This window comes from Streptococcus orisasini (genome assembly GCF_001431045.1).
GTDB classification, from domain to species: Bacteria; Bacillota; Bacilli; order Lactobacillales; family Streptococcaceae; genus Streptococcus; species Streptococcus orisasini.
Genome location: NZ_BCLE01000005.1, coordinates 1 through 57,671 on the forward strand (window position 1 = coordinate 1; position 57,671 = coordinate 57,671).

Genomic DNA, 57,671 nt, shown 5'->3' on the forward strand with positions numbered 1-57,671 from the left:
TCAAACTAAAAGAAGGCCGAAGCCTTCTTTCACAATCACTTTTATTTAGCGATTTTTGCGAAGTACTCAAGAGTACGAACAAGTTGTGAAGTGTATGACATTTCGTTATCATACCAAGAAACAACTTTAACCAATTGTTTGCCGTCAACAGTTTGTACTTTAGTTTGAGTAGCATCGAACAATGAACCGTATGAGATACCAACGATATCTGATGAAACGATTGGATCTTCAGTGTATCCGTATGATTCATTTGAAGCTGCTTTCATAGCTGCGTTAACTTCATCAACAGTAACTTCTTTATCAAGAACTGCTACCAATTCAGTAACTGATCCAGTTGGAACAGGAACACGTTGAGCAGCACCATCAAGTTTGCCATTCAATTCAGGAATAACAAGACCGATAGCTTTTGCAGCACCAGTTGAGTTAGGAACGATGTTAGCAGCAGCAGCGCGAGCACGACGAAGGTCACCTTTACGGTGTGGTCCATCAAGAACCATTTGGTCACCAGTGTAAGCGTGGATAGTAGTCATCAAACCTTGTTTAACACCAAAGTTATCTTGCAAAGCTTTTGCCATTGGAGCAAGACAGTTTGTAGTACATGAAGCACCTGAGATAACTGTTTCAGTACCATCAAGGATTTCATGGTTAGTGTTGAAAACGATTGTTTTAACATCATTTCCGCCAGGAGCTGTGATAACAACTTTTTTAGCACCACCGTTAGCATGCAAATGTTTTTCAGCAGCTTCTTTTGTTGCAAAGAAACCAGTTGCTTCAAGAACGATTTCTACACCGTCAGCAGCCCAATCAATTTTTGTTGGATCAGCTTCAGCAGAAACTTTAACGAATTTGCCGTTAACTTCAAATCCACCATCTTTAACTTCAACGTCACCGTCGAAACGACCTTGAGTTGAATCATATTTCAACAAGTGTGCAAGCATGTTTGGATCTGTAAGGTCGTTGATGCGTGTAACTTCAACACCTTCTACGTTTTGGATACGACGGAAAGCAAGACGTCCGATACGACCGAAACCGTTAATACCAACTTTAACTACCATTAGTGATTTCCTCCTTATGAAAATCAAAAAATTTATTTTAAAAGGCCCTGCCTTTTAGACAATTGTGAAAAGATTAACTTACACAAGTATAAACCAACCTTTTAACACCCTTATTATATAATTATTTTAAGAAAATTGCAAACGATTTTCCCTAATGAAAAGAAAAAAGAAAACGTGAAACTTTAGCTTACTAAGGCCAAGTTTACGTTTTCTTCTTTATATGAAAGAATCTAAAATTCTACTCATGGAGCAGCTTAAGCTTCTCCTGCATTTTTCTTAATGATTTCTTCCTGAACAGATTTTGGAACATCTTCATAGTGGTCAAATACCATCATGAAAGTACCGCGTCCTTGAGATGCTGAACGAAGAACAGTTGCATAACCAAACATTTCGGCAAGTGGTACATAAGCACGAACGATTTGGCTGTTACCATGTGCTTCCATACCATCAACACGACCGCGACGAGCTGTCACGTGTCCCATAACATCACCGAGGTTTTCTTCTGGAACTGTAATTGTAACGAGCATCATTGGTTCAAGAATAACTGGTTGTGCTGTTTTAGCAGCTTCTTTAAGGGCAAGTGATGCAGCAATCTTGAAGGCTGTTTCAGATGAGTCGACATCGTGGTAAGAACCATCATAAAGCTTAGCTTTAATGTCAACCATTGGGTAACCTGCAAGAACACCGTTAGCCATTGACTCAACCAAACCTTTTTCAACGGCTGGAATGAATTCACGAGGAACCACACCACCGACAATAGCATTCTCGAATTCGAATCCTTTACCTTCTTCATTTGGTGTAAATTCAATCCAAACATCACCGAATTGACCTTTACCACCAGACTGACGCTTGAAGAATCCACGCGCTTGTGTAGAAGCACGGAATGTTTCACGGTAAGATACTTGAGGAGCACCAACATTAGCTTCAACCTTGAATTCGCGTTTCATACGGTCAACAAGGACATCCAAGTGAAGTTCACCCATACCAGAGATAACTGTTTCACCAGTTTCTACGTTTGTTTCAACACGGAAGGTTGGATCTTCTTCGGCAAGTTTTTGCAGAGCAATAGCCATCTTATCTTGGTCAGCCTTAGATTTAGGTTCAACCATCAGCTGGATAACCGGTTCTGGAACGTCAATAGATTCCAAGATAACCTTAGCTTTTTCATCTGTCAAAGAATCACCAGTTGTTGTTTCCTTCAAACCAACAGCAGCGGCAATATCACCTGAATAAACTGTTTCAATTTCATTACGGCTGTTTGCGTGCATTTGCAGAATACGTCCGATACGTTCGCGCTTGCCTTTAGAAGTATTAAGAACGTAAGAACCTGAATTCAATACACCTGAGTAAACACGGAAGAAAGTCAGACGTCCTACAAATGGGTCAGTCATGATCTTGAAGGCAAGAGCTGCAAATGGTTCGTCATCTGAAGCTGGACGTTCTTCTTCTTCATCTGTATCTGGGTTTACACCTTTGATGGCAGGAATATCAAGCGGGCTTGGAAGGTAGTCAATAACCGCATCCAGCATCATTTGAACACCTTTGTTTTTGAAAGCTGAACCAGCAAGAACAGGGAAGAATTCAACATTGATAGTTGCTTTACGGATAGCAGCTTTTAATTCTGCCTCTGTGATTTCTTCACCCTCAAGATATTTCATCATGAGGTCTTCGTCAGTTTCAGCAACTGCTTCAATCAATTTTTCACGGTATTCGTTAGCTTGGTCAACATATTCAGCTGGAATATCTTCAATTAAGATATCTGTACCAAGGTCGTTAGTATAGATTTCAGCTTTCATTGTTACCAAATCAATGATTCCTTGGAAATCATCTTCAGCACCGATTGGCAATTGAATTGGATGAGCGTTTGCTTGAAGGCGGTCATGAAGTGTGCTTACTGAGTAAAGGAAGTCAGCACCAATTTTATCCATCTTGTTAGCAAAAACAATACGGGGAACTCCGTATTCAGTTGCCTGACGCCAAACGGTTTCAGTTTGAGGTTCTACACCTGACTGAGCATCCAAAACAGTAACCGCACCGTCAAGAACACGAAGAGAACGTTGTACTTCAATAGTAAAGTCTACGTGCCCTGGGGTGTCAATGATGTTAACACGATGATCTTTCCATTGTGCAGTTGTTGCCGCTGAAGTGATAGTGATACCGCGTTCTTGTTCTTGTTCCATCCAGTCCATTTGTGAAGCACCTTCGTGGGTTTCACCAATTTTATGGATTTTACCAGTATAGTAAAGAATGCGCTCTGTTGTAGTTGTTTTACCAGCATCAACGTGAGCCATGATACCGATATTACGAGTTTTTTCAAGTGAAAATTCGCGAGCCATGAGGTTATTTCTCCTATTTTAATTTATTACTTAGTTTAATAAAAGCGGATAGGCAAGAACCTACCCGCTTGAGTGTTTTCTCTTCTGTCCCATTGACAAAAGTCAAAACGGGTAATTCAAGTCAAATCAGATCAAACATCTATCCTTGAATTGAATATAACTTAAGATAATTAGCTTCTGAGTTTTTCTATATTTTCATTCATTGAATCTAAGCGGCAAATGTCTGCCAAAAAGATAAATTTCCTAGAAGCTGAAACTTCGGCGTCAGTTTTCCTATAGGTATAAACTCGCCTAGAGGCAAAAATCTCTTCGTCAAGTTTCCTATTTTCACTGTGCGTTTTATCTGCCTTCGTATCTTAAGTAATTGAACTCGACTCGAGAGCAACCAGTCCAAAAAGATAAAATTTCCTAAAAGCTGAAGCTTCGTCGTCAATTTTCCTATTTTGTCCTTGCTCTCTTCGTCTCTGTATCTTAAATTATTGAGTTCGGACTAAAAATTCGGGAAAAAAGATAAATCTTCCTAGAGCCCAAAGGCTCGTCGTCACATTTCCTATTTTTCCTAGAATTTTCTTGACGTCCTCACATCTTAAATTACCAGCGGAAGTGTGCGAAGGCACGGTTAGCTTCTGCCATACGATGTGTATCTTCACGTTTCTTAACAGATGCACCTGTATTGTTTGACGCATCAAGAATCTCTTTAGCCAAACGATCTTTCATGGTGTGTTCACCACGAGCACGTGATGCTGTTACCAACCAACGAAGACCAAGTGTTGTGCGGCGTTCAGGACGTACTTCAACTGGGACTTGATAGTTAGAACCACCGACACGGCGAGCACGAACTTCAAGAACAGGCATGATATTTTCCATAGCTGTTTCAAAGACTTCAAGAGCATCATTTCCTGTTGCTTCTTTGATTTGTTCAAAAGCTCCATAGACAATTGATGAAGCTGTACCGCGTTTTCCATCCAGCATAACGCGGTTGATAAGACGTGTTACAAGTTTTGAATTGTACAATGGATCTGGCAATACTTCGCGCTTAGGCGCACGGTTTTTACGACTCATTTCTTAATCTCCCTTCTTATGCTTTAGGTTTTTTCGCACCGTATTTAGAACGGCCTTGTTTACGGTCAGCAACACCTGCAGTATCAAGCGCTCCACGGACAATATGATAACGTACCCCTGGAAGGTCCTTAACACGTCCGCCGCGAATAAGAACAACACTGTGTTCTTGCAGGTTGTGGCCAATACCTGGAATGTAGGCAGTTACTTCAATAAGGTTGCTCAAACGTACACGAGCAAATTTACGAAGGGCTGAGTTAGGTTTCTTAGGTGTCATTGTTCCGACACGGGTAGCAACACCACGTTTTTGCGGTGAAGAGACATTCGTTTGAACTTTTTTATGACTGTTGTAGCCAATATTCAAAGCTGGTGACTTAGATTTTTCTACTTTAGACTTACGTGGCTTACGTACCAACTGGTTAATTGTAGGCATCTACATTCTCCTGTAATATTTTTATTTTGGTTGATATGGCACTTGGTGACAGCCCATATCTGTGTGTACTTTGCAACATTTGTCAGCACGTCTCTGTACACTTTGGAGAGACCAAAAGTAAAAAGTACCGTCTATCATAATAACACAGCAACACCGCTTTGTCAATAGTTTTTTCCTCTTCTTCATGTATACGTCTTGCTTCTAAAAAAATAAAATAGGAACAAAAAAAGAGTCCAAAAATTTAGAATTTCAGGTACTCTTTTATTCCTAAGATTTAAATTTTTAATAAAAAAGCGGAACAGGTACACATGACCATTCCGCAATTTCCTATATCATTAAGGATTTACCTGAACACTTCCGTCCGGATTGACCTTCACGCTAGAATCGCCATCGTTTGCTTCAATGCCGTTTTCACCTACTTTAGCACTAGAATCACCGCTCTCAGCTTCGACTTCACCGTTTTCCTTAACTGATGCTTTTGAATCTCCGTCTTCTGCATCAACATTTACACTATCGTCGTCAACAGAGACCTTGGCCTTGGCCTTTTTCTCTGTTGTTGTCTGTGTTGTTTTTTCTGTCTTTTCAGATTTTTCACTTTCCTTTTTAGAACTACTGCAGGCAGCAAGAGAAAGCAACACAAGCAGAGATAAGACAGCGGTGAGAAGCTTTTGAACTTTTTTCATGAAAGTCTCCTTTTTTTATTATTAAACACAAATATTTTATCATAAAATTCCATTTAAAACAAACTTTTTGAAACTACCATCTCACCATTAAACGTTTAATCAAAATAAGAGTAAGATTAAAACCCTTCCTCTGCTTATCGCCCTAAGCATCAAAGATATTTCCCAGCTGGACATCCACCTTGTTTTCTTTGACATCAATATTAGTAACGGTCAGGAGAGATTTGTAGCCCAGACGATCACGCTTTCCTTGCGCATTATCAGCAAAAACAGCCACACCGACTAGACTGCAGTCAAATTCCCTCAAAAGACTGACCATTCCGCTGATCGTGCCACCTCCCTTAAGAAAGTCATCCACAATCAAAACTCTGCTGTTAGGTTTAAGGCTTCGCTTTGATAAAAACATTTTTTCAATGCGATCGCTGGATCCCGAAGCATAGTTTACAGATACAGTTGATCCTTCTGTAATCTTCAAATCCCGTCGAACAATAACAAAAGGTACATTAAGAATATTGGCAACAGCATTGGCTAAAGGTACCCCTTTAGTTGCTACTGTCATCACGGTATCAATTTTTTCACCCTTAAAAGCATTGGCAATAATTCGACCAATGTTCTTAAGGATGCTGGGAGTACTCAGTAAATCAGACAGATAAATGTAGCCTCCCGGCAAAATACGATTGCTCTCTGAAAGGCGCTGACACAGCTCTTTAACAATTTCTTTTGCCTCACTGTCAGAAATTGCTGGTGTAAAAATAACACCACCGCTTGCACCCGTCACTGTTTCAATATGGCCGATTCCGCTTTCTGCAAAAGCTTTTTTAATAATAGCAATATCTTCTGAAATGGAAGATTTCGCTGCTCCGTATTTTTCTGCAAAAGTATTGAGACTTGTCAATTGATAAGGGTTATTCACCAGAAAATTGGAAATAACAACCATTCGCTCACTGCGTCGTAGTTTCATAACTTCACCATTTCATTATTTTATTTTTATTATACCATATAAAAAAAGAAAAAGACGAACATTATATACGATAACGCTCTTCTTTTTTCGTTTTTTAATGATTTGTTTTAGGTTTATAGAAAGAACGATTGTCCATAGCGAAGATTCGGCCTGTCATCTCTCCTTCAGATACACGTGTCAAGGCAGAAGTCATCATCATCATTTCAGCATCTAGATTATCAATTTTATGAATTATTTCTGCTTCCATAATTCTTGGTCTGACCGGACTACCATATTCCAAAAGTCCGTGATGGCTGAGAATGACGTGGCGTAAAACGATGACATCCTCTTTGCTATCATCAATATTTAGCTCAGTTAACGTTTTAGTAATTTCTTCATCAATCAAAGCGATATGCCCGATAAGATTGCCCCGAACAGTGTACTCCGTATTTTCAGGGCCAGATAGTTCAAGGACCTTGGCTAAATCATGAAGCATAATACCAGCAAAAAGAAGGCTCTTATCAAGTTGCGGATAAATATCACCGATACTATCAGCCAAACGGACCATAGTTGCTGTATGGTAAGCTAGGCCAGCCTCGAAAGCGTGATGATTGGTCTTTGCAGCAGGAAAGCTGAAAAATTGGTGATGATACTTACGGTAAAGCGCTCTGACAATCCGCTGCCAAGTAGCATTTTCAATTTTAAAAAGCATTTGCTCCAGATACTCTTTGATTTCTTCAGCATCAACTGGAGGCTTTTCCTTAAAATCTTTAGGATTGTTGGGTTCACCGTCTTTTGGATGGCGCAGACTGATTTGATTGACCTGCGGCATACCGTTATAAACCTCACGGCGGCCTTTCATAAAGACAACCTTGCCAGCAGTAAATTCTTCAACATTATAGGGCTGGGCATCCCAAAGGTTACCAGAAATTTCTCCACTGTCATCCTGAAAAGTAAAGGCAAGATAATTCTTACCAGCCCTCGTTTTTCGAAGTTCTGCTGACTTAATGAGATAAAATCCTTCAAAAGACTCGTCTTTTTTCATTTGATTAATTTTCATCTGATACCTCATCTTCCATCGGTGCAATATTTAAGAGCGATTTAGTGCTGTCATCTTCATACAGTTCAATATTTCTGAGCGCACGGTCAATGGCATTGGTTCGCGTCGTCAAAAGCTTATCAATATTGTTGCTGGCTCGATGCAGCTGTTTCTGAGTTGTCTGCAGAAGACCGCCAAATTTGTTAAATTCTGATTTAACATTCCCTAAAATTTTACTGATATCATCAGCATTCTTTTGAATATTCAGAGTTTTAAATCCAACAGACAGCGAATTTAGAAGCGCTGACAGAGTTGACGGACCCGCAACTACAATGTGCTCATCACGACGCAAGCTGTCAAAGAAACTAGCATTCCTGACAACTTCTGAATAAAGCCCTTCTGTTGGCAGGAACATGATGCCAAAATTGGTCGTTTCCGGCGGATTAAGATATTTCTTTTGAATATCTTTAGCAAACCGTTTGATACTGGTCAAGAGTGATTTGCGGTAAAGCTCAATTTGCTCTTTATCACCAGTATCGTAAGCATCTTGCAAACGGTAATAATCTTCCAAAGGAAACTTAGAATCAATCGGCAGATAAACATAGTCATCCTGATGGTTTCCTGGCAGTTTGATGGCGTATTCCACACGCTCAGCTGAGCCTTTAACTGTGGCATACTCCCGTTCGTACTGGCTGTCAGTCATAATGTCCTCAATGATTTGCCCTAACTGCAACTCTCCTAAAATGCCCCGAGTTTTAGTATTAGAAAGAACCTTGTTCAAAGCGCCAACATCACGCGCTACTGTTTTCATCTCACCCAAACCTTGGTTAACACTTTCCAGCTGTTTGGAAACAGTTTCAAAGGATGTTCTGAGACGATTGTGCAGGGTTTGATCCAATTTTTCTTCAACCGTCTGGCGCATTTCCTCCAAGCGCTTCTCGTTTGAAGTCTGCATTTCTTTGACAGCCTGTGTTAATTGGAGGTTAATCTGCTCTAAACGTTTATCAGATCGGTCGCGGCTGTCACTGAGATTTTGATATAAAACCTCTCTTAAATCTGTCAACTGTTGTGAAAAATCATTCTGCAAACGCGTTAGCTGTGTGTTTATTTCAAGCAGTTGGTTCTTATCTGCCACCTCTAACTGGTAAGAAACCTGGTCTGACAGATTGTCAGCGTTATTATCTACCTTTTTTTCCAAGTCTGATTTATGTTTATCCAGCTTTAAATAAACAGCAGCGCTAATAAAGCAAGCAAGTAGAGCAAACAATAAAGTTAGAATGTTCATTTTTGATTAGTTCCTATCCTTGGTTTGAATAACGACAGCATAACCCGACGAAACGAAAAAGCAAATAGGTTTCCCAATAAATTCATTGCTGCCATAAATTTTCTTCTGAAAGAAATTTTTTTCAGAAAGTTCATATTTAGCATCCTGAATTGTCAGATGGGCATCGCTGTCTGCCATAAAAGAGACATAAGCCATACCGGCTTCTTGCTCAATGCAGTGCTGTCCTGATGGAAAAAACTCTACTAAATTTTGTCCGTCACGTAAATGAAACTGCCGCATAAAAGGCGTTAAATCCGGATTGCTAGGTAGAAAAATATTTGCCAGGGTATGGTCAAGACGACCCCCAAAAGCTCCAAATACAGTCACCTCAGCCTGAGCAAAATGCTGGAAAATCGTTTTGAGGGCTAGCTCAGTATCTGTGTCCTCTTTTTCTGCAGGAACCACTATGAAATCCTCAGCTGCAGCTTTAATAGCTTCCAGCTCCTGGTCAGACACTGAATCAAAATCCCCTATAGCAAAATCCATAGGCAGATGATTCTGAAGAAGGAAAATACAGCCTCTGTCAACTCCTACAAAATAATCAAAATCCCTTGTAAAATAGTCTAAATCTCCTCCAGCAAAAAGAGCTATCTTAGTCATCTAAAGCCACTTTCAGTGTTTCAACCTGAGCGGTTAAGTTACCTTTGAAAAGATATGAACCAGCTACAAAAACATTAGCTCCTGCTTGGGCACAGGCTTTGATTGTGTTATTGTCTACGCCGCCATCAACTTCAATATCATAGTTAAGACCTCGCTGTTTACGTAGCTGGGCAGCCAATTTCACCTTTTCCAGACATTCAGGAATAAAGGCTTGTCCGCCAAAGCCCGGATTAACAGTCATGATTAAAACCTGATCAACCAAATTCAAGACAGGCTCAATCGCCGATAAAGGAGTTCCGGGATTAATGACAACACCTGCTTTCATGCCAGCAGCCTTGATTTTTTGCAGAGCACCGTGAATATGAGTTGTGGCCTCAACATGAATGGTCATAATATCAGCTCCCGCTTGAGCAAATTCATTCACGTAACGCTCTGGATTGACAACCATAAGGTGGCAGTCAAAGACTAATTTACTGTATTTGCGCATACTGGCAACCACACCTGCGCCAAAACTGATATTAGGTACAAACTGACCATCCATAATGTCAATATGGACATATTTAACACCTGTTTCTTCAATGCGCTTTAACTCTTTTTCAAAATTAGCATAATCTGCAGCCAAAATAGATGGAGCAATTTTGTAAGTTGACATAAAAAGACCTACTTTCTCTTAATCGTTTTTTTATAAGTCTCTCGGCGATTTTCGATCTCACTGAGAATTTGCAAATAATTATGATAGCGTTCCTGCCAGATATCCCCATGAGTCAGCGCTGCTTTAACCGCACAATCTGGTTCATGCGTATGAGTGCAGGAACGAAACTTGCATTCGGAACTCAGCTGTAATATTTCAGGGAAGGCAGCATTGAGTTCTTCGCTACTTGTTATTTCGTAATCCAGCGAACTAAATCCAGGGGTATCGGCAATTTTACCGCCGTGTACATTATAGAGCGTCACAGCACGTGTTGTATGTCGGCCGCGGCCTAAGCTGTCCGAAATTTCAGCAGTTTCAAGCTCCAAATCCGGAGCAATTTTATTGAGCAGTGTTGACTTACCAACTCCTGTTTGCCCCATAAAGACTGTTATTTTGTTTTTTAAAAGCGGCAGCAGTTCCTCTACATGGCAGATAACCTGATAGCCGATTTTCTGATACTGCTCCTTAACCGTTTTTAGAAAAGTCCTGTCTCTTAACAAATCAATTTTAGAAATATAAATTAGAGGCCTGATTTTCTTAGATTCTAACAGTATCAAAAAACGGTCTAATAAATTATGATTAAAATCGGGTTCCTTGGCTGACATGATAACCACCGCCTGATCAATATTGACAATGGGCGGCCGTGTCAAACTATTTTTTCGTTCATGAATAGCCAAAATATATCCTTCAGACTGCTTTTCTGCCGAGAAGTCAACTTCATCGCCAACATAGGGACGATGTCCCTTCTTTCTAAAGTTCCCCCGTGCCCGTGTCTGATAAACCTGTCCTTTTGATTCTACATAATAAAATCCGGCCAAAGACTTAATAATTTTACCTTGCAAACGCTCTCCTCACTAAACTTATTACTCTCATTATAACAAAAAAATAATCTTTTTTCTTTTTAGGTATTGGCAAATGACAAAAAAAGCGTATAATAGTATAATGTATTATAAAGTGATGCGGAGATGGTGGAACGGCAGACACGCATGCTTCAGGCGCATGTGCTCTTTCGAGCGTGAGGGTTCAAATCCCTTTCTCCGCATTTTTCTTTTATCTATTTTGGTATCGCTTTCTACCGCAATCATTGTTGCTTAGCTGCGATACCTTCTTTAGAAAGAAAAACATATATAGTAGGAATTTATCATTTGTGTTAGCAATCTCTGCTGACTTTTATTTTGGAAAGGTGGCCCAGCTTGGTACGGCACCGGACTCGAAATCCGGCAAGTGGACTTTGTTCACACGCGGGTTCAAATCCCGTCCTTTCCTTAACTAAAAACAGCAGCTGGCAAAGTTTACACATTCAGCTGACTTAGCTTAAATCTTAAATAAAAGAAAAAATCTCACTCCTCGAGTGGGACTTTTTTTATGTAATCTTATTTTAGGGAAATTTGGGGAGTCATGGGGTATCTTTGCATTCATATCATTTTCAAGTTTTAGGATAGGAATGTCTATATTTTCTTAAAGGAGAATTTCTTATAATAGACTCAGTTAAGAAAGGAGACCTATGATTTACCTTATTTCAGTCTTTTTTGCAGGAGTTCTATCTTTCTTTTCTCCCTGTATTCTGCCCCTGATGCCGGTTTACTTGGGAGTTTTGCTGGACAATCGAACTCCAAACAAGACAAAGAAAATTTATTGGCACGGCGTTATCAAGACCCTCTGTTTCATTTTGGGTTTGTCAGCAGTCTTTGTTATTTTGGGCTATGGAGCCGGCTTTTTAGGGAATCTTCTATATGAAGACTGGTTCCGCTATCTCTTAGGAGGAATTGTCATTGTCCTTGGAGTTCATCAGATGGAATGGATTACCATTAAGAAATTGCAGTTCCAAAAAAAAGTTGCCTTTCAAAATAAGCAATCAAGAAACGGATTTCTCAACGCTTTTATTCTGGGCTTAACTTTTAGCTTTGGCTGGACACCGTGCGTCGGACCTGTCTTGAGCTCTGTTTTAGCGTTGGCAGCTGCGGGAGGACAAGGTGCTGTCCAAGGCGGGCTCTTGATGATTGTTTACACTTTAGGCTTGGGCATTCCTTTTATTGCCCTATCATTTGCATCAGACTTTTTGATGAAGCATTTTGCTAAAATCAAGCCTTACATGAGCATTTTGAAAAAAATCGGCGGTTTTTTGATTATATTAATGGGACTGCTGCTTATGTTTGGCAACCTCAACATTTTTGCATCACTTTTTGAATAAGGAGAATACCATGAAAAAAACAACAATGATTTTAACCGGTCTATCTTGCTTGGCTTTACTAGGCGCTTGCTCTAAAAAAGAAGATAAAATGGCTATGCATGACACAATGTCAAGCAAGAGCCATATGAAAGTTAAAGCGGCTGAGCGGACTAAGAAAAATGATCATATGAAATCTGATAAGATGAAAAACGATAAAATGAAAAAGCACGACAAAATGAAGTCTGACAAGATGGCAGATGACAAAATGAAAAAACATGACAAGATGGCAGACGATAAAATGAAAAAACACGATAAGATGAAAAGCGATAAGATGGAAAAGCATGACAAAATGAAGTCTGACAAGATGAGCAGCCATGATAAGGTGAAAGCCGACAGCATAAAAACAAAAAATGCTGGCAAAACAGCACCGGACTTTACTTTGATGGACATCAACGGTGAAACGCATAAGCTTTCGGATTACAAAGGGAAGAAAATCTATCTCAAATTCTGGGCTTCTTGGTGTTCTATCTGCCTTTCAACTCTGCCAGATACACAAGCCTTAGCTGATGTGAAAGACAAAGATTATGAAGTATTAACAGTTGTCTCTCCAAACCACAATAATGAAAAATCTGAAGAAGGCTTCAAAAAATGGCTGTCTGGTACAGACTACAAGAATTTACCCGTTCTTTTAGATTCAAAAGGTCAACTTTTAAAAGCTTACGGTGTTAGGTCTTATCCAACCTCAGCCTTTATCGATAGCGACGGGGCTCTTGTAAAAACACACATTGGCTATATGGATAAGAAAGATATTGAAAAAACACTGAAAGAAATTAAATAAAAAAGAGGCGGTTCATGATGAAAAGCAAGATATTTTTGGGAATAGCGGCTTTAGTTTTTGTACTGGCCGTAGTCTTCCTAAGACTCTACGGATTCAGTAGACTGAACTCATCTGCCAACAATTCATATTTTCAAGACCAAAGGGCCTTCAGCCAGCCAAATACAGTTAGAAAAGACAAACAAAAAGGAGATAGTATGACAAATACAAACAAAAAGGAAATTTACCTGGCCGGCGGCTGCTTCTGGGGGGTTGAAGAATACTTTTCCAGAGTGGACGGAGTTTTAGATGCTGTGTCTGGCTACGCCAATGGCAGCAGCGATACAACTAAATATGAACTCCTGCTTCAGACCGGACATGCTGAAACTGTCCATGTGACTTATGATGCCAACCGAATCAGCCTTAAAGAAATTCTTCTCCACTACTTTAGAATTATCGACCCAACCAGCTTAAACAAGCAAGGAAATGACCGCGGCAGCCAGTACCGCACGGGTATTTATTATACCGATAAGGCAGATGAAGCCACTATAAAGGAAGTTTTCCAGGAAAAAGCTCCTGATTACGATAAGGAAATCGTTGTCGAAAAAGCTCCATTGAAGCATTTTATCAAGGCAGAAAACTACCATCAAGACTACTTGAAGAAACATCCAAATGGCTACTGCCATATCAACGTCAACCAGGCTAATTATCCAGTCATTGATGCAGCCAAGTATCCTAAACCAAATAAAGAGGAAATCAAATCTAAATTATCTAAAGAAGAATATCAAGTGACTCAAGAAAATAAAACAGAATCTGCCTTTTCTAATCGTTACTGGGATAAGTTTGAACCAGGAATTTATGTAGATATTGTTACAGGTGAGCCGCTCTTCTCTTCAAAGGATAAATTTGAATCAGGCTGCGGCTGGCCAAGCTTTACCAAACCAATCAGCCCAGATGTTCTGCGTTACAAAGAAGATAAAAGCTTTAACATGGTTCGAACAGAAGTTAGAAGTCGCTCTGGTGATTCACACTTGGGGCATGTCTTTACAGACGGGCCTAAAAAGCAAGGCGGTTTAAGATACTGTATCAACAGCTTATCCATTCGCTTCATTCCTAAAGCAGACATGGAAGCAAAAGGTTACGGCTATCTCCTCGCTTATATTGATTAACTTTGATATAATCAAGATAAGAGAGCAAGGAGAAAATAAGTGTACACATTATTGATTGTTGAAGACGAATACCTTGTCCGCCAAGGTATTCGTTCTTTGGTAGATTTTAAACAATTTGGTATTGAGCACGTTTACGAAGCTGAAAATGGGCTGCAAGCCTGGCACTTATGCCAAGAAAAAGATTTTGATATTGTTTTGACAGATATCAATATGCCTAAGATGAACGGCATTCAGCTGGCAGAGCTCATTAAGGAAAGAAAAGCGGACACCCACTTGGTCTTTTTGACCGGCTATGATGAATTTGACTATGCCTTATCTGCTGTCAAATTAGGGGCAGATGACTACCTGCTCAAGCCTTTTTCAAAGGCGGATGTAGAAGCTGTCTTACTCAAAATAAAAGAAAAGATAGATCTGGCGAAAAAACAGGAAAAACTCCATCAGCTAGCAGAATATAAAGAGGGCTCGGACCTAGAAAAGACTATTCAAAAGCACCTTGGTGACAGCAGCTTCAGTCTGAAAAACCTAGCTCAGGAATTAGGTTTTAGTCCCAATTATCTTAGTGTTCTTATCAAAAAAGACTTAGGTATGTCTTTTCAGGATTATCTGATTAGGGAACGAATGAAAAAGGCTAAGCTTTTGCTGCTGACAACAGACCTGCGTGTCTATGAAATTGCAGAACAGGTTGGTTTTGAGGATATGAATTACTTTTCACAGCGCTTTAAACAGGTCGTTGGAATGACACCTAGGCAATACAAAAAAGGAGAGACCTCATGAGACGCTATCCCTTGCTGGTACAGCTGATTATTACCGTCTTTCTGATTATCTTAGTGTTGATTATGAGTTTGGGCGGTCTTTATTATCAGACTAGTTCCAGCAGCATTCGCCAACTTATTGAAAAAGACACCCGCCAGAGTATTAAACAAAGTGGCCAAGCCGTTACTACCTACCTGCAGCATTTAAAAGATACAACAGCTACTTTAGCAAAAAATAAAACTGTTCTGGCTTATGCTAAAGACAGTCAAGAAAATGAGCGCCGTTCAGTCTTAGAATTGATGAAAACTATTTTATCTGCCGATTCTGACCTAGTCTCAGCAGTTTTGGTCACCAAATCAGGGCAAGTGGTGTCAACAGACCCCAAACTAACTATGAAAACCTCCAGCCATATGATGGCAGAAAAATGGTATCAAAACGCTATTCACCGAGACGCTATGCCAGTACTTACCCCTGCTAGGCAGGCCTCTGACGCTTCTTCAGCAGACTGGGTTATTTCAGTAACTCAGGAAGTTGTTGATGAACAAGGACGCAATTTAGGCGTGCTGCGCCTGGACATTGGTTATGCTACACTGAAAGCATCACTGGACCAGCTGAATCTGGGGAAATCAGGATTTGCCTTTATCGTCAACAAGCAGCATGAATTTGTCTACCATCCTCAAAAATCAGTCTACAGTTCTAGTCAGGAAATGGCTGCTATGAAGCCTTATCTGCAGATTAAAAATGGCTACAGCAAGACAGATCACCACTTTGTCTATCAAAAAACTATCCCTAATAGTCAGTGGACCTTGGTAGGGGTTGCTTCTCTTGATCAACTGCACACGGTGCAGCAGCAAATTTTCTGGTCATTTGCTGGTACTGGTATTCTAGCTATTATCATTTGCGGTTTAGCAATCTTTTTTGCAACCAGACTGTGGCTAAAACCCATCCGAGACTTGCAAGAAACGATTTTAGCCATTAAAAATGGTGATAATAGTGTTAGAGCCAGAGCATCTGGTTCTCCAGAATTAACCAATTTAGCCAAACAATTTAACGCCATGTTAGACGAAATTGACCAACTGATGGGCTCTGTAGCTGAAAAAGAACAGGCAATTGGTCAGTATCGTCTGCAGGCTTTGGCCAGCCAGATCAATCCGCATTTCCTATATAATACCTTGGATACCATCATCTGGATGGCTGAATTCAATGACAGCAAGCGCGTGGTGGAGGTGACAAAGTCCTTGGCCAGTTATTTCCGTCTGGCTCTCAACCAAGGAAATGAGCTGATTGCCCTGTCTGATGAACTCCACCATGTTGAACAGTATCTTTTCATTCAAAAGCAGCGCTATGGAGATAAACTGTCCTATAAGATCAATCCACTGCCCGCCTTTGATAAAGTAAGCATCCCTAAACTCATCTTACAACCCTTGGCTGAAAATGCCATCTATCATGGCATCAAAGAAGCTGAGCGTCCTGGGCTAATTGAGATCACTGTGAGTGAAGACAGCACTTCTTTAATATTAAGCGTCAGGGATAATGGGGTAGGCTATGATGAAACTGCTACTACCCACAGTCAAGGTGCGCTAAAACGGGGAGGAATTGGCTTAAAAAATGTGGATCAACGCCTGAAACTGCAATACGGCGACGATTACCGTATGGTCATTCAATCTGAAAAAGATTCCTTTACTGACATTCAGCTTTATCTGCCCAAAAATCAACTAAAAAATTAAGAGCAGGTGGATATAAGAACCGACAAAGTAAAAACAGTTAAGATCCAAGCAAAACTTTTCAGTATAGTAACTTGACATAAGACTGCTAACAAAAAACCTCGCTTTTTCATTTGGCGAGGTTTTTATTAGCAGTTCATGAAGCAGCTTCTCATTTTTAAAGTCAGGGGTTTGCTTCACTGCTTTGTCTAATGTTAGATGATCAAAATATGTTAAAAATAATTCACTTTTTTATTGACAGTATTTTGAAGAAGTGATATATTTATAACAGAAAGAGTTAGAAATAATTAACATTTATCTTATATAGAAAGAAGGGATGACTTATGAAAAAAGATATTTACAAACGGATGACATTCGCTATTGTGCTTCCTCAACTATTTGTCATCTGGTTAATCTCAACTGACTCTCATCCTGTCTGGATCAAACATGTCACCTTTGGCATTACAATGGCTTTGATTTTCATTATTTCTATCATTGTCAATACTGTCAAATTTCCTGATAAACCTGCCAAATCTGATCTTAAAAAAGCTCCCCAGCAAAAACAAAAATTCCGCTGGACCTACTTGATACCAAGTTTATTTGTTATCCCAATGATGATTGTCAATGTCGCAGTTAGTTCAAATCCTGTTAGTATCAAGCTTGCTGTTTTAGGCATAACATTGGGTTTGATAGCTGTCATTTTCGCGACTACTGCTTGGCTGATGAATCGTCACAAAAAACTAGGGAGGTTGCTTACTAATGAAAAATAAAAAACGGCTCTATATTTCCTGGCTTCTGATGTTACTTTTGTGGTTTCTAACGTGGTTTCTAACACCGCAAAGTCATCCTGCTTGGATAAAAACTACTGTCTTCATTATCGCTTTACTGTTTCAAGCTATCATTCTGTGGCTCTTTCGCAAAGAAGCCTTTCAAAAACCAGAAGACCGCTATTTTGGATTGACTGAAAAATTGTACAGTATGACAATCTTTGCCGCAATGGGGGTTTATACCAAAGGTATTTGGGCTATCACGCCAAATAGCAATCCTATCTGGATAAAGCATGTCTTTTTAGGATTGGGGCTCTTGATTTTAGTTGCTTTCTTCCTCTACTTTGCTTTCAAAAAAGTGGACGAAAAGCCTGATGAACGCTTTTATGCTGACTTGGCTAAGGCTGCTTGCCTGACCTTGAGTTTGATCTTAGCCTGCTTGATGATTTTGAGCGTTATTGCCTTCTTCTTCCCATTTACCTTGACAGCTGGTATGATTTTGATCTTCGGCGCAGTTATGATTTTGGCCTTTGATATTGCTTTTTTCCTCTTTGAGAAAAGAGGTGGTTAAGATGGCTAATATCCTAACTAATCTCAAAGAATTACGCAAGGCGAAAAAAATGAGTCAGGAGGAACTGGCGCAGTTAATTGGGGTCAGAAGGGAAACCATTGTCCACCTAGAAAACAACCGTTACAACCCCTCACTTGAAATGGCGCTGAAAATCGCGGAGATTTTCCAGCTGCCTGTGGAAGATATTTTTCAACTGAATAAGGAGGATCAATCATGAAAACACAAACTTGCCCTTACTGTGGGGAAAATCAATTTGTTACAGCCAAACAAAACAAAGGCTATGCTGGTGTTTCACGTTCGGGCAGTGCCACTAAGCTAGGTCAATCGATCTGCCTAGAAATCTGTAAAAACTGTGGAACGGTTGTTCGATTTTTTGTGGAAGAGTCTGAAAAATTAAGCTAATTAAAAAATCCTGCTCGTTCAGCGGGATTTTTTTGATAAGGTAAGCAAGCAGCAACTCAGTAAAAAGGTCAAGGCTGTCATACTGCCGGTTCCATATTTCTCAAGCAGACTGCTACTAATAAAGAGATTAAAAACAGTAGCCAGGAGGGCTAGACTAGTCATCATCACCATGATAAGATCCTGTCTTCTTTTTGTCCAGCAGCTGGTAAGAATCTGTCCATAAGCCAAATAAAAATAGGCAAAAAACGACCAGGCAAAACAAAAAAAGAGATTGGCAGGTCTTAGCCAAAGCGGAAAGACGGTATAAAGCCCGCCAAAAAAGAAGCCACCCAAAGGAAGTCCCAACAAAATGAGAAAATGTAAGCCAGCCTGTATGATATAAAGACTGGAACAGAGACCCGCTAAAATCTTTATTAGTTTCATAAGCTTACCTGTTCTATTTCACTATCACTTTTAATCGAAACAACACGAGACTAATGTTTCAGTAATTTCAATTTCATAGGTTTTCATACTTTTCTGTATCGTCCTCTCCCTATAAACTCTATAACTCCCTTATCTCTAAGAATTTGCAATTGCTGGCGGATTTTGTCCTTTATATGATTGTTATTAGGAAAAATTAATTTTAATTCACTCTCAAAACTGTACATTTTTTCAAGAGTAAACTCTTTTTCTTCTATTCTATCTATGCACCTAAGGATTTCTAAAAGCCATCCTCTAGCAGTAAGAGATTGTGTTCTTAGAAAGAGAGTTTTGCCAAATTCTTTTGAAACTAATTCAGGTTCTCTAATCTTACCATTTTTAACAAGAAATATTTTTCCTTTTGATGGCACTTGTGATAAATTAATATTACAACCTACCCAACCTGCTCTTTTAGCGGTTGGTGCGAGAGGCTTTCTCTTGATAATAGCGCTTTTTGTTATAAATTGTTTTGGCAGTACTAGAAAATTTTGAACCTCATAAGTCTTTGAATAGGTCAAAAAGAAAAAATTGGGATTATTATCAGCTTGGACTCGTTCAAGCATAGTTGTATAAGCACCATCAGTTATGATTGTTGAAAATTTAACCTGTTTACTTTTCAACTCAAATTCTTCTGAACAATTCGGACAGAAAAAATCAGCCACAGGACGATTATTTTCAAAATGAGTCAAAGGCTTTTGACCACAATTTGGACAATAAGATTGCCTGTCGACTCAATCTTCAGTTAGAATACGAGCCTTTTGACTATTATTGCTATAACCTTCAACTAAATCTAAATTGAATTGTAACTGCATAGAAAACCTCTAAATCTAAATAATATAACTAATTACCTTCCTGTATATATCCTTTTAAATTTTTCTGGTCGGTAGGCATGTAATGTTGGTAGCAACTGCCGTTTCCCACCCGTCCATTTTGTAAAGGGTTGTAAGGTCATTGATTATTTTCTCTCTCAATTTCTAGTTTAATCCCGTCTCTCTCAAAGCATCCACAAGTCTTGCAAAATCAGCAATCGTCAAGGCTTCGCCTCGGACACTAGGTAGTAGCTCTGCCATTTCCAAAGCCTGCTCGAGTTTTGCTTTCACCTCTTCTGACTTACCAAAACGGTTGGTCAAGTTGTTCCACAGGGTTTTCCGACGGTGCACAAAGCTGGCCTTGGCCACATCAAAAAGGAAATCCTCATCTTGAACCTCTACCAAAGGCTGGTCACGGCGCACCATTTTGAGGATAGCGCTGTCCACATTCGGTGCTGGCACAAAGACAGTGCGAGGCACGATAAAGGCCACTTTCGCCGTCATGTAATACTGCACCGCAATAGATAAGCTGCCGTAAGCCTTGGTATTTGGCTCAGCCGAAATGCGGTCTGCCACCTCTTTTTGCATCATGACCACAAACTCTTGGAAAGGAATCTTGCTCTCAATCAAGTGCATCAAAATCGGTGTCGTGATGTAGTAAGGCAAGTTTGCGACCACCTTGATTGGCAGGTCAGGATTCTTAAAATTTTGAATCTGCGTCTGCAAATCCGCTTTTAGAATATCCTGATTGACCACCTGCACATTGTCAAAATCCCGCAGGGTATCCGCCAAAATCGGAATGAGGCGCTCATCAATCTCAAAAGCCATGACCTCAGCCGCTTTCTCCGCCAAAAACTCGGTCAAAGCCCCGATACCAGGCCCAATCTCAATGACATTGACCTTCTTATCAATCTCAGCTGTATCGACAATCTTCTGTAAAATATTGGTGTCCGTCAAAAAGTTCTGACCGAATGATTTCTTAAAGGTGAATCCGTGACGCTCAAGTACTGCTTTCGTCACGCTATAATCTGCAATTCTCATGTGTGTTACTTTCTAGTTTTTAAATTCAGCTAAAAGCTGGTGTTTCATCTGCTCTAACTCACTGTCTGAAATTCGTTTTTCTTCAGCATACATTTCCTCAAAGGGAAGCCACCAAACGGGGCCTCTACCCTCTCGTCCGTAATTGCCTAAATCCCCTGATTTTCTCGGAAAAAGATGCCAATGTAAATGACTATCACCATTTCCCAAACTTTCAATATTCATTTTTTCTGCTGAAAAGGCTACACTAACAGCCTGTGACACATCCGCCATTTCAGACAGGTGCTTATCACGGAAGTCCCTTGGTAAGTGATGCAACTCTGTTACATGCTCTTTGCAAAGAAAAAGAGTATAACCTTTAAAATGCTGATGATCACCGATAACCACATAGCCCGTTTCTAATTCTTTAACAAAGTAAGGATTAGTATTTGATTTAATCAGTTCAATTCGTTCACAAATTAGGCACATTTCTTTTCCCTGCTCTATTCCAAATCGTTTTCTAGCTCAACCTCTCTATTGTAGCATAATGCGGTTGAGTGCGGTAGCTTATCCATATCATTTTCCCCCACATTATCTTTACTTTTGGGCAGAATTGCGTTTACGATGATTTTCCAAACCAAATAGCAAAACCTGTAAGCCATAGTGAAGTACAAGCAACACTCCGACTATATTTTTAAGCAATAGGTTGATAGGAAATTTTACACCAGACGCATCTGCTGCATAAGGCTCTTGAGGTAAAAGTAAAGCTAAGCTCCATAAAATTGTCTGTCCACCGACCAAAACTTGTAATAATTTTTGTTGGGGAATCTTTCCTAAACAGAAAAAGATGAGACCGACCAGAGGAAAACCCACAAAGATAAGGGGCAGTCCAAAAGTAAAGGCTGATACAAGCAGAATACCCTCACCATAAATGACAAAAATATTAAAAGCTGCCAATAATAAACTGATAACAAGAAAAGCGAACATCCCTGCCCTAATGAAAGGAGTATGGTAAAAACGCTCTAACGGCTTCCATTTCTCAAAACGGTAGAGTAGCCATAAAATGGCGATTTGAACCAGATAAGGGATTACAATAAAACCAAACAAAGCAACTCCCATCTCTATTTCCTCCTCTTTACATCTGCGACAGTCTCAACACAACTCCCAATTTTCTCATTGTAGCGGTAATGCCAAGCTGTTTCTCTAAAAAATTGGTATTCATTTTTTTCTTTTTAGCCTCTCTGGGCAGATACATATAGAGGCATTGGCTACCTGCATAAAGCTCCTCATCACCAAAATCTTGTGCTAGAAGCTCTGCTATTTTGCTTGAAGAAATGGTATCATTGGTGAAAACCAGATGAATACGGGAACTATCATAGCCCTCACCAAAAGGATTTTCCTGCGCAGCCTTTGCTAGTTGATCAGGGTTTTTGATAATGACGGATAAATTCGCCCCGATATTTTTTAAAATCGTATCGTAGACGAGATTTTTGACGTCTTTATCGGCTAAATCCGTCTCGCATACAATATTCCCACTCTGAATATAGGTTTCTACGGACTGCAAACCTGCTATCTCTAGAACTTCCCTAAGATAAGCCATCTTAGGAATGCGATTTTGTCCTGTCGGCGTGACGCCGCGCAATAGAATAATTTTCTTCATGTATTCCCTACCTCACAGAGTACCTTAGTATGGTCTTTTGCTTGTCTTCAGCTGTTCTGTTGCGATTGCTTAGGTAGATTTCTCTGTGAAAATCGGCTGTTCGTGTAAGGTTGAGATCATTGGCAAGTTGCTCCATCAATGCAAAAGACTTGGGTTCATCATCGTAGCTTCCCATATGTAAGATCTGAATAGCTTTGCCATCTTTTACTTCTTCAAAGCCTATCTCATCATACAAGTCATTAGGCTTTTTCTTTCTAACAGTCTCAAGCGCCTTGGTAAAATCCTTCTGCCTTATAAAATCAGGCTGTTTAATCATCAGTGTATAGGTCAGTTTGTTTTTATCAAATGCTGACTCATCACCATTTTCCCAAAGTCCCTCCAAAGGATAGACGGTAAAATCCGTCACTTCAGCATCGGACCTATCTTTCATATCTTTCTTATACTGCATCTTGATAGCATAGGCCAGCGCATATAGGGCGGATATCCTATCTGAAAAATCCGCTTCATTGGGATTACCTTTGCCTTTTATCAGGATAAACTGCTGTTTGGGTACTTCTACTACGACCGGTGTCTGCTTGACACCATAAAGAGCTTTTTCCTGTTTTCTCCATTCGTATTTCATGATTTAGTCCTCCTGTATTTTGATAACTCTATTATACAGAAAGATACTTGACACCATTTGTCAGGTTATATATTTTTTTGCCATTTTATGAGTCATTTCTCTCATTTGCTTTCGAACATCCTCTGGTTCTAAAACTTCTACCGCATCTCCAAATGAAAGAATATAGCGATAAAGGTTGTCATCATTAGGCAGTTCTATCTCAGCATAGAGATTGCCCTCTTTATCTTCTACAGCATTTTCTGCCATTTCATCGTAGACCCTAAATGCTGCTGTTTTATCAAATTTCATTTTGATTGCTACTGTATCTTCAGTCTTTACTTCCCTTGGCAAAACAATACTATCAAATTGATTGTCAAAGCTATCCGGACATGTTTCAAAGGCTTTGATACGAGACAGTTTAAAATACCTGAAATCATTCCTGAGTAAACAAAAACCATAGACATACCAATCCCAGCTTTTAAATAAAAGTCTGACGGGTTTTACTTCTCTATAGGTTTCTTCTTTACTGCTGGAAAAATATCGGAATCTCACAATATTTTTATTGATAATAGCCGACTTTATGTCTCTAAATAATGCATCGGCTTTATTCCCCTGCCAGCTGTCAAAATCGACCTCTATCCAATTGGTATTTTTCATTTTAAAAAGGGCCGACAGCTTTGTCAGAAGCTCATTCTCATACTCTTTACTCGTTTCCTCCAGCCCTTTCAAGGCGATTAAAATCTGCTCTTGTTCCTCCCCAGAGAGAAGGGACTTCCTCAATACAAAGTCATCAGAAATTTCGATACCGCCACCCTTGCCTTGAGTCGCATAAATCGGAATTCCTGCACTGCTGATAACATCGATATCTCGGTATATAGTCCTGACCGACACTTCATATTTCTCAGCCAATTCATTAGCCGTTACTTTGCCCTTCTCTAGGACGTAATATAGAATTTTAAACAGTCTATTATTTTTCATAAATCAATTGCTCCTACAAATAGGACAGCACAAGCCTGACAGAGATTGTCTGGTTAGAAATTCTCACTCAACAAAGTCTTCAAAACCCTCTGCAAACTTACTTGGGAAAAATTCCGTAACCTCATATTCTGCAATAGCGTTGACATTGAACGGCTCTTCCTAGATTACTCTCGCATTAGGTTTTAAGTATCAATCCTGACAATATCCGTCAGCGCCTTATTGCGGTAAACCAAATCTTCTCTAACGGTAAAGCCGCACTTTTCCCAGAAGCCATTGCCGGCTTTATTGCGGTCAAAAACAACCAAGGCCACCTTGCGAATCCCTTCTTGCTGAAGCGCAGCAAGTCCATGGTCAACCAGCTGTCGGCCAATTCCGCCATGTCTGAAATCTGGGTTAACCGCCGTGTGGTAAATATAACCGCGTCTGCCATCATGACCTGCCAAAAGAACACCAACCACCACAGTATCCTCAACAGCTACTAAACAGGTTGTCGGATTGCGCTTGAGAAAAGCAGCAATTCCCTCTCTTGAATCATCCAGATTATTAAGCCCCATGCCCTTACAGGACAGCCAAAGCTGATAAACTGCATCATAATCTTCAATCACCATCGGTCTGATCATAGCTTTCATACTCCTTCATCACTTCAACACCGTGCCACAGATAAGCCTTGGTACAGAGATGGTTACTCCTATTCAATGATTAAAGCGACAGTATCACCTTCAACTTTATTGTAAACATGCTTACCAATAATTGATCGCAATTGCTTGATGTCTTCAAGATCTGGACTGGCAAATTCTAAATATGCTTTTTCTGAATCTTGATGACTAATGTCAGGATAAAAATCATTTATGTAACAATAAAATTTATCAAGAATATCTTCAAGAGGATATTGTGAGACCAAACCTTTTTCACCCTCTTCAAATTCAGGTTCTTGGATAAACGATAATGATGTTAGATATACTATTTCATCATCTTCTTGAATAGAATAAATCCCCTCTTGAACCAATTGATAAACAGGGTCAGTATATTTTTTGGCTTGATATGATTCTATTTGTTTCATTGATACTCCTCCATTGCTTCTTCAACTTCCGCCAAGGTCACGCCGAAGAGTTCCAAGCGTTTGAGCAGCTGTTTGCCGTTGGTATAGCCGATGCGCAGTTTCTCTCCCAGATATTCCCGGCGCTTACGGCTGTCTGCTCCCATGAGGAGACCTAGGCGCATAAGGTCGGATTTGGTAATATCAAAATGGTTTTCGTCATCATAACTGCCAAGCACTCCTGCCAGAGCCTTTTGCAAATCCTCAAAAGAGGCATGTTCAACACCGAGCGAGCGCCCCTTGGTTTTTGATTTAGGGACTGCTTCGCCACGATTGAGAAAAGCATGCTTGGCTGTTGGTACGGCTTCCATGATGATTTTGCGAATGCGCTCACCATTGTAGTCTGGGTCCGTAAAGACGATGACCCCGCGCAAATTGTTGAGTTTTTCAATGCGCTCAAGATCATCATCAGTAATGGCAGAACCTCGGGTTTCGTAGGTATCGACATCGTAAAACCGATGTAGATTTGCGGTATCGTCCTTGCCTTCGACGACGAGGACTTCTTGTATTTTGATTTTATTTTCCATAGTTTTCTTTTCGATAGTTTCCTCAGGTGATGGGGACGTAAGCGACCACCTACGGCGTTTCATTACTTATTTTTGAGCCTAAAGTATCAAAAATCCCTCGTCACGGCGAAAACTATCGGACTAAGCGACCTATGGTCGCTATTTTTCTAATCTCCCAATCCAAATACTTTCATGGCATTCTGATAAGTAGCGTCAGCGACTTCTTCCGCAGTCAGGCTGCGCAGTTCTGCGATTTTGTCGACAACATAGCGAGTGTAGCCGGTGCGGTTTTCACGGCCGCGTTTGGGAACTGGAGCGAGGTAAGGAGCGTCAGTCTCAACTAAAATTTTGTCCAATGGCAAAGCTGCAGCTGCTTCCTGCACATCCAGAGCCTTCTTAAAAGTGACCACACCCGAGAAAGAAATCATCATGCCAAGGTCGACGAACTTCTGCGCCATTTCAAGTGATCCTGAGTAAGAATGCATAATGCCGCCGCGAGGACCTACACCAGCCTCCTTGATGACTTCGTAGGTATCTTCGAGAGCGTCACGGGTATGAACAACGAAGGGCAGATCATGGTCTTTAGACAGCTGAATCTGACGCTTAAAAACGTCAATTTGAACCTCTTTTGGATCTTCCATCCAGTGATAATCAAGGCCAATCTCACCCAGGGCAACTACCTTGGAGTCATGCAAGTGGCTGACAATCATGTCCTCCACTTCCTGCCTGTAAGAACCTGCTTCTGTCGGATGCCAGCCGATGGTCGCGTAAATTTCAGGGTATTGCTCAGTCAATTCAAGAGCACGCTTGATGGTTGCTTGATCAAAACCAACGACATTGTGACACGTCACACCAAGTTCTTTGGCAAGTGCCAGCTCCTCATCCTCACGACCAGCGAAATCGTCGATGTTTAGATGCGTATGGGTATCAAATATTTGTAGCATTCTTTTTTTATATTTCCTCTTACTTTCTTAAATAAAATCTGAGATCTCTGTGCTTCCTTTTACAAAATCACTCTAATGTCACATCATTTTAGTCTATTTCTAATAAATAGACGGTGTCTGGTGTTATCGTACTTTTTTCTGTATAAAGTATCCAATCTGTTAAGTCGGATAAGCTATAATCTCCTTCGTCACCTTCATGTAAATGAGAAATATCATAGGGTTCTTGTGTTAATACCGCTCTGAATTTACTGCCATTTATTTCCAAAAGCCGGAACCAAATGTGTTCCAAATCATCGGTCGTTTCTCCATTATCAACCTTAAGCCCTAATTTCAAAAGGACATCATAATATTCTGAGTGACTTTTCAACTTACGAATGCCTTTTTCTAAATAGGTGAATCTTTCTCGTGCTAAGTCTCTCATTCGACTAGACTCTTCTTTACTGCGATAAAAAATAGGATTATCAGCCAGCAAATCATTTATCTCAGCCACTTTACTTATTTTCTTATGCTTATAATTTTCTTCATTTGTATAAAAGAAAATAAGAGATGTCTCTGCATTATGACTATCTTTACGATCCTCCAGTGTCCCCAGCCCTGTATTGTTATAATGTCTGATTCCTTCAGGCCAAGGTAAATAGGTGGCAACGATAGGAGCACCATTGTTGAGCTGACCAAGCACCAGCCCATAATCATCTTCACTAAGTGTTTCTCCTTCAAGCAGCCTGTCTGAAAAAGTCGCAATGACTTCATGGTGATTAGCATAATTTTCTTGATCTGAATCCAGAATCTCCAATTCTGTAAGACCAAATCGAGCTAGTCCATGAGTATGCAGCCATACTTTATCCTCATTATCATCAATCACTGCTTGTACACTATACAAGTCTCTTAAGGAAGGCAGAGCCTTTGCTTCTATGGTTAATCTAACCCAATTAGCATTTAATATTTTCTCAGCACTTTCATCCAAAAAGGCGATACTGTTTGGCAACATAGCTGACAGAATTTCCAGCTGCATTTTATAGGTTTCCTGGGGTTTATCATCAACTTTTAAAAATAAAGTCAGACCTTTTCCCCTATCTTTCAGATCCAGAATTTCCTTTTCTGAAAAAAACTGCATTTGAAAGGGGAGATAATTGCTAATTTGGAAATCAGAATAATAAAAACCCGCTTCAAAAAGTCTACCTTTGTATTCAAATTTAAGACTGCCAGCTCTCTCGTGTTCTTCATCAGGCCATTCATAATGTTTTAAAGACAAGTGACTGATTTGAGCTACTCGCTCCAGCATAGCCTGATCAAACATCACCTTGTTTTCATCTTCAGGTATGCCAACAAGATACGAAAATTCTTCCCAGTAAGCTAGAGGCTGCTTTTCTAAATTTTTAAGGTCATCGCTCTTTTGCTTAAAAAACCACATTACAGGCCCCCTTTCTTTTGTTAGACCAATTTAATTTACTAGCGGAGTAATAAAATGTTCTCACTGCCATTATAACATAGGACAAACTAAAATGTAGCTTGATGAGTGGGAGATAAGAGAATTGAATTTTGTCTTTAATTCACTTTTTATTTGAATATTAAATGAATCCTCACTTTATCTCAATGGACTGTTCTAAAATTATTAATTATGGATTTAGGCGCTATAAAAAGAGAGGGACAGGCGGCCATAATTGCTGTTTGTCCCTCTCCTATGTTTTTCTGTAATTTTAAAAAAATTGCTGCAAATTCCAGTAGAAAATACACTGTTTTCAGAAAGTTATCGCAAACACCTGAAAACAACAAGATTCTTAATAATCTTTCACTTTCATAATCCGAACAAGGTTAGCTCGTTCAGCTTCTTCAAGTTTGAGTTCAATATAATGGATGGTTTCCTCCAGCTGCGGAATTGTTGAATGTTCCAGAGCGTTTACACGGCGTCTGGTTTTTTCAATTTCGTCTGCCATCAGCTGACAGGACTTTTCAACTTCAGCTAAACGCAGCAGTTTTTCCACCAAGCCATCCATTTTCTGAATCGTTGCATCCATTTCGCTGTTGGAGGCCAGATAGCTGTAGACGACATCTCCTTCATCATTGCCGTAAGGATTGTCAATCTGACTGTGCATTTTGGGCACAGTCACACTCATAATATTTTCTTTTTCGATAAACAGCTGAACCTGCTTTGTTGGAACTGCAAAAATTTCCTCCACCATCAGGTCATTCTCCAGCGACTTTGCTAGCACAAAATCTTGCATGTTGCTGACCAAGGCGGTTTCTACTTCCTGTCTGAGCTTGTTATTCTCTCGAATTAAATCAACAAAACGGCGCATGAGCTCATCGCGTTTGTCCTTAAGCAATTTGTGCCCGCGAGTAGCCGTTTTCAAGCGCTCTTTAAGATTGCTTAATTCCATTCGTGTCGGTTTGACATTCAACCGTGCCATCAATTATCACCTCCCTTGACCTGCTAAAGATTCCATTTATTCTGAATCCACTGTACCTTCTTGAGCTTTAGGCAAATACTGATCCAGCATGTCATCTTTAATTCGCTTGAGTTCAGTTCGCGGCAGTATGGACAAAAGCTCCCAGCCTAAGTCAAGGCTCTCTTCGATACCGCGATTGGTATAAAAACCTTGGTTGATATATTCTTCTTCAAAACGATCGGTGAACTTCACATACAGCTTATCTGTTTCAGACAAGGCAGATTCCCCCAATACCACGGCCAATTCCTTGGCTTGTTTGCCCTGAGCATAAGCCGCAAAGAGCTGATTCATGGTTGCCGCATGGTCTGCACGCGTCTTACCTTCACCTGAACCCTTGTCCTTCAAACGTGATAGTGATGGCAACACGTTAATTGGCGGACGATAGCCAGAGTTATAAAGTTCGTGGGATAGGATAATCTGACCTTCAGTGATGTAACCGGTCAAGTCAGGGATTGGATGGGTAATATCATCTTCTGGCATGGTCAGAATCGGAATTTGTGTTACAGAGCCTTTTTTACCAACCAAACGGCCAGCACGTTCATAAAGGGTTGAAAGGTTAGTGTAGAGATAGCCTGGATAACCGCGGCGGCCCGGAACTTCACGGCGAGCTGCAGAGACTTCACGCAAGGCTTCACAGTAATTGGTCATATCTGTCATGATAACCAGAACATGCATGTCCTTTTCATAGGCCAGGTATTCTGCTGTTGTCAGGGCAATACGCGGAGTCGCGATACGCTCAATAGCAGGGTCGTTGGCCAGATTGACAAAAAGCACCGAGCGATCAATAGCACCTGTCTGACGCAGGTCGTTCATGAAGAATTCTGCTTCTTCAAAGGTAATTCCCATGGCCGCAAAGACCACGGCAAAGTTTTCATCAGAGTTTAGAACTGTTGCCTGACGAGCTATCTGCGCTGCCAATTCATTGTGGGGCAGACCTGAACCTGAAAACACAGGCAGTTTTTGTCCGCGGACAAGGGTATTGAGGTGATCGATGGCTGAAATCCCTGTTTGAATGAATTCGTCGGGATAGTCACGCGCTACTGGATTGATGGCCTGTCCGTCAATATCCAAATATTTTTCGGGAATGAGCTCTGGCCCGCCATCAATAGGTTTCCCCATACCATTAAAGATACGGCCAACCATGTCTTCTGACACCGCCAGTTCAAGCGGGTGACCCGTGAAGCGAACCTTGGCTTTTTCAAGATTGATACCAGATGATCCTTCAAAGAGCTGAACCATGGCCTTATCTTCCTGAACTTCCAAGACCTGACCCTGGCGAATTTCTCCGCCGTGAAGCTTGATTTCAACCAGCTCATTGTACTGAACGCCCTCAACTTGATCCACAATCATCAAAGGGCCGACAACTTCGCTGACTGTACGATATTCTTTAAGAACACTCATGCTAGATACCTCCCTTTGCCAGCACTTGATGGATGCTGTCTCGAACAGCATCAGCAAGCGCCTGAATTTTTTCTACTTGATCTTCTGATATATATTTGCTGCGGGCAATGCGATTGCGGACATCAGCGGTTCCGTCCATAATTTCAGTGTAATAAGCGCCCAATTCCAAAGCCTTGCCAGCTTCATCGGCAAAGACCAAAATATTATTCAGCATGGCTTCCTGCTTAGGAAAAGACGTAAAAGTATCAACTGTATCAAAGGCATTTTGCTGCAGATAGTCTTCACGAATCTGCCGTGCAACAGCCATGGTTAAGCGATCCTGATCAGACAGTGAATCAAGGCCGACCAAACGCACAATCTCTTCTAAGCTCGACTCTCTTTGCAGAATATTCATAGCACGCGTCACCTTAGCAGCCCAGCGGGTATTTTGTGCCTTGTCAATATACTTGCCCACTTCATCCTTGTAAAGTGAGTAGGAACTCAGCCAGTTGATAGCTGGGAAGTGCCGGCGCTGAGCAAGCGGCGCATCAAGTCCCCAGAAAACCTTGACAATACGCAGAGTATTTTGCGTAACGGGTTCAGAAATATCACCGCCAGGAGGCGACACGGCACCAATAGCAGTAATGGTTCCTTCGCGGCTTTGACTGCCGAGCACACGGGCACGGCCGGCACGTTCATAATATTCTGCGATACGAGAACCCAGGTAAGCTGGGTAACCTTCATCTCCTGGCATTTCTTGCAAGCGGCCAGACATTTCCCGCAGAGCCTCTGCCCAACGAGACGTCGAGTCGGCCATGATGGCAACAGAATAACCCATATCGCGGAAATATTCAGCGATGGTAATACCAGTGTAGATGGAAGCTTCACGCGCAGCCACGGGCATATTTGACGTATTGGCAATCAAAACAGTCCGTTCCATAATCGACTGGCCAGTATTAGGGTCAATCAATTCCGGAAATTCATTCAGTACGTCGGTCATTTCGTTTCCGCGTTCACCACAGCCGACATAGATAACGATATCCACATTGGCAAATTTGGCAATCTGGTGTTGTACCACAGTTTTACCAGCTCCGAATGGTCCCGGAACAGCGGCTGCTCCGCCCTTTGTTACAGGAAAGAAGGTATCGATGACACGCTGTCCCGTCACAAGGGGTTCAACAGGAATCAACTTCTGGGCAACCGGACGGCTCTTGCGAACTGGCCATTTCTGCATCAGAGTACCCTTGAAGACAGAACCGTCAGCCTGCTCAATTTCATAAACAATGTCATCAACCGTGAAATCACCTGCTGAAATAGCCGTAAGTTTCCCAGATACGCTGTTAGGCACCATAATGCGATGCTCAACAACCAAGGTTTCTTGAACAGTACCCAAAATGTCTCCGGGAACGACTTGACTGCCAACTTCCAGACTTGGCTTAAAGGTCCAAGTCAGCTCACGGTCAAGACTTGGAATAGAGACACCGCGAATCAGAAAGTCACTGTTAGTAGCTGTTTTAAAGCGATCTAACGGCCGCTGAATCCCATCAAACATTTGTGAAATCAAGCCTGGACCCAACTCTACCGATAGGGGACTGCCCGTTGTCACAACCGGCTCACCCGGACCAATACCAGATGTTTCTTCATAAACTTGAATAGAAGCCTGATCGCGCCGCATTTCAATAATTTCACCGATCAAGCCCAAATGACCAACGCGGCAGATATCCTGAATATTGGCCTCCTGCATACCAGAAGCCACAACTAAGGGCCCTGACACTTTTATAATTTTTCCTTGGCTCAAGATGTTCCCTCCTGAATTAAGATACAGCAGTATGTTACAAAACGATAATTTGTAACACTCTCTCATTAGGAGACTGCTTTCTTTTATAAATGTTAATTTTTAAATATTATCGCAAAACAACTTTAGCATTTTATTTTCAAAGACTAAGAGAAAATAACACTGCAATGCTTAACAATAAGCATGAGTTTGTGTTAGAGGATGTTTTGACCGACTGCTTTTTCTACATTGTCCTGCACTCGCTGGATCCCTAATCCTGTTGCTCCTTTGTGAGTTGGAATAAGGATGACAGCCGGAGTGACCTGACTGTCATAATAGGCAATCGTATCAGGAATTTCAGCAGCAATATCCTCTGTCAAATACACAATACCATAGTCATTTTTAGCCAGCTTTCGCAATTGATTAACAGCCTCCTGCGCTTGGTTAACAGGAAAGGTCTGAAAGCCTATCATACGAAAGGGCAAAATGGCATCACGATTGCCAATCACGCCAATTTTGTATTTTTTACTGTCCATAAATCGGCCTCATCCTTTCTTTAACCATCTCCAGCGGCAGCTGATTGCTGATTGCTGACAGCAGCAGACGTAAATTTTTTACTTCAAATTCCCTGCACAGCAGGTAACGCGCCAAAACAAGCGGTCCTTCTGGGGTGTATTTAGCCTGATCCAGCAGCTGAAACTGTATAAGGTCATAAAGAAATTCTAAATCAAGCGCTGATATAGTCCCCTGACGCATTTTGTCTTCAAACGCTATCCACTCTGTATTGAATTGGTCGGGATTGGCTTGGATAAACCAATCTATCAGCTCCTGCCTTTCCCCCATCTCAATAAATTCCCGAGCTGACAGGCTGCCTTCATCAGAAAGCAGCTGCATCATAAAGCTCTGAGGCTTTTTTTGAGAGAGCGCACGCTGAACAGTGATAACATTATAAAAATCAATCATCAAACTGATAGCCTGACGGAACACTTCTGAACCTAAGGCCATCTGATTAGCTAAATGTTTTAAGTGTTTAAAGTAAGCCAAATCTGTCCCAATTTCCAAAACTCGGATATCCTTGTAGTCCTCGTATTCTTCCCAAATCATGGCCAATTCTTCTACCATAAATTCTGGGAAAACTTCCGAACTAAAGGTGGAAATTAAATGCTCCAAAGCTTCTAAAGATTCTGAACCAATAGGAATCAGAAGATGTTTTAATTCCTGCTTGGTAGCTCTGGCTTTAAAGAAAACCTTAATATTGTGATAAACATAGCGCAAAGCAAACATAGTGACAATATCTTGATCTGGTGATTCAGCAAAGGCCCAGGCATATTCTTTAGCAAGCCCTGATGTCAGCTGCTGATCAATCAGATTAAGGTCTTCTAAATCAGCTGCCGACAGGTGATAAGAGGTTGACTGCAGTAAAAGCGCCAAGCTTTCTGTATCAGGAGCCTGCAAAAGCTTTTCAAATTGTTCTGGAGTAATAAGCTCCCGCTCCTTAACACTGATGGTTGTGTTAATTTGTGAGAATAGACTTGCATCCATTTCAAACTCCTCCTAACCCTCTTTGAAAATATCAGCAGCAATCCGAGAACTCTCTTCTTTGTAAATAGAATCAATCAAGCTAGCATACAGGTAGCTGTCATCGATTTTCCCAAGAGATACAACAAAACCAGCCTCATCGGAAATGGTCTGCTCTGCAAAGGTCACATGGGGAAAATCTGCTTCCAGCTGCTGCAAAGTGCCTGAGTCCCATTTGTCAGCCGTTATCTGACCAAATTGGACAGTAAAGGGTTCTTGCTTGTATTTTTCAAGGACCTTTCTGATAAAAGCCAGCTCTTCTTTTAAACTCCAGTTCTTCATCTGTTCAAGGGCTGAAGCAAAGAGCTCTCTCAGCACTTTTTGCTTTGCTGCCAGGGTGGACTGACGCTCTTTATTTTTAAGCTGCTGAGTCTCTATTTGAAAGGCCTGATTCAATTCTTTCAGCTGATTTTGGCGTTCATTGGCCTTCTCCATAAGGAGCTGCGCCTTGCGATCTTCAAAATCTTTTTGAATTTGCTTCTTAGCAGCTTCCAATTTGAGCTGTCCTTCTTGATGTGCCTGTTCAATAATTGATGTCTTCAATGGATTTGCTTCACTCACAAGACGTCCTCCTTCTCATCATTTTACTGCGGTAAGAAGATCGTCTAGACACGAAGTGTCAATAGGAAGGAAACAACGAAGGCTAAGATGGCATAGGTTTCTACCATGGCAGCCAGAATGACACCCTTCATTGTTTCTTCAGGGCGTTTAGCCAAAATCTGCATACCTGCGACAGCCACATTTCCTTGATGCTTGGCTGAAAAATAACCAACAAGAGCAATTGGAAGGGCAACAAAGAAGTAAGCAACACCTTTTTCAAGGGGCAAATTTGGTGTAATCTGCAGCCAAATCAGCATGCCGATAACGAAGCCATAAAGACCTTGTGTTCCTGGCAAAAGCTGCAAAATCAAGGCCTGAGCAAACTTCTGAGGCTGTTCCTTAAGAAGAGCAGCTGCTGCTTGCCCTGTTTTACCAACACCATAAGCAGAGCCCATACCGCTAAAACCAACAGCCAAAACGACACCCAAGGCCGCAAAGAAGGCACCGCCATGTGATGAGAAGTAGTTTGCTAATTGTTCCATTTTATTTATCCTCCAAATGAGTTTTAGTAATTTTTATATATTTTTCAGCGGGTTTCAAGGGTCGGAAGGCTTCGCCTCCGCCATCATAAAATTTACCGAAAAATTCAACGAAGATCAGACGCGCACCATGCACATAGCCTGACAGAAGCGACAGGAAAATATTGATAGCATGCAACAGCACAAAGATGAGCAGACCGACCGTAAAACGCCCCAAGGGCGGGAAGAGTCCGACAATCAGATTGAAGGCTGATCCAATACTTGCTCCTGACAGCCCCAGCGCCATTAAACGGGTAAAGCTGACCAAGTCACCGACATAAGACGAAATATTGTAGAGATTAAACAAGCCTGAGCCAATACCAGCTAAACTTTTTGCCTCAGCAATAGAAGCAATGATAATGCCTACGGCATTAACGATGGCTAGAACTGCACCAACAGTTGTCAAAACAGCCAGATGAGGCAGCATCATTCCCAGAGCCAGCAGTAAAATACCAATCAAAATGAAACACCAGGCGAAGCCTGAATGATAGGCTTCTGCGTATTTTTTCATTCTGACCTTCTGGAAACCGCCTAAAAGCAAGCCAACAACTACTGTCACAAAGCCAAAGGCAACCGACAATCCCAAAATAGTCATAACATCTGTGGTCGTTGATATAAGCACTATCGGCAGAGTATAACCGAAAAACGACCCGTAAACAAGCCCCCAAAGAGAAACCGCAACGCCCAAAATATTGAGAAATTTGGCAAAGCGAGTAGCTCCTTTGGAAAGATGAAAATATTTTAAAACGAGGAAGGTCGCTGCAAACAAGAGCAAGCCGTAACCTAAATCAGCCACCATCATACCAAAAAAGGTGAAGTAAAAAGGAGCTAAAATCGGTGTTGGATCCTTCTCGTAATATTTAGGGAGAGCATACATCTCTGTCACCAGCTCAAAGGGTTCAACTATAGGATTATTATGCAACTTAATTGGAACCTTTTCCCAATCTTTTTCCTCCACATCCAATTCCTGCAGATAGATGCTGCTGCCAAACTCTTGAGTCAGTTCAGCCCGCAAAAGTGTCACTTGATTGGTCTCGACCCAGCCTTCTAAAGCAACCAAATGCTCTGTGCTGGCCAATTTCTTCTTGGCTTCCTGGCGAGAATACAAATTCAAGAGACTGTCTGTTTTTGCTTCCAGATACTCTAAGTCCTTTTGCGAATGCTGCAAATCCTCTAAAAGCTGCTGTCTCTCCTCAGACCATTTTTTGACATCGTTTTGCAACTGCTCAATTGTCTGTGCTGGAAGTACTGCTCCTTCATACTCAAAAGGTTTAAAGTGATAATCTTCTAAATGAAGATCAGCCTTTTTATCAAAGAAAATGAGAAGGCCGTACTCTGCTTCTGAATTAAAAACTTCCTGACACTGAACATGGGGATTTTCCCGAAGTTGCCGATAAAGGCCATCATCAGTCGTTTTAGGAAGGGTTCCAACAGCAGCCGTCACAAAATCAAATGTTTTTAGTTCCTGTGGGGTAACTTCCAAATTCTTCCACTTGTCTAGCCTAGCAATCTCAGTCTCACTTTCAGCAATCTGCCCTTCAAGAACATGAAGCCGGCTGATTTTTTGATTAACCTGAGCAATGATTTGCTCGTTTTCTCTATCCTTACCGTATTGCTCCAGTTCTTCAAAAGAAAGCGAGGAAGCTTCCTTACGTAGACCAGTCAAAAAACTATCTTTGGGGATAAAAGAACGCAGCCTATCAATGGTTGTCTCTAACTGCTGCTGACGCTGGGAAAGATAATGAAGGGCTTCTTCACCCTCAAGTCTCTTTCCCTGCTCCTCATCAGCCTGATAAATGGCTGGCAGGTGCACCTCTGAACGTTCAAAAACTTCCTGCCAGTTTTCCATCTGCGCTATCTCTCGAATCTGCAGATTTTCTAAGCGCTGAAGAGTCAGCAAAACAGCATCCAGCTTTTCTTTGGCAAAAACGATAGAAATTTTTTTCATTTGACTAATTGCCATATTTTTCTACCACCCTGTCCACAATTTGCTGAACGAGACCTGCTTTTTTATCCGACAGAACTGACCGAACATGCTGGTCATTTTTAGAAATTGTTTCTGCCAATTTTGCCTGCTGGTCTGTTTTTTGCTGGGTTAATACTGCTTCTAGCTTTGACACTTGAAGCTTTGTTTCTTGGTCGCAATCCAATTTTACTTTTTCTAAATCCTCTGCAGACTGGGTACGGAGCGCCTGAACCTGAGCATCGTAATCAGCCAGAACATCTTTAGCTTCTGCCTCAATGGTCTGCATCGTTTCTAAAATGGAGTTTGCCACCTTGCCACCCCCTTTCAATGTTATGTCTATTTTACCAAAATTCTGACAACTTGAACCGCTAAAATGTAAGTTTTTAGGATTTTTACTAATTAAGTAAATTTTTAAAACTTAATCCACACTCGCATAGCTCTATCCCTAACAAAAAACTATCACGTCACTAATCATGATAGTTTGCAACTGTCAAATCTCGATTGCAAAAGTTTTCCTAAAATTTTCAGTTGCTAGTAAAGCAGGATTTTAGATAAAATTCTATTTTTAATAAATGGAAAGATAGACTCTTTATTTTATATGCGCTTACATAATATACTGTTTATTATATCATATTTTTCATGAGCCCCCACAACTAAGACCGATTGCCAGAAACCTCTACGATTTCAAAAAATATTTACTTTATATAACTATAGCTTAAAGATTGATTACCAAAACTCAATTAACACCTACTGGGCCTATCCAGTAGGTGTTTTTCTCTTATTATTGATTCACTCTTTTATCTGTCAAATATGCTAATGGTGTTGAGAGGAGGACAATCAAGGAACCGATAACAAATACTTGGTCAAAGGCTTTGCTAAGATTTTTATTTTTAGAGTCTTTGATTTGTTTGAAGGTATCGGTTAATTCTTCTTTCTGAGCTAGTAATTGAACTGCAAGACCGAGTTGAGTTTGCCCTTTAGCCAAAGGTAAAAAGGCTGAATTTAATTGTTGTGGAAGTTTTGCCACAACTTTTTCTGTACCTGCTACTAATTGGCTATTAGCATCATAGAGCTTACGGTAATCACTGCCTTTTTTAGGAAGTGGAAGGTTATCTGTTTCTTTAGCAGCGGCTTTTATCTTCTTAATCATTTTATTTTGCTTGCTAGAAACGTCGGTAGTATTTTTACTTGATTTGAAGGCTTGCTTGATTTCAGATTTTGCAACTTTTTTCACCGAATCAGATAACTGGTGCTTATCGATTTGAGCATAGGCAGCGTGTCTAATATTATCTTTGGCGGTGTTAATATTAGCATTCAAAATAGTTACTAACAAAGCCATACCAATCGCTTGTCCAATATATCTTGAAGCATTAACAATCCCAGAACCAATTCCTGCTTTAGTAACAGGAAGGTATTTTACAGAAGCTGTCAAAGCCATGGCCATAAAGCCTAGACCAAGACCAATGATAACATTACAACAAATGATAATACTTTTTGAAGTTGCGTAATGAACTAAACTTAGCATAAAGAGCCCGCCAGCTGTAATAAACATCCCAATACAAACAAGGAGTTTAGCTGAAATCTTTTGATACATTTTTGTTGCCAGTGGCATTCCGACAACAATGGCTAAAGAAGCTGGAACAATGAGGTAAGCTGAATGAAGGGCACTATAGTTACGAATATTTTGAAGGAAGTAATTCAAAATCAATGATGGAACAATAATTGCAAACCCAAAAATCATATAAATGATGCTTGAAGCTGTAAAAGTCTTTTCTTTAAATAATGACAATTCAATAATCGGTGATTTTACTTTTCCTTCAACAACAATTAACAAGATGAAACCAATAACACTAATGGTAAAGCTTGATAGAATAATCGTAGATGTCCAACCATATTCTCTACCTTCTAGGAGACCAAAGGTTAAACCACCTAGAGTACACGTTAAAAATAGCATTCCAAACCAGTCAATCTCTTTAGCAATACTGAAATCGTATGATTCCTCATTTCCCCAAAGAATCAATAAAAAGGCAAGGATGGCAATTGGAACATTAATTCCAAAAATCCAGTGATAAGTTGTCCAATGAATGATTAAACCACCAATCACAGGACCTCCAGCTGCGGCTAAGGCACTAAATGCTCCCATAACAGCCGTCACTTTACTAGTACTTGATTTTCCAAAAAGTGCAATCCCCATTGGCAAAACAATCGGTGTCAAAATTGCCCCGCCAATTCCTTGGAAAAAGCGGTAGACAATCAGCAAATATAGTGAACTTGCCATCATGCAGGCAAAAGAAAAAATACCAAATAAAACGACACCAATCAACATCACTAATCGGCGGCCATATAAATCAGCTAGTTTTGAAGCCGTGATAATAAAAACAGCCATTGCTAAAACGTAGATTGTCGCTACCCAACTTGTATCAGTTAAACTTGTATTTAAATCTTTCATGATATCTGGCAAAGCAATATTAACAATGGTAGCATCTAAAGCCCCCATAAACATTGCGAGAACCAATCCAATAAATCCAAAAGATTTTTTTATCTTTGACATACCTCTATCCTTTCATCATAAAGCTCTTAATCCCTTGATGCATCAAAAAGTTAACAAATCGAATTATCACCACTTAATGCTTTAATAATTCATGAAAATAGCATATAATATTGCTAAGCAATTAACCATTACACATTTTAAAAATATGTTCAAATAAGAAAAAATGACTAATAATCGAAAAACTAATAGTGTTGAAAACTTAAAAAATGCTCTCATCGGACTGCTGCTCGAAAAAAAATATTCAGAAATCACCGTTGCTGATATTGCTAAAAAAGCTAATGTTAGTCGAGGAACCTTTTACCAACACTTCCTTGATAAAGATGATTTAGCAACTACAATAGGTAATGAAACTTCTAAAAGATTCTGGAATATTTTATCCAAAGGAAACCTTGATAAACAAGATAAAATCCTCGAAAGTTTAGAATGTATTAAAGCTGATGCTAAACACTTTAAAGCAATCTCTCAAGCACCACATGTTCAATTTTCTAAAACAGTTCAAGTGTTACTCAAACAACTGATTACAACTAATATTATTCTCAAAAGTCGAATCAAACAAAAAGCAAATATTTCTGATGATTTGGTTATTCAAGCCTTCTGTGCCTCTTTTGAAAGAATCATCTCCGCATGGATTGAAAGTGATTTTCAACAAAGCCCAAAAGAAATCAGTGAAATCATCATCAAAATAGAAAAATTGTTTTTATAAAAGGTCACGCACATTCATGCGTGACCTTATCATTTACACAAATATTTTATACAACGACAAACTCCTAACAATTTCTTTCGCAATATAAGTTGGGTTTAATTTAGTATCATTTTCTAGCCAATATAAAGCGACATTCCATACGCCCCCCATTACCATCAAATCAGCAAATAATTCATCTTCTGCCCCATTATTATGCCAGGGAAGATCCATTGTTGGTAATATATTCAAAAAATATTTTCTTTCAACATTTAAGGCAAAATCTAATAGATTATGCTTCTTCAACAACATTAGATACCTTTTATTAGTATTCCAGAATTCAAAATAGACAATTAATAAGCTAATAAAATCGGTAATTGAATTATCGCTGACAATTAACAAGTAATCATCTAATAAATACTGAATAAAAAATTCAACAATTGATTTCTTATTTTTAAAATATCTATAAAATGTACTTCTTGATAAATCAGCATAGCTAGCTATTTCGGATATTGTTATTTCATCAAACGAATTTTTTTCGAGCTTCTCAAAAAATATTTTCGCAAGCATTAGTTTAGATTCTTTTTCCATTAATTCTAACCTCTCATAAATAGAACAAATTGTACCAATCTGTCTCATTTGCATCATTAACTTGTGAATCATTAAACCCAAGTATATAATTATTGATGTAAATTAATTGAAAGGAGAAAAACAATGACATTGTATAATATTTGGACATTACCAATTCTATTTATCTTACATGACTTCGAAGAAATCATTTTTATGCCTTTATGGAAAAAAACAGACAAATTCCAAACGTTTCAAAATAATTTAAATTTTTTCGGAAAAGTTACCAATGGCTCTGCCTTCTCCGTAGGGGTACTTGAAGAATTTATAATCCTGCTTTGTGTTTCATTACTTACTGATTACAGTCATAATACTAAAATTTACTTAGGGTTCTGTATCGCCTACTTTTTACACTTTATTGTACACTTTCTATTATGCTATAAATATAAGGGTTATGTCCCCGGAGTCATTACAGCAAGTTGTCAAATTCCAGTGATGATCATAATTATAAATCACTATTTATCATGGAAACTAGAATCTATATATTACATTGTCATTGCTACAAGTTTAGCTTATATGAACTTATATGTTATGCATAAAGCAATGCCAAAAATTCAAACATTTCTATTTAAATTCTTTAATTTAAAAAGTGACATGGTTTAATGATAAAACGATTTGTGACACTTGTAAAAGTAATAACATAATTTGACACTGTAATTGTTTGAGAACATAGAGCCATTTTAATTCCGGTATCAGTAACCATATTACAGCACAGCGGCAAACAATCAACACTAATAGCGTTAATGGATTTTCTCAATCCAAGTCCCAAGAACTTTAAATAGCTTTCTTTTGAAGTCCATATTCTATATGGATTCATTGATTGTTCGCGTAGATTCCAGTTTTCAACAATATTTTTTGGAAATTTTCTACCTGAATACTCAACATCTATTCCAACTTCTTCATCTGATATAGCTACAACAACAAATAAGTTTGAATAACTTATGCTAATTTGGAGTTGATTTTTTGGCTCTAAAACAATTGGTTTTCCAAGAGAATCGCAATTTAACTTAAAATCACGCACTCCCATTTTTTCCAATTGGTTATTAATCATGATTCTTGAAACCATACTTTGAACACAGTGAAATAGATTCTTTTTAGATAGTATTCTATCATACTCTTCATTAGTTAGTCTTTCTTTAAAAAGTAAGTCATCATACTTATATAAGTAATCGTCAAAAAATTTCATGTTAACCTTTTTATATAGTATATATATCATTATTCACATTCAACGAGTTCTTGTTTAAACTGACGACTTAAATTTTTCAAATATTCCTTATTGCTCATACATGAGAAATGATCTCCTAAAACTGGCACAATTTTTAGAGCTCCTTCTGTATATTTTTGCCAATCATTAGCCAAAGTTTTAGTCATTCTCATAGATTCATACATAATATCTGGCATAGAATCTTTTGCAGAAAAAATAACAATATCCGATAAAACCTTCGTTCTTGACTGTTTCAATAATGCAATATGGTTATTCTCCCAAATATTGAAGATTTTCAATATCTTTTCATTCTCAATACTTCTAGGAATATGATTATGGTCCTTCATTGCTGAGATAATATCATCCATTTTGGTATATTTTTTGACATATTCAATATCAAGATCAATACGATTATTAAACATTAATAAAAGTACATTTGAGAATAATTTCTTATAAACAGTTTCTTCAGGTTGCTCACTAGGATAAGACTCAGGAATAAGACTATCAATCATAAATAACTTATCGACATGTTTTCCATCGCTCTCAATAAGTCTTGCAATTTGAATAGATACATTTCCTCCAAATGAATATCCTCCTAATAAGTAACTTCCTGTAGGTTGAATTTTTTTAATCTCATCATAGTAAAGTTCAGCAAGTTCACTAATTGTCAAATTCGGAGTAATGTTATCAGGAAATGAAATAGCATAGATATTTAATTTATCTAGATTAATGTTATTAAAAAGTTCTTTAAAGCAATAAACACTTCCTCCAGCCGGATGAACTAAAAAGAGATTCTTTTGCGCATCATTTTGATGTCTTAAGCAAAGAATATTAGAATTTTTTTCCTTAACAGATTTACTGATCAAAGCTAAACAAGCTCTCGGTGTAGCATTATTTAGCAATACATTTGTATTTAAAGTCACCTCAAATTCTTTGTTAATTCTATCAATGATATCAATTGCAATCAATGAATCACCATTTAACTCAAAGAAATCACTATCCGGATGAACGTCTTCTTCCAGTTCCTCACTCCAGATTTCACAAACTTTGTTTAAACTTTCTTCATCAGAATTAATTGTTCTTGTTTCTGATTTTTTCTCCTTATTCACTGTTGTTCTAGATAAATTACTATCAAATTTGTACTCTTTCTCACTAAAACAATATGTCGGCAGAGAAATGAAATGGCCATCTTTTACTAAAGTTACTTTTTCATCAGTGCAATAATCTGTCACCAACTTATTAATTAACTCTTCAACGCTACTTGCTTTATAATTTTTACAAATAAGATAATGCTTACGACCATTATTGAGTGTTCTTGCTACATCAATCAATTTAATTTCTTGATGCTTTTGGAGATAATTAGCCAATTTCTTTCTATATGCATCTAAACTTTCACTATTATTTGCTGAAATTTGAATCACTATATCTTCATCATTTCTAACATTCAAGTCATTTTGATTGATGTAATTTTCCAATATAACGTGTACATTTGTTCCACCTATTCCAAACGAAGATACTCCAACACAATTTTTCGCATTTGGAACTAATGCCACATTTGACTCAGTATCAATAAATAAATTTGATTTTGCTAAATTCAAGTTAGGATTTTCAGATTCAAATCCAACGCACTTAGGTATAATATTTTCTTTTAAAATTAATGTACTTTTTATTACACCAGCTATACCAGAAGCTGTATCTAAATGACCGATATTTGCTTTCAAAGAACCTATTCTATGCATGGTTTTAAATTGATAAGCTTGACTTAAGGCTCGAATTTCAATTGGATCACCAATCACCGTACCTGTTCCATGCGTTTCAACATAAACTAAATCTTCTACATTAATATCAGATGAATCTATTGCTGATTTAATGGCTTCACGTTCTCCTCTAATAGAGGGAGCAGTATAGCCCACTTTTCTATTCCCATCATTTCCAATACCTATACTTGAAATAACAGCATAAATATTATCTCTATTTTCTTCAGCTGCTTCCAATTTTTTTATGACTATGGCACCACAGCCATCTCCCTTTATCATGCCATCAGCATTTTTATCAAAAGGGCGAAGTTCTCCGCTGCGTGAAAAAGTTGTTCCTTCTTTGTAACTATACCCGCATGATAATGGAAAAGTAATGCTAACTCCACCTACAATGGCGACATCACAATTCCCTTGGATAATATTTTGACAAGCTTCATTTAAAGCAACCAGAGATGATGAACACCCACATTGAACAGACATTGCTGGGCCAGTTAAATTTAATTTGTAAGCAACACGAGTCGCATTAAAATCTGTTTCATTTCCAATATAAGTTGAATAATCAAAGATTTTACCGATACCATTTGATAACAATAAATTTGAAACAAAATATGAACTTTGTGCGGTAGAGGCAAAGACACCAATTTTCCCTTTATAGTTAAAATGGGAAGCATCTTCCAGCGCTTCATAACAGCATTTTAAGAAAATTCTTTGCTGAGGATCTGTTAATTTTGCCTCATGTCCTGTCATTTTAAAAAGGTTAGCATCAAATTTATAAACATCACTCATAGTTGATGTGACAGGTACAAATGTCTCATCTTCTGAATATGGGCTATTATTCTTTTCCTCTTCAGTTAATTCTCTAAATGAGCTTTTTCCAGCCAATAGATTTTCAAAAAACTCTTCAGGAGATTTTGCATCCGGAAAGCGACCTGACATTCCAATAATCGCAAACTTATCCATTATTTTCTCCCCCTTCTTGTAATTTATCGTCAATGAAAGAAGCAACCTCAATCGGAGAAACATAATCAAATAGATCAATCATCGTTAATTCATCTTCCGAAAGTTCAAATGCTCGTAAAATTTGATAATAAACCTCTGTTATCAATACAGAGGTTCCTCCAACTTCAAAGAAATTATCCTCTTCAGTTATAGAACTACCCAGTACTTTACTCCAAATATTGACTACCTTTTCCAAAGTAGTTGAACCATTATCTTGAAGATTTTCGGTTTCATAATTGTATTCAACTTGAGGTAATTTACTTACATCAATTTTCCCATTTGTATTCAATGGGAAACTCTCTACTTCTACAAAGAATGATGGCAACATATAATCTGGCAATTTAACACTGATATCTTTTCTAATTTCAGTTGAGCTAATTTTATCTGGTTCCGATAATTTGTAATATGCAATTAGTCTTCGATCTCCGGTTCCAAAGTCTTTTGCGGCCACACAAGCTTCTACACAATATTGGCATTCACAAATTTTATTCTCGATTTCTCCCAACTCTACCCTGTGGCCACTGACTTGAACTTGTTTATCAATTCGGCTAATATACTCTAACTCACCATTAGATAAAACTCTAATTAAATCTCCTGTTTTGAATGAGTCATTTACAAATGCCTCCTCTGTTTTTTGAGGATTATTATAGTAGTCTTTTGCAACAGCAATTCCTGAAATAATCAATTCACCTTCAAATCCAGGTAATACAGGGTCTCCCTTGCTATTTGTTACGTTAATTATCGTATTAGCTATTGCCTTACCAATATTATTTCTTTTTTTATACTCTACATCTTCCTCATTGATTAGATGAGCTGTGGAAATAATCGTAGTTTCTGTTAATCCGTACAAATTATAAATCTTAGGCTGATTGTAACCATATTTTTTAAACCAAGTTGAAAGATCCGAAAATTTTATATCCTCTCCACCAATAAAGATGTATTCTAACGATGATAAAAAGTCACCAGATGTTGAATCTACTCTTTCTAATGATAAAAATGAAGATGGTGTCTGAGTCAGTACATTTATTTTATTATCACTAATAAATTGTCTAAACTCATCTGGATATCGTCTGATTTTACTTGGAACAATATTTAGTGTTCCTCCAGTGACAAGTGGTGATAAGATTTCAAAAATCGAATAATCAAATCCATAGGAATGGAATAAAATCCAATTCTTACCTACAGCATTATCAATGCTCTCTCTAACCACAGTCATTAAACTCTCTAAGGAATTATGTCTGATTTCAACACCTTTTGGAACTCCAGTAGATCCAGATGTAAAAATGATATAGGCAATCTCATTTGATAGTTCTTGTTGTTGAGAGATTTCTAAGGAACTCTCTGAATCAATTTCTTCTATGATATCTTCTAAATTTAATGTTTGTAAGCCTTCAAAAATATCACTCGAATAGTCAGTTATAATGATAAAATGATTTAACTGATTCAAAATTAATTTTTTTCGTTTATCGGGCATTTCTTTATCAAGTGGAATATAGACTTTTCCTGACTTAAAGATAGCTAACAATGCGACTACTAAATATGGACTGGGAGCAACAGAAACTGTAACATACTCTTGATCAATTAATCGAAGTTTTGCGGCCAAACGATTAGACAATCTTTCTAATTCACGATATGTCAGTGTTTTATCCAAGTATTTCACAGCTACAGCATTTGAATGATGGCTACATTGTTCCTCAAATAAGCGTAACACCGGAATATTTTTTTCTTGATAGTTGGCTATTTTATCATTCTCCATCTCAAAAAGTTCTTGAGCTGTTTGACTATCTAATAAGGGGAGCTTTCCGTATTCTTCTGTTAGAGTAGAAATATTGTCTAAAATATTTTTAAATGCTTTAGTTAAAAATTCTGGAGAATACTGACCACTTGTTTGAATATGAATAATAAAATCATTCGTTCTCATTTCAAATTCAACTGCTAGTGCAAACATTGAACTCTTTTGTTCAATGATAATATTTTGTGACTTCACATTACTGAATTCAAAATTAATTTCATCTTTATAGAAAGTTACCGAGTTATTCATAAAACTCATATTTGCTTCTTTACCATTTGATAAATATTTTAAATTAGATTTTATATCAAATGACTGGAACCTCATTAGATTGTGCAAATTACGGCTAACATCTTCCAATAATTCTTTAATCGTCTCGGACTTACTTAAATCAATTATCAATGGCAAATTATTCACAAAACAACCATGAGCATGACGATCAACGGCTTGCCTATTTGCCAGCGGAATACCAATGATAATTTTATTTTGTGAAGTCACTTTTGAAAGAAGGATAACATAGGAGAGTAATAAAATTTCAAATTCTGATTTATTGGTTAACTTAGATAATTGTTTTACTTTTTCATTTGAAATTTTAACATCAAGATTTTTTCTTGTAAGATTCGATTTTAAAGTTAGTCCATTTTGTTCGAGACTATCTATTTCCTGAAATTTTGAATAAAAATAGTCCCTAGCTCTAACTTCTCTTTTTAAATTATGCTTTTTAACATGACTTGTACTAGCTTTTAACTCATAGCTTTCAGTCGGATGATTATAGTGGAAATTAATTTCTGTAATCAATTCATACGCAGTATAAACATCACAAATTAAATGACTAATGTTAATGAATAAATAACATTCACTATTGTCTAAAGTATTGACGAAAATTTTGGCATACTGTAATGGCCAAACTTCATTATCAAAGGGAATATTTGCCAAACTTGTGACGGTATTAAAAACTTTTGCTTCAAAATCGTCCTTATCGTCACAAGTAAATTCTACGATTTCTGGTAAAAAATGTGTATTTGAATCAAGATGTAATTTATTATGCTTCAGATACGAATGATATACTTCATGACCATTAAATGTCTTTTCCAAGGAAGAAGATAACAATTCAATATTTAAGCTATCACCAGATAGTTTCCAAAAATAAGGTAAATTATAGGTAGCATTATTAGGCTGAAGTTTTTGTGTCATTATAATAGAATTTTGTAAACTCGTTAATTCTTTATGCATCTTGTTCTCCCTTCAATACAAATTTATATCCATATTTCCAACTAGTATTTCCTGAACGTGCTTGTTTTCTAACAACAGCTTTAACTTCCTTGCCTAACAACTGTGTTGCTTCAATATTGTCATGATAGTCTACTATTTCACCTAAAATATCAACGCCTTCTTTTAAGGTTATAATTGCTAAAAATCTAGGCATCAATTCCCTATAACCAATCACTGATACCTGTGGTATTGAATTACATTCAATATTTTTTATAACTCCATCACCAGAAAATCGGTAGGGAACAAGGTGGCGAGAAAAACAATGAGGACAAACAAAGCGTCTAGGAAAGAACAACTTTCCACATTTTTCACAACGACTTCCCTCTAACCTTGTTAATCCGCCTTGTTCTCTCCAATCTTTTAAGGAAGATTCAATAATAGGATTTGATAATTGTTCATTAGCGTACAATTTAGTCATCCTCTCCTCTCTTCAAAACAACAGCAGCTGTCGTCGCATAAGCTCCCCCAATTACTGTAGATAAGCCATAATTTTTATTCTTAATTTGGTAACCATCAGCTCTTCCTTGTAATTGCTTTACAATTTCAATAATCTGATAAAGACTAGCACCTCCAGCAGCATGACCTCTGGCAATATTACCACCATCAGTATTAATTTGAATGTTACTGTTTCTTGAGCCACCCCCATTACAAATAAAATCGACTGCAGTTCCTTCCTCACAAATTCCAGATGCTTCTAAGGAAATGAAACCATTAAGACCCTGGTCGTAAAGTTCCATAATATTGATATCATCAGGACCAATGTTAGCTTCAGAATAAGCAGAATTCACAGCTAGTTTTAAAGGTAGGCCATTATACATTCCTACATTATCACTAACTTCTCCATTTTTATGAAGCAACTCTTTATTATAACGATGAGGAATATAATGCGACGTATTCGTATAACCTCTTCCTGCTACTGTTACTTTTGGATGATTATTACTGCTATTTACAGATGACAAAATCACCGCACTAGCTCCTTCTCCCGCATTCATTGCATTTCCAAAAAAAGGAATTCTTGCTAGCTCTTCTGGGGTTGGAATTTTATTTTTATAATTGCAAGCTACGCGATTTAAAGCCCCATATTCTCTCATTAGTGTTGCAAAAGATAACAAGCCTTTTTTTAATGTTTGAGGTTTGATTTTGTATTTTCTTAAATATTCTTGCTGCAATAAAAATGCATCAATGTGTGAAAAACCTAAATTAAAATCATACAAACTATCTGTAGACATTAACATGTAGTTTTCAAACGGTAATATATCTGTCAATTTATCAAAACCTGCAACAAGAACATTATGATACCGCCCACTCTCAATCATTTCACAACCTTGTAAGAAAGCCATATGAGCACTTGCACAATTTCCGATATTGATATAAGCCTCTAATGGAGATAATCCCAGTGCATCAACAAGCGTCGGGACAATTCCCCCATGACCAATCTCCCCTTCTCCTGCATAGGAAAAACTTGCTCCATCAAGAGAATTTGGTGATAATTGAGCATCTTCCAATGCTTCATAAACAGCATCTACCAATAATTCCTTAAAGGACTTACCAATATGAGCAATACCAGGCTTTTCAGTACACCCAACACCAATTATTTGAATTTCTTTTACCATAATCACACTCTTTCAAATAAATGTTCCTAATGCTATCTCTGGTTGACTATATTTAAATTCACTTTTCATCGCCTCAGAGTAATTGACATCCTTATAATTATTTATCTTTTTATAGACATAATCTTTTAGTTCTACCTCTTTGTTAACTTTCAAGATTACACTAGTAGCACCTGAACTATGTCCATAACCACATAACAGAATTAAATCACCAACTTTAGCCTCTTCAAGATTTAATAACATTGAAATAATCGGTGAAGCCGATCCCACATATCCTGAGTTTTTAAACAAGGATTGATTTTTAGCTGCTTTTTTTCCTCTAAAATAGTTGGATAACTCTGAATAGACTGCTCCAGTATTTTCTGGAAATGAAAAAAAAGCTATATCACTTGAACATAACTCTACTGATTTCAAGGTATTATTGATTGATTCAATACACCTTTTAATCATCCCCTCTTTGACAACGTCACTATTTAGATTGGCTAGTATTCTGACATACCTGCTATCTTCAGTTCTACATTGTTCAGGAAATGAATCATTTGAATTACCAACACCAACAATTTCTGCAATAACATCTTCTCCACTTCCCAATATGATACTAGAAGCTCCTGCTCCCATATACGATTCCCGTAACTCGCTAGGAAAGATATTCTTACTTAATGTATCGGATGAAAAAATTAAACTATTTTTACTAAGTTTTGACTTTACTAATGAATATCCTAAAACTAAAGCTGAAACTCCTGAATTCTCTGATGCGCGAATATCACATCCAAAATAATTCTTATTATCAGTTAAGAAAGACATTAATTGGTTAGCGTTACTTTTAAAAATATCTGGTGTACTACAACTCCCGAGTAATACACTATCAATATCAACGTCCACTTTCCCTTCAAAATACTTTACAGCATCTTTCCCCGCATCAATAGCCAATGTTAAAGTATCTTCATCGGAAGCAACAACTGTTCTTCTATCAACTCCTATCTTATTTTTTATAAATGGTGTACTTCCATTCTCCCATATTTTTAATGTTTCCTCCACAGGTAACCTAAGATAAGGAAGAGCTACTCCATATGACTTTATCCCTATTTGGCTCATAAATACCTCCTAAATTATTTTTTATTGTCATAATAAATCAATAAACAGATATTATCAATTACAACTTTTTTACACATTGTAAACATTGATATCGTTTTCTTCCCTAAATATTATCGCCTTATAAGTATATATTGTTACAAAGTGTCAATTTTTAGTTTGGCTTGATTTTTAATTGAAATTTACTATAATAAATTCTAAAAGGGAGATGAATAATAATCTATGGTACAAAGAACTCATGAAAATATTATCAATGCCGTTTTTAGAATAGCATCAAAAAATCCTAAAAAAAGGAAATTATCTTTATCTGAAATCGCCGATGAGGTGGGAATTTCACGACAAGCAATTTATAGTAAACACTTTTCAAATGTTGATGATATTTTTGCAGAGATACATAGCACGATTGATAGAGAAATATTTCAAAAATTAAAAAAAGCCCTGGACGAGGACACTAAGAAGTCTATTTATGTAATAATTGCAGAGTTATTATTACCAAAAATATACGAACGAAGAGAATGGATTAGAGTTTTATATAATACATCAATTGATCCTGAATGGAAAGAATTTTTAACAGAAAAATACGTTCAGATATGTTATAAATATTTTTCGAAGAAACATTTAGAATATAAAGGTAATCTTAGTTTAATTAATATTGTACGTAGCATCTGTGAATATATTTTATCTATCATTGCTAGTTGGATATCAGATGAATTTCCTATTCTTCCAAATATTTTTGCTGATGAATTTTTAAATTTAATGAATTCTGCTCCCTCTTTTATAATTGATATAAACTTTAAAACATATTAATTTTTATTTACCACAATATGTTGTCCTTAAATAATTTCAAATACCCATGGAAAACTGCTAATACGCACAGTCACCAGAAACCAAAAACTATTCTCAGGAAAGAATCATAACCACCCGTCAAACGGGTGGTTTGAACAAGGGCTATAAGCCCAGATAACCAGCCAGCGCCTAAAGACGCTGGCTTTCACTTTGTTCAAGCCTCACTGCTCTTGACTCGTCACTAGCCTCTTAAAGAGGCAATTGTATTACTTACCATTATCCCTAAAGGGATCTTCATATTCTTTCACACTTAATTTATCAAGTGCAATATCATGCTGTTCCTGTATATATTTCTTTATCGTGGCTTCATTAAGCCCAACTGTACTCACATAGTAGCCTTCTGCCCAGAAATGGCGGTTCCCAAATTTATATTTGAGATTGGCGTGCTTGTCAAACATCATAAGAGCACTCTTACCTTTTAAATATCCCATGAAACTTGAAACGCTAATTCTAGGCGGAATACTGACCAACATATGAACATGATCAGGCATCAAATGCCTTTCGATAATCTCAACTCCTTTGTAGCGACATAATCGGTGAAATATCTCACCTAAACTGCTGCGATATTGATTATAGATTACTTTTCGTCTATACTTAGGGGTGAACACAATGTGGTAGAATACACCCACTTTGTGTGTGATAAACTATGCGCTTTTTGAGCCATACTTTTCTCCTTTCGCTTTACAATAGGCTTGAACACCTTTATTGTAGCGCGTTTGGAGTTTTTTTGGTATAACCGCAGATTGCGCACCCGCATAGCGGGTGGTTTATTTGTCTCGCACCTGCGGAGCGAGACAAATAAAAGTCACATAACAAAAACCAGCAGTCTCGAGCACTGCTGGTCTTATTTTTTATATTGTCAAACTTAAATTAGGCAGACAAAACTTTACGTCCTTTGCGACGGCGTGCTGCTAAAACACGACGACCATTTTTAGTTGACATGCGGTGACGGAATCCGTGCTTGCGCTGACGACGGATCTTACTTGGTTGAAAAGTACGTTTCACGCTGAATACCTCCTCATAGATTTTCGTATTCGTTTAGCCGGCTATTATGTGATCAGTTACTAAACATACTAGACTATTTTATAACAAAGCACGTACAGTGTCAAGATTTATTTTTTGGAGTATGTGTCTCAGTTTTTTGAGAAAACCGAAATCCCAAGCAGACAAGATGGAATAGTTTTTTATTTTGCAGTAAAGTTTTCAAGAGCTGACAAAAGCAAGACGGTTTAATACACTATCATAATGAGGCAAAGTAAGAGTAAATATAAATTGCTTGAATAGAGAAAGATGTGTTCGAACAAGCCAAAATAGTTCTGAAGCAAGGGCATCAGCAAAGCAATTGCTAAACCGCAAAGTCCCACCTCAACTATTATTTTGACAGACGATTCTATCAAAAATAGATCTGCATTTATGGGTTTAAGTACTTGGTTAAAATTAAAAATAAACATCACCAGAGCGGTAAATTGCAAAACAGCAGAATGAAAATTCTCAGGCTTTTAACTGTTTTGCTAAATGCTGATTTTTCTGAAACGTTCTTAAAGCCTGACAAGTCAGCTTAATTTCAGTGGCTGGTTCTTATCTAAGCTTTAATAAACTAAGAGCAAAGTCAACCCATTTCTACGAAATCACGATTGAGCTTTGCTCTTAGTTTTTATTCTTTAATACTAATGACAACATAACGATTAGGATCATTGCCTTCAGAATAGCTTTGAACTCCTTCAATCCCTGTAATGGTCTTGTGGACAACCTTGCGTTCACTGTTGCTCATTGGATCCATTTGGTAAGCCTTTCCTGAATCTAAAACACGGTTGGCAATTTTATGAGAAAAGTCAATCAGGGTTTCTGTTCGATGCTCCATGTAGTCATGAACATTCAAAGATACGGAAAAATGCTTTGAATAGTGATCATGAAGAAAATTCTGAGCCAATAGCTGCAGGGATTTTAAGACTTTACCATGATAGCCAATCACACGCCCCGCCTCTGGTGTTTCAATTTGAAGATTGATTTGACGACGGCTATTAGTTATTTCAATACTTGCTTCCAAATCCATCTCATAGATAATTTTTTGAATGTAATCTGAAACTGCTTCACTGGCTAAAGTAATATTACTGTTGCTATCAACCTCATCAAATTCACTGGCAACGAACTCTTCAAAACTTTGGTTTGCTTTACTCTTTGAAGCATCTGTTTTTTCAGTAGATTTATGAGCTTCAGAACTTTCTGCAGTTTCTGAATTTTTAGCTGACTGGCTCTTGGCCAAAGCTTCCTGCGGAGAAATAGCCTGTTCTAAGACCTGCTCTTTGAGCTCTGCATCTAAAGGCTGACCTTCTTCTTTTTCGATTTCTTTAATGGCCTTGGAAAGCTTGTTTAAGGCCACCGTATCCTCAACGCTGCTGGAAACAGGGGCATTTTTCTTATTGACATCATCAGGTACGCCTCGAACAGCTTTTTGATCTGCTTTGTGAGCTGTTTTTTCGCTAATCCCTTCAATTTCAACACGGGCCAGCTTTCTGCCAAAGCCTAAAAACCCCTTTTTTTCTCGTGAGATAACTCTGATATGGGCTTTCATTCGAGAAATTCCCATTTGTTTCAAACCACTTTCAATAGCTTCTTCAACAGTTTTTCCTGTGAACAATACCATGATTTGCTCTCCTTATCTTCTCTTTTTCTGTGCTTTTTTCTTAGCACGTCTTTTCCTTGCTTCCAGCTCACGTGCTTCTCTTTCAAGACGCTCACGCTCTGCAATAATCTTAAACGGATTATTTAAAAGGAGGATCTGGAAGACTTGATAGGCATTGGAAACCACCCAATAAAGGGCAACCCCACTCGCCAGATTAAAACCGATCAGCAGAATAAAAATCGGCAAAATAATGTTCATCGCTATCATCATGCCATTTCTTTCCTTGGCAGCCTTATTGGTCAACCAAGATGACAAGAAGGTGAAAACTGCCGCTAAAATTGGCAGGATAAAATAGGGATCCCTATCGCCAATATCCATCCAGAGAAAAGATCCCATTTTAAGCGAGTCTACACGTGTCAGAGCCTGATAAAGCGCCCAGAGCACCGGCATCTGAATAAGCAAAGGCAAAAAGCTGGCATAAGGATTGACACCGTATTCTTTATAGAGCTTCTGACTCTCCTCAGCCAGCAGCATCCGGCTTTCTCTGTCTTTGCCAGAGTATTTGGCCTGCAGGGCTTTTAGTTCAGGCTGAATTTCCTGCATTTTCTGACCAGACTTCAGCTGTATATTAAACAGCGGCAAAAGGACTGTTCTAATCAGAATGGTAAAGATAATAATCCCAATACCAATTCTGCCATTGACAGAGAAAAAGCGAATAATTTCTGCGAAGAAATAAACAAATTTCTCCCAAGCTCCGTCAGACTGCTGGGTCACCTGACTGCGGCCGCATGCTGACAAAAATAAAAGCGCAACAGATGCCAAGCCCATTAATTTATATTTCTTTTTCACTAGTAGTTCCTTCCTGATATAATTTAGCCAGTTTTAAAACATGAATTAAATTTTTCTTAAGCGCTTGATAGTCAAGGGTTTCAGTCCCTTTCCTAGCAATAATGACAAAATCTCGTGGCCTTAAATTGGGACTTAATTCCATAAGAATATGACGTAATTTTCGTTTAATGGCATTTCTAGTGACAGCATTCCCCAGCTTCTTTCCAACCGAAAGCCCAACACGATAGTGACTTTGATCTTTTTTTAAGCTGTAGACGACAAATTTTCGATTGGCAATGTTATGCCCCTCAGTAAAAATGGCCTGAAAATCTTTGTCACTCTTAACGCGATAGCTTTTTTTCAAAACATGACTCCAATAACCTAAAGTATCCTTATTATATCATAAAATGAAAAAAAGCCAAAAATCGCATTAATTTTTGGTTTCTTTCCTTATTTGTTAAAATGTTTTTCAGCTTCTTCAATCTGCCATTTCACTTGATCAAATCCGGTTCCCCCAAGAGAATGGCGGCGCTCAACTGCCGTGTGTGACTGCAATGTTTCATAAATATCCTCCTCAATGAGAGAAGAGATTTCCTGATAACGCTCCAAAGGAACATCCTGCAAGTAGTGCCCATTCTTGGTGCATTCCAAGACCAGCTTACCAACGATTTCATGGGCCTGTCTGAAAGGGAGCCCTTTGCTGGCCAGATAATCCGCCAACTCAGTAGCGTTAGAAAAGTCTTCCTGCGTTGATTGAGCCATTCTAGACTCATTAACCGTCATGGTCTTTAACATTCCAGCTAAAATATCGATGGCAACGGTAATCGTTTCTGCTGTATCAAACATTCCCTCCTTATCTTCCTGTAGGTCCTTATTATAGGCAAGAGGAAGAGATTTCATAACTGTCAAAAGACCGAAAAGATTGCCATAAACGCGGCCAGATTTACCGCGGATTAGCTCGGCCATATCAGGGTTTTTCTTTTGCGGCATGATAGAAGAGCCGGTTGAAAACGTATCAGACAAGGTCACAAATTGATACTCATTACTGCACCAATTAATGATTTCCTCACAGATACGAGACATATGCATCATGAGAATACTGGCATTGGACAGAAATTCTAAAATAAAATCACGATCAGATACCGCATCCAAAGAATTATTGTAAGGCTTGGCAAAGCCCATCAGATCAGCTGTCATCTTTCGATCAATCGGAAAAGTTGTTCCTGCAAGAGCAGCCGCTCCAAGCGGCGATAGATCTGTGTGCTGCTGATTAAAAGTAAAACGCTCGCTGTCACGCGTAAACATATTATAATACGCCATCAGATGGTGTCCAAAAGAAATTGGCTGGGCATGCTGAAGGTGGGTATAACCCGGCATAATCGTATAAACATGTTCTTTGGCTAGACTGAGCAAGGTATACCGCAGATTACTCAGTTTTTCCAGTACTTCAGCTAGTTTGGCCTTTAGATAGAGGTGCATGTCTGTTGCCACTTGGTCATTTCTCGAGCGTGCAGTATGGAGTTTTCCTGCTACCGGACCGATTTTTTCTGTCAGCAGTGTTTCAATATTCATGTGGATATCTTCGTTTGAAACATCAAATACCAATTGCCCTGCCTGATATTCTTGCAGCAGTTCTTCTAAACCAGCCTTGATTTTATCAGCATCTGCCTGCGGAATAATTCCAGTTTGTCCCAGCATCTCCACATGAGCTAAGGAACCCTTAATATCAAACTCAGCCATTTTTTGGTCGAAGGTGATGCTGGCACCAAACTCCTCTACCCACTTCTCCAGCCCTGCTTCGAAACGGCCGCCCCAAAGTTTTTTTTCTGTCATTTTATATCCTCTTTTTATTTTTATTATAGAAAAGGGCTAGAAAACTAGCCCCCATGAGTGTCACTGCACTTGTCTGTCTTAAATCTTGCCTCTCTCGCGGACAAGTTTATTTAAGCTCGGTGTAACTCTCTGTTTACACTTACGAGTGGTTAGAAAAGAGTTTCAGATGGATATCACTGTGTCCTTTTATCTGATAAGACTTTCTAAACCATTGCCTCTTGGTTTGTCATGATGATTTATCACTCAAACCCTTTTATTGCTTGTTTTGATTAGCCACTTCGGCATTCACTTTCGTTGGCAGACCCCAAAGTTTAATGAAACCAACTGCCGCATCCTGATCAAAGGTATCAGCAGATGTATAGGTTGCCAAGTTTTCATCATAGAGTGAATTTGCTGACTTACGGGCAACGACCTTAGCTGAACCCTTGTAAAGTTTAACTTTAGCTGTTCCATTAACAACCTTTTGCGTTTCATTGATATAAGCAATGATAGCCTGTGTTGCCGGATTAAACCAAAGAGCATTGTAGATGAGATTTGACAGTTCATTTTCAAGAATTGGTTTAAAGTGAGATACCTCACGCACCAAGGTCAAATCTTCGATTTCCTTATGAGCTGTCAGCAGGGTAACAGCTCCGGGACATTCATAAATCTCACGCGACTTGATACCAACAAGTCTGTTTTCCACATGGTCAATCCGTCCGACACCGTGTTTGCCAGCAATGACATTAAGCTCTTGGATCAAATCAGCCAGCTTCAATTCTGTGCCATTAAGAGCTACCGGTTTTCCAGCCTTAAATTCAATCTCCACATATTCTGGTGTATCAGGAGCCTCCTCAACAGAACTTGTAATGCCAAAAGCATCTTCCGGAGCTTCATTCCACGGATTTTCAAGAACACCGCACTCATTGGCACGACCCCAAAGATTTTGGTCCACTGAGTAAGGATTGTCAAGATCCGCCGGAACAGGAACACCGTTTTCCTTAGCATAATTAATTTCCTCTTCACGTGACCATTTCCACTCACGAACCGGAGCGATAACCTTTAATTTAGGGTCTAAAGCGGCAATAGCGACTTCAAAACGAACCTGATCGTTTCCCTTGCCGGTACAGCCGTGAGCAATCG

The 57,671-nt window shown here is 38.7% G+C and carries 58 protein-coding genes, 2 tRNA genes and 4 pseudogenes (1 of these 64 running past the window's edge); 14 read left to right on the forward strand and 50 right to left on the reverse strand.

All coding sequences use genetic code 11. The features are described from left to right. Positions 1–41: 41 nt before the first annotated feature. The 11 genes from gap to rsgA all read right to left on the reverse strand — a co-directional run bounded on the left by gap (position 42) and on the right by rsgA (position 10,999). On the reverse strand, positions 42–1,055 hold the full coding sequence (gene gap / locus SCSH_RS00575; protein WP_057489965.1) for a type I glyceraldehyde-3-phosphate dehydrogenase: 1,014 nt from the start codon (positions 1,053–1,055) through the stop codon (positions 42–44). A gap of 254 nt (positions 1,056–1,309) precedes the next feature. Continuing rightward, positions 1,310–3,391, reverse strand: a complete 2,082-nt coding sequence (gene fusA / locus SCSH_RS00580) for an elongation factor G (RefSeq protein ID WP_057489966.1) — start codon at positions 3,389–3,391, stop codon at positions 1,310–1,312. Positions 3,392–3,982: 591 nt separating this feature from the next. Next, positions 3,983–4,453 carry a 30S ribosomal protein S7 gene (gene rpsG / locus SCSH_RS00585; protein ID WP_003089491.1) on the reverse strand — a complete coding sequence of 157 codons (471 nt, stop codon included), beginning with the start codon at positions 4,451–4,453 and terminating at the stop codon, positions 3,983–3,985. A 16-nt stretch (positions 4,454–4,469) separates the two neighbouring features. Beyond that, positions 4,470–4,883 carry a 30S ribosomal protein S12 gene (gene rpsL / locus SCSH_RS00590; protein ID WP_057489967.1) on the reverse strand — a complete coding sequence of 138 codons (414 nt, stop codon included), beginning with the start codon at positions 4,881–4,883 and terminating at the stop codon, positions 4,470–4,472. A 335-nt stretch (positions 4,884–5,218) separates the two neighbouring features. Further along, positions 5,219–5,566, reverse strand: a complete 348-nt coding sequence (locus tag SCSH_RS00595) for a hypothetical protein (RefSeq protein WP_057489968.1) — start codon at positions 5,564–5,566, stop codon at positions 5,219–5,221. Positions 5,567–5,708: 142 nt separating this feature from the next. Continuing rightward, positions 5,709–6,524: a pur operon repressor gene (purR, locus tag SCSH_RS00600; protein WP_057489969.1), complete on the reverse strand. Its 816-nt coding sequence runs from the start codon at positions 6,522–6,524 to the stop codon at positions 5,709–5,711. Between the two features lie 94 nt (positions 6,525–6,618). Further along, positions 6,619–7,563, reverse strand: coding sequence for a 3'-5' exoribonuclease YhaM family protein (locus SCSH_RS00605; protein ID WP_057489970.1), 945 nt, complete (start codon positions 7,561–7,563; stop codon positions 6,619–6,621). Further along, positions 7,553–8,827 carry a DNA recombination protein RmuC gene (locus tag SCSH_RS00610; protein WP_057489971.1) on the reverse strand — a complete coding sequence of 425 codons (1,275 nt, stop codon included), beginning with the start codon at positions 8,825–8,827 and terminating at the stop codon, positions 7,553–7,555. The genes SCSH_RS00605 and SCSH_RS00610 overlap by 11 nt, the downstream gene beginning before the upstream one ends. Before the next feature lie 6 nt (positions 8,828–8,833). Beyond that, positions 8,834–9,466 carry a thiamine diphosphokinase gene (locus SCSH_RS00615; protein ID WP_057489972.1) on the reverse strand — a complete coding sequence of 211 codons (633 nt, stop codon included), beginning with the start codon at positions 9,464–9,466 and terminating at the stop codon, positions 8,834–8,836. Then, positions 9,459–10,118, reverse strand: coding sequence for a ribulose-phosphate 3-epimerase (rpe, locus tag SCSH_RS00620; protein ID WP_057489973.1), 660 nt, complete (start codon positions 10,116–10,118; stop codon positions 9,459–9,461). The genes SCSH_RS00615 and rpe overlap by 8 nt, the downstream gene beginning before the upstream one ends. 8 nt (positions 10,119–10,126) lie before the next feature. Beyond that, positions 10,127–10,999, reverse strand: coding sequence for a ribosome small subunit-dependent GTPase A (gene rsgA, locus SCSH_RS00625; RefSeq protein WP_057489974.1), 873 nt, complete (start codon positions 10,997–10,999; stop codon positions 10,127–10,129). A gap of 117 nt (positions 11,000–11,116) precedes the next feature. On the opposite strand from rsgA, the gene SCSH_RS00630 reads away from it, so the two are divergent. The 11 genes from SCSH_RS00630 (at position 11,117) to SCSH_RS00680 (ending at position 18,506) form a co-directional block, all read left to right on the forward strand. Then, positions 11,117–11,199, forward strand: a tRNA-Leu gene (locus SCSH_RS00630). A gap of 135 nt (positions 11,200–11,334) precedes the next feature. After that, positions 11,335–11,423: transfer RNA gene (locus tag SCSH_RS00635), tRNA-Ser, on the forward strand. Positions 11,424–11,661: 238 nt separating this feature from the next. Then, positions 11,662–12,348: a thiol-disulfide oxidoreductase-associated membrane protein CcdA2 gene (ccdA2, locus tag SCSH_RS00640; protein ID WP_057489975.1), complete on the forward strand. Its 687-nt coding sequence runs from the start codon at positions 11,662–11,664 to the stop codon at positions 12,346–12,348. Between the two features lie 214 nt (positions 12,349–12,562). Then, positions 12,563–13,165: a TlpA family protein disulfide reductase gene (locus SCSH_RS00645; protein ID WP_442477936.1), complete on the forward strand. Its 603-nt coding sequence runs from the start codon at positions 12,563–12,565 to the stop codon at positions 13,163–13,165. Positions 13,166–13,359: 194 nt separating this feature from the next. Further along, on the forward strand, positions 13,360–14,310 hold the full coding sequence (msrB, locus tag SCSH_RS00650; protein WP_152972477.1) for a peptide-methionine (R)-S-oxide reductase MsrB: 951 nt from the start codon (positions 13,360–13,362) through the stop codon (positions 14,308–14,310). A 39-nt stretch (positions 14,311–14,349) separates the two neighbouring features. After that, positions 14,350–15,084, forward strand: coding sequence for a response regulator transcription factor (locus SCSH_RS00655; protein ID WP_057489977.1), 735 nt, complete (start codon positions 14,350–14,352; stop codon positions 15,082–15,084). After that, complete coding sequence (locus SCSH_RS00660) at positions 15,081–16,790, forward strand: cache domain-containing sensor histidine kinase (RefSeq protein WP_057489978.1); 1,710 nt, start codon at positions 15,081–15,083, stop codon at positions 16,788–16,790. Before SCSH_RS00655 ends, SCSH_RS00660 begins: the two co-directional genes overlap by 4 nt. Before the next feature lie 320 nt (positions 16,791–17,110). Further along, entirely contained in the window at positions 17,111–17,536 is a 426-nt protein-coding gene (locus tag SCSH_RS00665) for a hypothetical protein (RefSeq protein ID WP_057489979.1), read from the forward strand. After that, the gene (locus tag SCSH_RS00670) at positions 17,526–18,104 is read left to right on the forward strand and encodes a hypothetical protein (protein WP_057489980.1); all 579 of its coding nucleotides are present in this window, start codon (positions 17,526–17,528) and stop codon (positions 18,102–18,104) included. The genes SCSH_RS00665 and SCSH_RS00670 overlap by 11 nt, the downstream gene beginning before the upstream one ends. Position 18,105: 1 nt before the next feature. Next, positions 18,106–18,321 carry a helix-turn-helix transcriptional regulator gene (locus SCSH_RS00675; protein ID WP_057489981.1) on the forward strand — a complete coding sequence of 72 codons (216 nt, stop codon included), beginning with the start codon at positions 18,106–18,108 and terminating at the stop codon, positions 18,319–18,321. Beyond that, a complete protein-coding gene (locus SCSH_RS00680) occupies positions 18,318–18,506 on the forward strand; it encodes a hypothetical protein (RefSeq protein WP_057489982.1) in 189 nt (62 codons plus the stop codon). Before SCSH_RS00675 ends, SCSH_RS00680 begins: the two co-directional genes overlap by 4 nt. An 18-nt stretch (positions 18,507–18,524) precedes the next feature. Here SCSH_RS00680 and SCSH_RS00685 read toward each other — a convergent pair whose 3' ends face one another. The 24 genes and pseudogenes from SCSH_RS00685 to SCSH_RS00795 form a co-directional block, all read right to left on the reverse strand. After that, positions 18,525–18,929 carry a hypothetical protein gene (locus SCSH_RS00685; protein WP_057489983.1) on the reverse strand — a complete coding sequence of 135 codons (405 nt, stop codon included), beginning with the start codon at positions 18,927–18,929 and terminating at the stop codon, positions 18,525–18,527. Positions 18,930–19,012: 83 nt separating this feature from the next. Continuing rightward, positions 19,013–19,777: pseudogene (locus SCSH_RS00690) on the reverse strand (DpnI domain-containing protein). 56 nt (positions 19,778–19,833) lie between these two features. Continuing rightward, a pseudogene (locus tag SCSH_RS11310) lies at positions 19,834–19,917 on the reverse strand (DNA adenine methylase); the annotation flags it as partial. Between the two features lie 22 nt (positions 19,918–19,939). Next, positions 19,940–20,815: a 16S rRNA (adenine(1518)-N(6)/adenine(1519)-N(6))-dimethyltransferase RsmA gene (gene rsmA / locus SCSH_RS00695; RefSeq protein ID WP_057489984.1), complete on the reverse strand. Its 876-nt coding sequence runs from the start codon at positions 20,813–20,815 to the stop codon at positions 19,940–19,942. Between the two features lie 12 nt (positions 20,816–20,827). Continuing rightward, the gene (locus tag SCSH_RS00700) at positions 20,828–21,280 is read right to left on the reverse strand and encodes an HIT family protein (RefSeq protein ID WP_057489985.1); all 453 of its coding nucleotides are present in this window, start codon (positions 21,278–21,280) and stop codon (positions 20,828–20,830) included. Between the two features lie 108 nt (positions 21,281–21,388). Next, the gene (locus SCSH_RS00705) at positions 21,389–21,898 is read right to left on the reverse strand and encodes a hypothetical protein (RefSeq protein WP_152972478.1); all 510 of its coding nucleotides are present in this window, start codon (positions 21,896–21,898) and stop codon (positions 21,389–21,391) included. A gap of 28 nt (positions 21,899–21,926) precedes the next feature. Further along, on the reverse strand, positions 21,927–22,451 hold the full coding sequence (locus tag SCSH_RS00710) for a DUF1697 domain-containing protein (RefSeq protein WP_057489987.1): 525 nt from the start codon (positions 22,449–22,451) through the stop codon (positions 21,927–21,929). A 7-nt stretch (positions 22,452–22,458) separates the two neighbouring features. Beyond that, a complete protein-coding gene (locus tag SCSH_RS00715) occupies positions 22,459–23,073 on the reverse strand; it encodes a GyrI-like domain-containing protein (protein WP_057489988.1) in 615 nt (204 codons plus the stop codon). 60 nt (positions 23,074–23,133) lie between these two features. Continuing rightward, entirely contained in the window at positions 23,134–24,030 is an 897-nt protein-coding gene (locus SCSH_RS00720; RefSeq protein WP_057489989.1) for a helix-turn-helix transcriptional regulator, read from the reverse strand. A gap of 182 nt (positions 24,031–24,212) precedes the next feature. Then, the gene (locus SCSH_RS00725) at positions 24,213–24,650 is read right to left on the reverse strand and encodes a GNAT family N-acetyltransferase (RefSeq protein ID WP_057489990.1); all 438 of its coding nucleotides are present in this window, start codon (positions 24,648–24,650) and stop codon (positions 24,213–24,215) included. Positions 24,651–24,718: 68 nt separating this feature from the next. Then, complete coding sequence (locus SCSH_RS00730) at positions 24,719–25,090, reverse strand: hypothetical protein (protein ID WP_057489991.1); 372 nt, start codon at positions 25,088–25,090, stop codon at positions 24,719–24,721. Continuing rightward, the gene (gene rnmV, locus SCSH_RS00735) at positions 25,087–25,653 is read right to left on the reverse strand and encodes a ribonuclease M5 (protein ID WP_057489992.1); all 567 of its coding nucleotides are present in this window, start codon (positions 25,651–25,653) and stop codon (positions 25,087–25,089) included. Before rnmV ends, SCSH_RS00730 begins: the two co-directional genes overlap by 4 nt. A gap of 146 nt (positions 25,654–25,799) precedes the next feature. Further along, on the reverse strand, positions 25,800–26,576 hold the full coding sequence (locus SCSH_RS00740; protein ID WP_057489993.1) for a TatD family hydrolase: 777 nt from the start codon (positions 26,574–26,576) through the stop codon (positions 25,800–25,802). A gap of 88 nt (positions 26,577–26,664) precedes the next feature. Further along, on the reverse strand, positions 26,665–27,987 hold the full coding sequence (locus tag SCSH_RS00745; RefSeq protein WP_057489994.1) for a DUF4026 domain-containing protein: 1,323 nt from the start codon (positions 27,985–27,987) through the stop codon (positions 26,665–26,667). A 367-nt stretch (positions 27,988–28,354) separates the two neighbouring features. Further along, the gene (locus SCSH_RS00750) at positions 28,355–28,984 is read right to left on the reverse strand and encodes a V-type ATP synthase subunit D (RefSeq protein ID WP_057489995.1); all 630 of its coding nucleotides are present in this window, start codon (positions 28,982–28,984) and stop codon (positions 28,355–28,357) included. Positions 28,985–29,020: 36 nt separating this feature from the next. Next, the gene (locus SCSH_RS00755; protein ID WP_057489996.1) at positions 29,021–30,424 is read right to left on the reverse strand and encodes a V-type ATP synthase subunit B; all 1,404 of its coding nucleotides are present in this window, start codon (positions 30,422–30,424) and stop codon (positions 29,021–29,023) included. 1 nt (position 30,425) lies between these two features. Further along, positions 30,426–32,201: a V-type ATP synthase subunit A gene (locus SCSH_RS00760; RefSeq protein WP_057489997.1), complete on the reverse strand. Its 1,776-nt coding sequence runs from the start codon at positions 32,199–32,201 to the stop codon at positions 30,426–30,428. A gap of 191 nt (positions 32,202–32,392) precedes the next feature. Further along, positions 32,393–32,713 (reverse strand): V-type ATP synthase subunit F, encoded by a 321-nt coding sequence (locus tag SCSH_RS00765; RefSeq protein WP_057489998.1) that lies wholly within the window; start codon positions 32,711–32,713, stop codon positions 32,393–32,395. Further along, positions 32,703–33,719 carry a V-type ATPase subunit gene (locus SCSH_RS00770; RefSeq protein WP_057489999.1) on the reverse strand — a complete coding sequence of 339 codons (1,017 nt, stop codon included), beginning with the start codon at positions 33,717–33,719 and terminating at the stop codon, positions 32,703–32,705. Before SCSH_RS00770 ends, SCSH_RS00765 begins: the two co-directional genes overlap by 11 nt. A 12-nt stretch (positions 33,720–33,731) precedes the next feature. Beyond that, the gene (locus tag SCSH_RS00775) at positions 33,732–34,316 is read right to left on the reverse strand and encodes a hypothetical protein (protein WP_057490000.1); all 585 of its coding nucleotides are present in this window, start codon (positions 34,314–34,316) and stop codon (positions 33,732–33,734) included. Between the two features lie 44 nt (positions 34,317–34,360). After that, entirely contained in the window at positions 34,361–34,837 is a 477-nt protein-coding gene (locus SCSH_RS00780; RefSeq protein ID WP_057490001.1) for a V-type ATP synthase subunit K, read from the reverse strand. A gap of 1 nt (position 34,838) precedes the next feature. Continuing rightward, complete coding sequence (locus SCSH_RS00785) at positions 34,839–36,836, reverse strand: V-type ATP synthase subunit I (RefSeq protein WP_057490002.1); 1,998 nt, start codon at positions 36,834–36,836, stop codon at positions 34,839–34,841. Beyond that, positions 36,826–37,149, reverse strand: a complete 324-nt coding sequence (locus SCSH_RS00790) for an ATP synthase subunit B family protein (protein WP_057490003.1) — start codon at positions 37,147–37,149, stop codon at positions 36,826–36,828. Before SCSH_RS00790 ends, SCSH_RS00785 begins: the two co-directional genes overlap by 11 nt. A gap of 471 nt (positions 37,150–37,620) precedes the next feature. Beyond that, positions 37,621–39,390 carry an MDR family MFS transporter gene (locus SCSH_RS00795; RefSeq protein ID WP_057490004.1) on the reverse strand — a complete coding sequence of 590 codons (1,770 nt, stop codon included), beginning with the start codon at positions 39,388–39,390 and terminating at the stop codon, positions 37,621–37,623. A gap of 163 nt (positions 39,391–39,553) precedes the next feature. Here SCSH_RS00795 and SCSH_RS00800 point away from each other — a divergent pair, with 163 nt between their 5' ends. Next, positions 39,554–40,093: a TetR/AcrR family transcriptional regulator gene (locus SCSH_RS00800; protein WP_012962556.1), complete on the forward strand. Its 540-nt coding sequence runs from the start codon at positions 39,554–39,556 to the stop codon at positions 40,091–40,093. A 33-nt stretch (positions 40,094–40,126) separates the two neighbouring features. On the opposite strand, the gene SCSH_RS00805 is transcribed toward SCSH_RS00800, so the two are convergent. Then, a complete protein-coding gene (locus SCSH_RS00805; protein WP_057490005.1) occupies positions 40,127–40,660 on the reverse strand; it encodes a TetR/AcrR family transcriptional regulator in 534 nt (177 codons plus the stop codon). 123 nt (positions 40,661–40,783) lie between these two features. Here SCSH_RS00805 and SCSH_RS00810 point away from each other — a divergent pair, with 123 nt between their 5' ends. Next, positions 40,784–41,299, forward strand: a complete 516-nt coding sequence (locus SCSH_RS00810; RefSeq protein ID WP_057490006.1) for an HXXEE domain-containing protein — start codon at positions 40,784–40,786, stop codon at positions 41,297–41,299. Here the strand turns inward: SCSH_RS00810 and SCSH_RS00815 are convergent. Genes SCSH_RS00815 through SCSH_RS00840 form a run of 6 tightly spaced genes read right to left on the reverse strand, consistent with a single transcriptional unit; the run spans position 41,274 to position 50,422 of the window. Further along, the gene (locus SCSH_RS00815; RefSeq protein WP_057490007.1) at positions 41,274–41,882 is read right to left on the reverse strand and encodes a 4'-phosphopantetheinyl transferase family protein; all 609 of its coding nucleotides are present in this window, start codon (positions 41,880–41,882) and stop codon (positions 41,274–41,276) included. The genes SCSH_RS00810 and SCSH_RS00815 overlap by 26 nt on opposite strands. A gap of 29 nt (positions 41,883–41,911) precedes the next feature. Then, complete coding sequence (locus tag SCSH_RS00820) at positions 41,912–44,617, reverse strand: beta-ketoacyl synthase N-terminal-like domain-containing protein (RefSeq protein ID WP_057490008.1); 2,706 nt, start codon at positions 44,615–44,617, stop codon at positions 41,912–41,914. Next, the gene (locus tag SCSH_RS00825; protein ID WP_057490009.1) at positions 44,610–47,678 is read right to left on the reverse strand and encodes a non-ribosomal peptide synthetase; all 3,069 of its coding nucleotides are present in this window, start codon (positions 47,676–47,678) and stop codon (positions 44,610–44,612) included. The genes SCSH_RS00820 and SCSH_RS00825 overlap by 8 nt, the downstream gene beginning before the upstream one ends. Continuing rightward, complete coding sequence (locus SCSH_RS00830) at positions 47,671–48,135, reverse strand: Zn-ribbon domain-containing OB-fold protein (RefSeq protein WP_238581353.1); 465 nt, start codon at positions 48,133–48,135, stop codon at positions 47,671–47,673. Before SCSH_RS00830 ends, SCSH_RS00825 begins: the two co-directional genes overlap by 8 nt. After that, positions 48,128–49,330, reverse strand: coding sequence for a thiolase family protein (locus tag SCSH_RS00835; protein ID WP_057490010.1), 1,203 nt, complete (start codon positions 49,328–49,330; stop codon positions 48,128–48,130). Before SCSH_RS00835 ends, SCSH_RS00830 begins: the two co-directional genes overlap by 8 nt. Before the next feature lie 12 nt (positions 49,331–49,342). Beyond that, positions 49,343–50,422 (reverse strand): ketoacyl-ACP synthase III family protein, encoded by a 1,080-nt coding sequence (locus SCSH_RS00840; RefSeq protein WP_057490011.1) that lies wholly within the window; start codon positions 50,420–50,422, stop codon positions 49,343–49,345. Positions 50,423–50,641: 219 nt separating this feature from the next. Here SCSH_RS00840 and SCSH_RS00845 point away from each other — a divergent pair, with 219 nt between their 5' ends. Continuing rightward, the gene (locus SCSH_RS00845) at positions 50,642–51,226 is read left to right on the forward strand and encodes a TetR/AcrR family transcriptional regulator (protein WP_057490012.1); all 585 of its coding nucleotides are present in this window, start codon (positions 50,642–50,644) and stop codon (positions 51,224–51,226) included. 245 nt (positions 51,227–51,471) lie between these two features. On the opposite strand, the pseudogene tnpA reads toward SCSH_RS00845, so the two are convergent. From tnpA to SCSH_RS00880, 8 genes and pseudogenes are all read right to left on the reverse strand, one after another. Then, positions 51,472–51,929: pseudogene (gene tnpA / locus SCSH_RS00850) on the reverse strand (IS200/IS605 family transposase). Between the two features lie 206 nt (positions 51,930–52,135). Next, positions 52,136–52,270 (reverse strand): 50S ribosomal protein L34, encoded by a 135-nt coding sequence (rpmH, locus tag SCSH_RS00855; RefSeq protein ID WP_002262507.1) that lies wholly within the window; start codon positions 52,268–52,270, stop codon positions 52,136–52,138. 224 nt (positions 52,271–52,494) lie between these two features. After that, positions 52,495–52,743, reverse strand: a pseudogene (locus SCSH_RS11315) (DUF998 domain-containing protein); the annotation flags it as partial. Between the two features lie 176 nt (positions 52,744–52,919). Further along, positions 52,920–53,909 carry an RNA-binding cell elongation regulator Jag/EloR gene (gene jag / locus SCSH_RS00860; protein WP_057490014.1) on the reverse strand — a complete coding sequence of 330 codons (990 nt, stop codon included), beginning with the start codon at positions 53,907–53,909 and terminating at the stop codon, positions 52,920–52,922. A 12-nt stretch (positions 53,910–53,921) separates the two neighbouring features. Further along, positions 53,922–54,737: a YidC/Oxa1 family membrane protein insertase gene (locus tag SCSH_RS00865; protein ID WP_057490015.1), complete on the reverse strand. Its 816-nt coding sequence runs from the start codon at positions 54,735–54,737 to the stop codon at positions 53,922–53,924. After that, complete coding sequence (rnpA, locus tag SCSH_RS00870; protein WP_057490016.1) at positions 54,721–55,080, reverse strand: ribonuclease P protein component; 360 nt, start codon at positions 55,078–55,080, stop codon at positions 54,721–54,723. Before rnpA ends, SCSH_RS00865 begins: the two co-directional genes overlap by 17 nt. Before the next feature lie 86 nt (positions 55,081–55,166). Continuing rightward, complete coding sequence (gene argH, locus SCSH_RS00875) at positions 55,167–56,549, reverse strand: argininosuccinate lyase (protein ID WP_057490017.1); 1,383 nt, start codon at positions 56,547–56,549, stop codon at positions 55,167–55,169. A gap of 253 nt (positions 56,550–56,802) precedes the next feature. Further along, positions 56,803–57,671 carry the 3' portion of an argininosuccinate synthase gene (locus SCSH_RS00880; protein ID WP_057490018.1) on the reverse strand. 331 nt of this gene lie beyond the right edge of the window, so the window shows 869 of its 1,200 coding nt (coding positions 332–1,200); the start codon falls outside the window, past its right edge; the stop codon is at positions 56,803–56,805.

Bases quoted from the DNA above. Each gene is read 5' to 3' on its own strand.
- gap (WP_057489965.1), bottom strand. From the start codon at position 1,055: ATGGTAGTTAAAGTTGGTATTAACGGTTTCGGTCGTATCGGACGTCTT.
- fusA (WP_057489966.1), bottom strand. From the start codon at position 3,391: ATGGCTCGCGAATTTTCACTTGAAAAAACTCGTAATATCGGTATCATG.
- rpsG (WP_003089491.1), bottom strand. From the start codon at position 4,453: ATGAGTCGTAAAAACCGTGCGCCTAAGCGCGAAGTATTGCCAGATCCA.
- rpsL (WP_057489967.1), bottom strand. From the start codon at position 4,883: ATGCCTACAATTAACCAGTTGGTACGTAAGCCACGTAAGTCTAAAGTA.
- SCSH_RS00595 (WP_057489968.1), bottom strand. From the start codon at position 5,566: ATGAAAAAAGTTCAAAAGCTTCTCACCGCTGTCTTATCTCTGCTTGTG.
- purR (WP_057489969.1), bottom strand. From the start codon at position 6,524: ATGAAACTACGACGCAGTGAGCGAATGGTTGTTATTTCCAATTTTCTG.
- SCSH_RS00605 (WP_057489970.1), bottom strand. From the start codon at position 7,563: ATGAAAATTAATCAAATGAAAAAAGACGAGTCTTTTGAAGGATTTTAT.
- SCSH_RS00610 (WP_057489971.1), bottom strand. From the start codon at position 8,827: ATGAACATTCTAACTTTATTGTTTGCTCTACTTGCTTGCTTTATTAGC.
- SCSH_RS00615 (WP_057489972.1), bottom strand. From the start codon at position 9,466: ATGACTAAGATAGCTCTTTTTGCTGGAGGAGATTTAGACTATTTTACA.
- rpe (WP_057489973.1), bottom strand. From the start codon at position 10,118: ATGTCAACTTACAAAATTGCTCCATCTATTTTGGCTGCAGATTATGCT.
- ccdA2 (WP_057489975.1), top strand. From the start codon at position 11,662: ATGATTTACCTTATTTCAGTCTTTTTTGCAGGAGTTCTATCTTTCTTT.
- SCSH_RS00645 (WP_442477936.1), top strand. From the start codon at position 12,563: ATGAAGTCTGACAAGATGGCAGATGACAAAATGAAAAAACATGACAAG.
- msrB (WP_152972477.1), top strand. From the start codon at position 13,360: ATGACAAATACAAACAAAAAGGAAATTTACCTGGCCGGCGGCTGCTTC.
- SCSH_RS00660 (WP_057489978.1), top strand. From the start codon at position 15,081: ATGAGACGCTATCCCTTGCTGGTACAGCTGATTATTACCGTCTTTCTG.
- SCSH_RS00665 (WP_057489979.1), top strand. From the start codon at position 17,111: ATGAAAAAAGATATTTACAAACGGATGACATTCGCTATTGTGCTTCCT.
- SCSH_RS00670 (WP_057489980.1), top strand. From the start codon at position 17,526: ATGAAAAATAAAAAACGGCTCTATATTTCCTGGCTTCTGATGTTACTT.
- SCSH_RS00675 (WP_057489981.1), top strand. From the start codon at position 18,106: ATGGCTAATATCCTAACTAATCTCAAAGAATTACGCAAGGCGAAAAAA.
- SCSH_RS00680 (WP_057489982.1), top strand. From the start codon at position 18,318: ATGAAAACACAAACTTGCCCTTACTGTGGGGAAAATCAATTTGTTACA.
- SCSH_RS00685 (WP_057489983.1), bottom strand. From the start codon at position 18,929: ATGAAACTAATAAAGATTTTAGCGGGTCTCTGTTCCAGTCTTTATATC.
- rsmA (WP_057489984.1), bottom strand. From the start codon at position 20,815: ATGAGAATTGCAGATTATAGCGTGACGAAAGCAGTACTTGAGCGTCAC.
- SCSH_RS00700 (WP_057489985.1), bottom strand. From the start codon at position 21,280: ATGTGCCTAATTTGTGAACGAATTGAACTGATTAAATCAAATACTAAT.
- SCSH_RS00710 (WP_057489987.1), bottom strand. From the start codon at position 22,451: ATGAAGAAAATTATTCTATTGCGCGGCGTCACGCCGACAGGACAAAAT.
- SCSH_RS00715 (WP_057489988.1), bottom strand. From the start codon at position 23,073: ATGAAATACGAATGGAGAAAACAGGAAAAAGCTCTTTATGGTGTCAAG.
- SCSH_RS00720 (WP_057489989.1), bottom strand. From the start codon at position 24,030: ATGAAAAATAATAGACTGTTTAAAATTCTATATTACGTCCTAGAGAAG.
- SCSH_RS00725 (WP_057489990.1), bottom strand. From the start codon at position 24,650: ATGATCAGACCGATGGTGATTGAAGATTATGATGCAGTTTATCAGCTT.
- SCSH_RS00730 (WP_057489991.1), bottom strand. From the start codon at position 25,090: ATGAAACAAATAGAATCATATCAAGCCAAAAAATATACTGACCCTGTT.
- rnmV (WP_057489992.1), bottom strand. From the start codon at position 25,653: ATGGAAAATAAAATCAAAATACAAGAAGTCCTCGTCGTCGAAGGCAAG.
- SCSH_RS00740 (WP_057489993.1), bottom strand. From the start codon at position 26,576: ATGCTACAAATATTTGATACCCATACGCATCTAAACATCGACGATTTC.
- SCSH_RS00745 (WP_057489994.1), bottom strand. From the start codon at position 27,987: ATGTGGTTTTTTAAGCAAAAGAGCGATGACCTTAAAAATTTAGAAAAG.
- SCSH_RS00750 (WP_057489995.1), bottom strand. From the start codon at position 28,984: ATGGCACGGTTGAATGTCAAACCGACACGAATGGAATTAAGCAATCTT.
- SCSH_RS00755 (WP_057489996.1), bottom strand. From the start codon at position 30,424: ATGAGTGTTCTTAAAGAATATCGTACAGTCAGCGAAGTTGTCGGCCCT.
- SCSH_RS00765 (WP_057489998.1), bottom strand. From the start codon at position 32,713: ATGGACAGTAAAAAATACAAAATTGGCGTGATTGGCAATCGTGATGCC.
- SCSH_RS00770 (WP_057489999.1), bottom strand. From the start codon at position 33,719: ATGGATGCAAGTCTATTCTCACAAATTAACACAACCATCAGTGTTAAG.
- SCSH_RS00780 (WP_057490001.1), bottom strand. From the start codon at position 34,837: ATGGAACAATTAGCAAACTACTTCTCATCACATGGCGGTGCCTTCTTT.
- SCSH_RS00785 (WP_057490002.1), bottom strand. From the start codon at position 36,836: ATGGCAATTAGTCAAATGAAAAAAATTTCTATCGTTTTTGCCAAAGAA.
- SCSH_RS00795 (WP_057490004.1), bottom strand. From the start codon at position 39,390: ATGTCAAAGATAAAAAAATCTTTTGGATTTATTGGATTGGTTCTCGCA.
- SCSH_RS00800 (WP_012962556.1), top strand. From the start codon at position 39,554: ATGACTAATAATCGAAAAACTAATAGTGTTGAAAACTTAAAAAATGCT.
- SCSH_RS00805 (WP_057490005.1), bottom strand. From the start codon at position 40,660: ATGGAAAAAGAATCTAAACTAATGCTTGCGAAAATATTTTTTGAGAAG.
- SCSH_RS00810 (WP_057490006.1), top strand. From the start codon at position 40,784: ATGACATTGTATAATATTTGGACATTACCAATTCTATTTATCTTACAT.
- SCSH_RS00815 (WP_057490007.1), bottom strand. From the start codon at position 41,882: ATGAAATTTTTTGACGATTACTTATATAAGTATGATGACTTACTTTTT.
- SCSH_RS00820 (WP_057490008.1), bottom strand. From the start codon at position 44,617: ATGGATAAGTTTGCGATTATTGGAATGTCAGGTCGCTTTCCGGATGCA.
- SCSH_RS00825 (WP_057490009.1), bottom strand. From the start codon at position 47,678: ATGCATAAAGAATTAACGAGTTTACAAAATTCTATTATAATGACACAA.
- SCSH_RS00830 (WP_238581353.1), bottom strand. From the start codon at position 48,135: ATGACTAAATTGTACGCTAATGAACAATTATCAAATCCTATTATTGAA.
- SCSH_RS00835 (WP_057490010.1), bottom strand. From the start codon at position 49,330: ATGGTAAAAGAAATTCAAATAATTGGTGTTGGGTGTACTGAAAAGCCT.
- SCSH_RS00840 (WP_057490011.1), bottom strand. From the start codon at position 50,422: ATGAGCCAAATAGGGATAAAGTCATATGGAGTAGCTCTTCCTTATCTT.
- SCSH_RS00845 (WP_057490012.1), top strand. From the start codon at position 50,642: ATGGTACAAAGAACTCATGAAAATATTATCAATGCCGTTTTTAGAATA.
- jag (WP_057490014.1), bottom strand. From the start codon at position 53,909: ATGGTATTGTTCACAGGAAAAACTGTTGAAGAAGCTATTGAAAGTGGT.
- argH (WP_057490017.1), bottom strand. From the start codon at position 56,549: ATGACAGAAAAAAAACTTTGGGGCGGCCGTTTCGAAGCAGGGCTGGAG.